Origin of the sequence: Brucella sp. RRSP16, from assembly GCF_052246815.1 — a bacterium.
In the GTDB taxonomy this organism is placed as follows: domain Bacteria; phylum Pseudomonadota; class Alphaproteobacteria; order Rhizobiales; family Rhizobiaceae; genus Brucella; species Brucella intermedia.
In genome coordinates, this window is the sequence record NZ_JBQQAM010000007.1 from 223,707 (window position 1) to 278,748 (window position 55,042).

Consider the following 55,042-nt stretch of genomic DNA (forward strand, 5'->3'; position numbering starts at 1 on the left):
TTCGCCTATATCAAGGACAAGCCGCGCGCGCCGAAGGGCGAAGCGCTGGAACAGGCGATTTCCTACTGGAAGACGCTGCATTCGGATGAAGGGGCCCATTTCGACAAGATCGTCGAACTCGACGCCGCCAAGATTTCGCCGGTCGTTTCCTGGGGCTCCTCGCCGGAAGATGTGGTCTTCGTCACCGACATCGTTCCGAACCCCGACGAGATCAAGGATGAGACCAAGCGTGCATCGAAGTGGCGCGCGCTTGACTATATGGGCCTGAAGCCGGGCATCAAGATGACCGACATCAAGATCGACCGCGTGTTCATCGGCTCCTGCACCAATGGCCGCATTGAAGACCTGCGCGATGCCGCCCGCATGGCCGCTGGCAAGAAGGTTGCCGCCGGCGTAAGCGCGATGATCGTGCCGGGCTCTGGTCTGGTAAAGGAACAGGCGGAAGCCGAAGGTCTGGACAAGATCTTCATCGAAGCCGGTTTCGACTGGCGCGAGCCGGGCTGCTCGATGTGCCTTGCCATGAATGACGACCGCCTGAAGCCGGGCGAGCGTTGCGCATCGACCTCGAACCGCAATTTCGAAGGACGGCAGGGCTTCAAGGGCCGCACGCATCTCGTGTCGCCAGCCATGGCCGCCGCTGCCGCGATTGCGGGACATTTCGTCGACATTCGCGAGTGGAACTAAGGTTCCCCCGAGGGCTTTCAACTGATCAAACCGCCGGTTCATCCCCGGCGGTTTTTCTTTAGATGTATATTAGCAGGTTTTTCACGCTTTGATTGTATGGAGGGGTGGGGTGGCTGGCGTCTGGGAAGACTTTGACAGCCGGCATGGGAAGAGAATCGATGAATGGAGCCGACTTTATCCTTCTGATCAACATGACCGTTTCAGGTCTGTTTGCTTTCGCGTTCCTCGGCATAGCCGTTTACGCGCGGGATAATGCGGCGGCGCCGGTCTTTGCCTTCGGCTTTATTTTCGCAATGCTCTATTTCCTGACAGAGCTCGCCATGCCTTCCATTCCCAATCCCCGCGTGGGCTATATGCTCGCCTTTACGACCTACTATCTGGCATTGTCCTGTCTGGTCATCGGTCTGGCACGCATGTATGCCCGGCCCGTGCCGTGGATCGCGCTCGGAGTTCTGACTGTTGCATCGCTCGCGATGATTTACGGCATATATGACGTCGCCCGCAGCCAGATGCTGGGCATGCTTCTCTACCAGACGCCTTATTTCCTCATTCTGCTTCTTGCGGTGTGGGTGATCCTGCGGGTGGATCGCAACGGCGTAGACACCTTGATGGTGGTGCTGTTCAGCATCAGCGCCCTCCATTTTCTGTTCAAGCCGGTCATCGCCATGCTGGCGGGGGGAACAGGCGTCGAACCGAGAGATTACATCGATACGACCTATGCAATGTTTTCGCAGTCCATCGGGGCGGCTCTTTCCGTCGCGGGCGGCTTGCTCCTGCTGTTGAGCCTGATGCGGGAACTGATCGCCAATATGCTGATACGCTCCGAGACGGACCAGCTGTCGGGATTGCTCAACCGGCGCGGTTTCGAGTTTCGCGCCGAAGCCGCAATTGAAAAGTCGAAGCGCATGCGGCAGGCCCTGTCGCTGGTCCTTTGCGACATCGATCATTTCAAGGCGATCAACGATACGCATGGCCATGCGCTGGGAGATCGCGTCATTGCGGCGTTCTCTGCCGAACTGCGCAAGGCAGCGAACGGTAAGAACGGAATTTCGGCCCGCATAGGCGGTGAGGAATTTGCGATCATCCTGCCGGGAAACACGATCCAGTCAGCATGGCGATTCGCGGAAAAGGCCCGGCTTGTCTGCCGCGATATCCATATTCCGGGACGAAATGGCGCAATTGTCTTTACCGCGAGCTTCGGCATCGCGGAGATGGAATTCGATGACGTATTTTCCGATCTCTACAAGCGCGCGGATGGTGCGCTTTATGAGGCGAAGAAGGGAGGGCGCAACTGCGTTCGCAGCGCCCTTCCGATACTGGTGGATGAAAACGTTCTGGAACTTCGTTCAATGACCGGGCGCTGAACGACGCTATTCGTAGCGGCAACCCGGATGATCCAGAACCGGCGTTTCCCCGCGGTCGATCCCGTACATGAAAGAGCGTCCACGCAGCACGACCGCGCTTTCGCAATTGCTGTTGGGCTTGGCCACAATGTGGGCGACGGAATTATTGCGTGGCGCAGAAATTATCCGCAAGTGCTGCGGCGGCGCAGAAACAGGCTGCGCGGTTCGGACCCGGATGATTCTGGCGCCATTATCCGGCATCTGGATCACGAGGTTCCCCGATGCATCGATGGAACGCATCGCATCGCTGGCCAGCGTGGGGCTGGTCAGTGCAAGCGCCCCGACGACAGCCACGCCAAGCATTGCCGGTCTGCGTTTTGCCATCGTTGTTCGAGCCTCATCGTCCGTGACCACCAAGAGAATGAGGACTATCTTAACTCTTTCTTTACCTTTGTCATCCGTGCTGGCTACAATCGAACCGGTCTTCCGGTGCGCTGCTGCTTCGCAGGCGGCGCATGGAAGAACTGGAAACGCCAAGGAACGTCCAATGACCAAAGATCATGCCGTCGATATTGCGCTCCTCCATCTGCGGGATGCCCATGAGTTCGCACCGCTGCTGGCAAGCTACGCGCAGGCGCTGAAGCGCGGTGCGCCGCGCCGCCCCGATGATTTTTATGCCGAGCACCTGCTTCAGGACCGCGCCGCTGAAACGCTGGGGGCCCGGGTCGACGGAAATCTGGTCGGCTTCGTGATCTTCTACGATCTGCCCGAACCGGTGACGGGCCTGCGTGCAGGTCAGGTTGATCATATCTATGTCCACCACGATCATCGCGGGAAGGGTATCGCCAAGGCGTTGATCGACGTCCTTGCCGACAAGGCCGAGGAGCGCAGCTGGTCCAAGCTGGTGCTGAATGCCCCGCGCGTTCCGGAAGACGGGCGCAAGCTCTATGAACAGATTGCCACGGCTGCGGACTGGTCGAGCTATGTGATTCGATTCGGCAACTGATCGATTTCCTGAAAGTTGATGAAATTACACATGTTTTTGCCGGTTGCGGTCTTCAATCGTTTGAATGCCGCAATCACGCGAATGTGTCGCCCAGGTGCGACCAATTGTTAGTCTTTTCGTGAAAAAGCTTCTTTGACGTGATGGTAAAAGCGCAGTAGAAAGCGCCACATAGGGCCGTACGCCACGGCCCAGCCATATTTTCTTGGGTCGTACCGGCGCGGGATCGTAAAGTCCGGTTCCCTGTGCCTCGGACGGCATCGAACCAGGGTTCGGGAGAACCCGCAACCCGGCTGCCTTGCTGATGATCGTCAGCCGGGTGTGGCCGGAGAGAAACGTCAGGGAAGCCTACAGAGCCATGACACAACCGACTGTAACGCGCCAGCGTCCTTTGTCGCCGCACCTGTCTATCTACAAGCCGGTCATTACGATGACGATGTCCATCGTCCATCGCATCACAGGCGGCGCACTCTACTTCGGCACCCTGCTGCTGGCGGCCTGGCTGATTTCGGCTGCGGTCAGCGAAGAGTGCTTCAACACCGTCAATGCATTGTTCTCGTCCTGGATCGGCCGCCTGATCCTGTTCGGTTATACCTGGACGCTTCTGCACCATCTGGCCGGCGGTGTCCGCCACCTGATCTGGGATACGGGCGCAGGCCTTGAAAAGCACACCGCTTCCAGGATCGCCTGGACGACCGTCGTATTCTCCGTCATCGCCACGACCCTCGTCTGGGTCGTCGCCTATTCGGTGCGCTAAGGGGGCTGGTTTCATGAACGGTATGAACAAGGATATGCGCACCCCGCTCGGCAAGGTCCGGGGTCTGGGATCGGCCAAGGAAGGCACCGGCCATTTCTGGTATCAGCGCCTGAGCGCGGTCGCCCTCGTGCCGCTGGTCATGTTTTTCATCGGTCTGGTCGTTTCGCTCAATGGCGCAAGCTATGCGGAAGTCCGGGCTGCATTGTCGCATCCATTCACTGCAATCGTGATGGCGCTGTTCGTCCTGACCGGCGTCTATCACATGCGTTTGGGCATGCAGGTCATTATCGAAGATTATGTGCATGGCGAAGGCATGAAGGTCGTGCTGGTGATGCTGAACAGCTTCTTTACGGCTGTTGTCGGCTTCGCCTGCATTTTTGCGATCCTCAAGCTGAGCTTCGGAGGTTGATAGCCCGATGGCTAGTGCAGTAAACAATGCGGCGCCTGCCGCTGCAAGCAAGTACACCTATGTCGATCACAAGTTCGACGTGGTGGTTGTCGGGGCTGGCGGTGCGGGCTTGCGCGCAACGCTGGGCATGGCCGAGCAGGGCCTGAAGACGGCTTGCATCACCAAGGTTTTCCCGACCCGTTCGCATACTGTCGCCGCGCAGGGCGGCATTGCTGCCTCGCTCAAGAACATGGGCCCGGACAGCTGGCAGTGGCACATGTACGATACCGTCAAGGGATCGGACTGGCTCGGCGACACCGACGCGATGGAATATCTGGCGCGTGAAGCGCCTGCCGCCGTTTACGAGCTTGAGCACTACGGCGTGCCGTTCTCGCGTACCGAAGAAGGCAAGATCTATCAGCGCCCGTTCGGCGGTCACATGCAGAATTTCGGCGACGGTCCTCCGGTCCAGCGCACCTGCGCTGCCGCCGACCGTACCGGCCACGCGATCCTGCACACGCTCTACGGCCAAAGCCTGAAAAACAACGCGCAGTTCTTCATCGAATATTTCGCGCTCGATCTCATCATGACCGACGGTGTGTGCACCGGCGTCGTGGCGTGGAACCTCGATGACGGCACCATCCATCGCTTCTCCGCCAAGATGGTGGTTCTGGCGACGGGCGGTTATGGCCGCGCCTATTTCTCGGCAACCTCCGCGCATACCTGCACCGGCGACGGTGGCGGCATGGTGGCACGCGCCGGCCTGCCGCTGCAGGACATGGAATTCGTGCAGTTCCATCCGACCGGCATTTATGGCGCTGGCTGCCTTATTACTGAAGGCGCGCGCGGTGAAGGTGGCTACCTGGTCAATTCCGAAGGCGAGCGCTTCATGGAGCGCTATGCGCCATCGGCCAAGGACCTTGCCTCGCGTGACGTTGTTTCGCGCTGCATGACCATGGAAATCCGCGCTGGTCGCGGCGTCGGCAAGAACAAGGATCACATCTTCCTGCATCTCGACCATCTCGATCCGGCTGTTCTGCATGAACGCCTGCCGGGTATTTCGGAATCGGCCAAGATTTTCGCAGGCGTGGATGTGACAAAGGAACCGATCCCGGTTCTGCCGACCGTTCACTACAATATGGGCGGTATCCCGACCAACTACTGGGGCGAGGTGCTGAACCCGACCGCCGACGATCCGGACCGCGTACAGCCGGGCCTGATGGCCGTCGGCGAAGCTGGTTGCGCTTCGGTGCATGGCGCAAACCGTCTCGGCTCCAACTCGCTGATCGATCTGGTGGTGTTCGGCCGTGCGGCTGCAATCCGCGCCGGTCAGGTGATCGATCGCAAGTCGAAGATTCCCGATCTTGACCTCGCTGCCTGCGACAGGATCATGGAGCGCTTTGATCGCCTGCGTTTTGCCAATGGCTCCCAGCCGACCGCGGAACTGCGCGAAAAGATGCAGCGCACCATGCAGGAAGATGCCGCCGTGTTCCGCACGTCGGAATCGCTCAAGCAGGGCGTCGAGCGCATGGAAAAGCTCTGGCATGAACTGCCGGACATCAAGGTCACGGACCGTTCGATGATCTGGAACTCCGATCTGGTGGAAACGCTGGAGCTGGAAAACCTGATGGCCAATGCGCTGACCACGGTTGTTTCGGCGGAAGCGCGTCAGGAAAGCCGCGGCGCCCATGCGCATGAGGATTTCCCGGATCGCAACGATGCCGAGTGGCGCAAGCACACCCTGTCCTGGCTGTCGCCGGATGGCAAGGTCAAGCTTGACTATCGCCCGGTCCACCTCGATCCGTTGACGACGGAAGAGGAAGGCGGCATCAGCCTCGCCAAGATTGCGCCGAAGAAGCGCGTTTACTAATCAAGGGAAAGAGCAATGGTTGAACTCGCACTTCCCAAGAATTCCCGCGTTCAGGAGGGCAAGACCTGGCCCCGGCCTGATGGCGCCAAGCGCGTCACGGAATTCCGCATCTATCGCTGGTCGCCGGACGACGACGCCAATCCGAGCATCGACACCTATTATGTCGATCGCGACGATTGCGGCCCGATGGTTCTGGACGGTCTTCTCTATATCAAGAACAAGATCGATCCGACGCTGACGCTGCGCCGTTCCTGCCGCGAAGGCATTTGCGGTTCCTGCGCCATGAATATCGACGGCGCGAACACGCTTGCCTGCACCAAGGGCATGGACGACATCAAGGGCGCCATCAAGGTTTACCCGCTGCCGCATATGCCGGTGGTGAAGGACCTCGTGCCGGACCTCAACAATTTCTACGCCCAGCACCGTTCCATCGAGCCCTGGCTCAAGACGGTTTCGCCGGAGCCGCAGAAGGAATGGCTGCAAAGCCATGAGGATCGCCAGAAGCTCGACGGTCTTTATGAGTGCATCCTGTGCGCCTGCTGCTCGACCTCGTGCCCGAGCTACTGGTGGAACGGCGACCGTTATCTCGGGCCCGCCGTGCTGCTTCAGGCCTATCGCTGGCTGATCGATAGCCGCGACGAAGCCAAGGGCGAACGCCTCGACAATCTCGAGGACCCGTTCCGGCTCTATCGCTGCCACACGATCATGAACTGCGCACAGACCTGCCCGAAGGGTCTGAACCCTGCCAAGGCGATTGCCGAGATCAAGAAGATGATGGTCGAGCGCCGCGTGTAATCGCGGCAATTGCCTGTCTTTTTAATCCCTGTCGGCCTACGGCCTCCACGCCTCTTGTGCCGAGATCAAGAAGATGGTGGTCGAGCGCCGCGTGTAGTTGCGAGCTCGGTTCCAAGAACCAAAAGGGGAAGGTCCAAACCTTCCCCTTTTTCTTTACCTGAACTTTGTTACATCTTCGCCCAAGGCTTGATCTTTATAGCGGCGCCGATATCTCATTAGGGATATCCATCGGAGACAGGGCAATCATGCTCGATCATATCGGCTTCAACATTTCCAGCATGCCCAAGTCGCGGGCTTTCTATGATGCGGCGCTGGCACCGCTGGGCATAGGCCGCGCCATGGAGTTCGGCGATTGGGTGGGGTATGGCCGCAATGGCAAGCCGGAATTCTGGATCGGCAAGCAGAAAGGCGCGAAGCTTGAGGGCGTGCTTCATGTCGCATTTTCGGCTGGCACCCGCTCCGAGGTTGACCGCTTTTATGAAGCGGCCATAGCCGCAGGCGGCAAGGACAATGGCAAGCCCGGCCTGAGGGCCGATTATCACCCCGATTATTACGCCGCCTTCGTCATCGATCCGGACGGTCACAATATCGAGGCCGTCTGCCACCTGCCGGAATAAAGAAGCGGGCTTGCGCCCGCTCTTCGTTGGCGTGTCTTATACCTGTTCAGGCTAATTTTGCGTCCAGCGTCACCTCGATAGCGCCCAACGCTTTCGAGAGAGGGCAGGACTGCTTGGCCTTGGTGGCAAGCGCTTCAAAATCCTCCGCCGAGATTCCCGGGATCGTGGCATTGAGCGTCAGTGCGCTGCGGCTGATTTCAAAACCGCCACCGGCTGCGGGGCCGACGGTGACGGCGGCAGTCGCTTCCAGTTTTTCTGGAGGAGTGCCGTGTTCGGTCAGGAGTGCGGAAAGCTGCATGGCGAAGCAGCCTGCATGCGCTGCTCCCAGAAGTTCTTCCGGGTTGGTGCCGGAGCGACCGCTTTCGTCCTGAAAACGGGCCTTGAAATCATAAGGCAGATCCTTCAACGCGCCGCTTTGCGTGTTGAGGGTACCCTTGCCTTCCTTCAGTGTGCCTTGCCAGACGGCGGTTGCTTTTCTGTCCATGGGAAGCTCTCCTCTCGGTTGGGATTTCCGCTTCCGATATAGGGCGGCAGGGCAGCGGGTCCAGCGCTCAGATGGACTGGCCCTTCAACAGGCGCGGCGTATCGCCGGAAAGACCGGCTGCCTGCTTGATGAAGAAGGATTTCAGTAGCGGAACCCGGTCGACGAGACCCAGGCCGATATCGCGGATCGAGCGGACGGCTGGATGGTCGTTGGAGAAAAGCCGGGTCAGGATATCTGTCGTCACGCCCATCTGGACAGTGTCGAAGCGACGCCAGGACTGGTAACGTTCCAGAGCGGCAAATGAACCGATGTCGAGGCCGAGCCTGTCGGTTTCGACCACGACCTCCGCAATTGCAGCAGCATCGCGGAAACCGAGATTAAGCCCCTGACCGGCGATGGGATGGATGCGATGGGCTGCATCACCCACCAGCACGAAGCGCGGCTTCACGAATTCACGCGCCAGCGTCAGGCCGAGCGGGAAGGCGCGGCGCGGACCTTCGACATGCAGGGCGCCGAGACGATGACCGAAGCGCTGTTCCAGTTCGGCTTCGAATACGAAGTCGTCTTCGCGAATGAGGCGCTCGGCATCCGAGGTACGCTCGGTCCAGACGAGCGAGCTGCGATTTCCCTTCAACGGAAGGATCGCAAAAGGTCCGGCCGGGAGAAAATGCTCATCGGCCCGGCCGCCATGCGGCAGTTCATGCGCGACATTGCAGACGATCCCGGACTGGCCGTAATCCCAGTTGACCGTCTTGATGCCTGCCAGGTCGCGGAGGCGGGAGCGCGCGCCATCTGCGGCGATCAGCAGGCGCGTTTCTAGCGTGTCTCCATTTGAAAGCGTGACGGTCACCCCTTCCGGGAGCGTATTGAAATTATCCACGCTGGTGGCTTCGAGGAAGGTGATGCCGAGCGTTTCAGCCTTGTTGTGAAGGGCGGTGTTGAGAACGCGGTTTTCCACCATATGGGCAAAGGGTTCGCCGGGCTCGACTTCGCCTTCAAAAGTCAGGAACACCGGGCGCACAGGATCGGAAGTGCGCGAATCGGTGATGACCATTTCCGTTATGGGCTGTGCCTCGGGAAGGATTTCCTGCCAGCAGCCGAGCTGGTCCAACATGCGTGAGGCAGCGGCGGCGATGGAGGAAGCGCGCGGGTCGTTTTTCCAGGCTCCCGCCGGTGCGCCGTCGATCACGGTGAGGACAAGATGCGGCGCTGCCGATTTGATCGCAACCGCCGTGACAAGCCCGACATAGCCGCCGCCTGCAATCACCACATCGTTATTGCGCGGCGCGTCCACTTTTTTCTGGCCAGCCATTGTCGTTCCTTTCCAGAATCCGTCTTTCGCGCAGTGTTTTGGCATATATCGCCGCGCATGAAACCCGATATTTTGCCGCGCCGCCCGTCCCGGCCCAACCATTGGCACGGGATTGCATTTCCCTTGGGCTGCCTGCTTCTTGACAGGCATGGATGCGCAGGCTCAAACATGCCTCTCCAACTTTGTAAAGCATATATGGTTGCGGAAGGCAGGCTGTCCATGTCTGAGAAAGAAAAGTCCGGGGTCGAGCAGACGGCGGCAATGCGTGAGCTTCTTTCCATCCTCGATCTGGAAAACCTCGAGGTGGATCTTTTCCGGGGTAACAGCCCGCAAGTGGGCTGGCAGCGGGTGTTCGGCGGACAGGTCATCGGGCAGGCGCTGATTGCCGCGCAACGCACAGTCGAGCCCGAGCGCCATGTACATTCGCTCCATGCCTATTTCGTGCGCCCCGGCGATCCGGCCATTCCCATCGTCTATGAGGTGGACCGTATCCGCGACGGTTCCAGCTTCAGCACCCGGCGCGTTCTGGCCAAGCAGCATGGCAAGGCTATTTTCTCGCTGTCCGCTTCGTTCCAGATCGATGAAGGCGGGCTTGATCATCAGATGCCGATGCCGGAAGGACTGCCGATGCCTGAACAGCTCGTCGGGGATCGCGACATCAAGGAACAATATCTCCACATGGCGCCGCCGAATGTCCGCAAATACTGGGAGAGGGAACGGCCCATAGAGATCAAGCCTGTCTCACTCACCCACTATTTCTCCCGCGAGAAGCTTGAACCCGTCCAGCATGTCTGGGTCAGGGCGCGCGGCATCGTGCCGGACGACCGGGCGCTGCAGGCAGCCATTCTCGCCTATCTCTCCGATATGACGCTGCTCGACACGTCGCTTCATCCGCATGGCCGCACCATATTCGATCGCGATCTGCAAGTTGCGAGCCTCGATCACGCCATGTGGTTCCATCGCCCGTGCAGGCTCGATGACTGGCTGCTCTATACACAGGACACGCCGAGCGCCTCCGGCGCACGGGGTTTCAACCGTGGCGCGCTATATACGCGCGATGGTGTGCTGATCGCATCGGTGGCGCAGGAAGGCTTGATCCGCGTTCACGATGAAAAGGATTGATTATTTTTTAATCACAGGGTAGGGGTGTGGCTAAATACAAGGCATTTCGCTGATCGTTTGCGAGCTGCCAATGCGTAGAAAGCGAATCGAATGAATCGTTTAAGTCATTCATTCGGTCCGAAACCACGCTTATCCTCGGCCCGGAATTTCGCCGTAAGCCGCGCCGATGCCACAAAATTTGAAGTTAATTTGCCGGCCTCCGCCAACTGGCATGAATTTTGTTTCTCTCTGTTTGAACCGGTCTTTCCAGCGCAGCCGCGTTTGAAGCCGCCCTTCGACGGAGATATTCGATGCTCATAACAGGAAGAAACAAGCAAACGGCCCTTCTGGCTACCTTGCCTGCGCTCGTCGCCATGGCCGGAACGGCAATGGCGCAGGACGCCGCACCGACACCAACCCTCGATACGGGCGATACGGCTTGGATGCTGACTTCAACCGCGCTGGTGTTGATGATGACCATACCGGGTCTGGCGCTGTTCTATGGCGGCATGGTGCGCAAGAAGAACGTGCTGTCCACGGTGATGCAGAGCTTTGCCATCACCTGTCTCATGTCCATTCTGTGGATGATCGCGGGCTATTCGCTGGCCTTCACCGATGGCGGCTCGCTCAATTCCTATATTGGCGGTCTTTCCAAGGCGTTCTTCTCGGGCGTCACGATGCAATCGCTGACCGGAACCATTCCGGAATATGTGTTCATCACCTTCCAGATGACTTTCGCCGTCATCACCCCCGCACTCATCGCCGGTTCGTTTGCCGAGCGCATGAAGTTCTCCTCCATGCTGGTCTTCCTGACCCTATGGCTGTTCATCGTCTATATCCCGGTCGCGCACTGGGTCTGGGGCGGCGGCTTCATGGCGTCGGATGGCGTGCTTGATTTTGCCGGCGGCACGGTTGTCCATATCAATGCTGGTGTCGCCGGTCTGGTCGCGGCGCTCATCATCGGCAAGCGCGATGGTTACGGCCATACCAATATGGCGCCGCACAATCTCGTCCTGTCGGTCATCGGCGCTGCCCTTCTGTGGGTAGGCTGGTTCGGTTTCAATGCAGGCTCTGCTGTCGGGGCCAACGCGCTTGCCGGGGTCGCCATGCTCAACACGCAGGTTGCGACCGCAGGTGCTGCTCTGGCGTGGATGTTCGTCGAATGGGCGGTCGCGGGCAGGCCAAGCGTGCTTGGCATCATTTCAGGCGCCGTTGCAGGCCTTGTGGCCGTCACGCCTGCCGCCGGTTTCGTCAATCCGATGGGCGCGCTTATCATCGGTGTCGTCGCCGGTGCGGTCTGCTATGTGGCAGCCGTCAAGATCAAGCACGCGCTCGGCTATGACGATTCGCTCGATGCATTCGGCGTCCATGGTGTGGGCGGCTTCGTCGGTGCGGTGCTGACCGGTCTCTTTGCCGATGCGGCGATCAACCCGGCGGGCGAAGGGGCTACCATCAGCAAGCAGTTCTTCGGCGCGGCCATCACCATCGTCTATACTGCGATTGCCACCGCCATCATTCTCTATGTGGTCAAGGCCATCATGGGCCTGCGGCCCAGCAAGCAGGCCGAGATCGAAGGCCTCGACATCGCGTTGCACGGCGAATCCGTTCAATAGAAGGGGATTGTCTCAAGCGGAAAAAGGCGCGGGAAACCGCGCCTTTTTCATTTCATCCACCGGATTTGTTCGCGGCCTCTGCATGGTTAATGAGGAATTAACCATCCGGCGATTAGGATCGGACCGATTCAATGTGCCCGAAGCATTTCCGCTCACGGGCCAGCAAAGATATTCGGTTCGGGACAGGCTATATGCGGCAAGGATATTCGCCCTCATACCCGCTGCGTGACGAGCGGATTACGGAAGACAGGCTGAAACTGGCCAATCTCTTCCGCAGGCAGTTCTATATCCTGTTCGGTCTGGGGCTTCTGGCGCTCACCGGCATGGCTGTTGGCGCGCTGGCGACATGGAATGTGGCTGACCCGAGTTTCAGCCATGCGACCGACAATCCGGTAACGAATGCGCTTGGGTATCCGGGCGCCGTGTTCTCCGACATTGCCATGCAGTTTTTCGGGCTGGCGAGCGTTCCGGCCCTGCTTCCGCTTGCTGTCTGGTCGCTGCTGCTGATGACGCGCGGCGGCATCGGGCGCGTGGCCAAGCGCAGCTTCGCATGGCTCGGCGCAGCATTGTTGTTCGCCGCCATCGCGAGTTGCTTCGCAGTTCCGGCAAGCTGGCCGATGCCGATCGGCCTCGGCGGCGTCTTCGGAGACATGATCCTGAAATTCCCAGGGCTGTTCCTTGGCAGTTTCCCGCAAGGCGCCATTGCATCGGGCATTGCGCTCATCCTTGCAGTACCGGCTTTCTGGCTCTGCCTTTTTGCCAGCGGCATCGTCGGGCGGGGCGCAGGGATCGTCAACCCTGCCCAGCCGTCAGCGCGTCGTGGCGCGGAAGAAGATGATTTTGCGGCAGACGAGGACGATGAAGCATCAACGGGTGGCGGTTTCCAGCTTATGGGTGCTCTCACCCATCTGGCGCTGACCACGACTGCGAATTTCAAGCGCCTGACGGGTCTCGGCCGTCGCCGTGCGCGCGACGAAGATTTCGAGGATATGCGCGTGGTGCGCCGCAATGCCGAAACGCGCAATGCGCCGCGCCGCGAGCCCGGTTTCGGGGCACCTGCCCCGATTGAAGACGAGCCGCCTTTCGATATGGACGACATGGACGGCGGCGCGCCGCTGGCCGGTCAGGAATGGCACGATGCGCCGCCGCCCCGCGCCCGCAAGGCCCGCGTGGAACAGGCCGCTCCTTCGCCGAAGCCCGGCGCGCGCGCTCAGCGCGAAGCGCAGCCGTCCTTCCTCAAGGACAATGGCGTTTTCGAAATGCCGTCGCTGCATTTCCTGGCCGAACCGAAGCTCGTCCAGCGTGATCCGGCGCTTTCCAAGGATGCGCTGGAACAGAACGCCCGGCTGCTGGAAGGCGTGCTGGAAGATTTCGGCGTGCGCGGCGAGATCATCAATGTGAAGCCCGGCCCGGTGGTCACGCTCTACGAACTTGAGCCTGCGCCTGGCATCAAGTCCTCGCGCGTCATCGGCCTTGCCGACGATATCGCCCGCTCGATGAGCGCGATTGCAGCGCGCGTTGCCGTCATTCCGGGCCGCAATGCCATCGGCATCGAACTGCCGAACCCGAAGCGCGAAATGGTGTACTTGCGCGAAATGCTGGCGAGCCGCGACTTCGAACAGTCGAAGGCGAAGCTTGCGCTCGCGCTCGGCAAGACCATCAATGGCGAGCCGGTCATAGCCGACATTGCCAAGATGCCCCACGTTCTTGTGGCCGGTACGACCGGCTCGGGCAAATCGGTGGCGATCAACACCATGATCCTGTCGCTGCTCTATCGCATGACGCCGCAGGAATGCCGCCTGATCATGATCGATCCGAAGATGCTGGAGCTTTCCGTCTATGACGGCATTCCGCACCTGCTGACGCCGGTCGTGACCGATCCGAAGAAGGCGGTCGTCGCGCTCAAATGGACCGTGCGCGAAATGGAAGACCGATATCGCAAGATGTCCAAGGTCGGCGTGCGCAATATCGACGGCTTCAATCAGCGTGTCGGCCTTGCGCAGAAAAAGGGTGAGCCGATCGCACGCACCGTGCAGACCGGCTTCGACCGCAATACAGGCGAGGCGATCTACGAGACAGAAGAACTCGATCTGGCGCCGATGCCCTATATCGTCGTGATCATCGACGAAATGGCAGACCTCATGATGGTCGCGGGCAAGGATATCGAAGGTGCCGTGCAGCGTCTGGCGCAGATGGCGCGTGCGGCAGGCATCCATGTCATCATGGCCACTCAGCGACCTTCGGTCGATGTCATCACCGGCACGATCAAGGCGAACTTCCCGACCCGCATTTCCTTCCAGGTGACGTCGAAGATCGACAGCCGCACTATTCTGGGCGAGCAGGGCGCCGAACAGCTTCTCGGCCAGGGCGATATGCTGTTCATGGCTGGCGGCGGGCGCATCCAGCGCGTGCACGGACCTTTCGTCGGCGACGACGAGGTGGAACGCATCGTGCAGCACCTGAAGCTTCAGGGCGTGCCGGAATATCTCGACGCGATCACCGAGGATGAAGATGACGACGAAGGCGGCGGCGGTCCTGCTGGAACCGGCAATCTGGAGGATTCCGACGATCCTTACGATCAGGCCGTTGCCGTGGTGCTGCGTGACAAGAAGGCTTCGACTTCCTATATCCAGCGCCGCCTTGGCATCGGCTATAACCGTGCGGCTTCAATCATCGAACGCATGGAAGATGAGGGTATCGTCGGCCCGGCCAACCATGCGGGCAAGCGTGAAATTCTGGTTCCCACTGGCGACGATGATTTCTGATGGCCATACTCGCGCCCAACTGGCGGCGTAGTTAAACAGAATGATGAAAAGAGAAAGTTTGTCGATGATGTTCTCCCGTTTCTCCGCCTTCGCGAAAGCTGGTCGTGTTGCAGCCGTGCTGGGAATGGGAGCGCTTGGCCTTGGCATGACATCGCTGGTTCTGGCGCCGGTCGCCGCGATGGCGCAGGGCGCTGGCGGCGGTGCGGCTGCACAGCAGATTGCCGACCATTTCTCATCGGTACGCACCATGACCGGCGAGTTCGTGCAGTTCGGCCCGAAGGGTGAGCAGACTGGCGGCACTTTCTATATCGAGCGCCCGGGCAAGATCCGCTTCAACTATAACAACTCCCCGATCCGCGTGATTTCGGATGGCGAATCGGTCGTCATCAACAATCGCAAGCTGGACACCTGGGACCTCTATCCGCTTTCCAAGACGCCCTTGAAGCTTCTGCTGGCAGATCGGATTGATCTGGGTGGGGGACGTCTTCAGAATGTGAAGCAGGAGCCGGACATGACCACGCTCGTGCTGGGCGACAAGTCGATCTTCGGCGATTCGAAAATCACCATGATGTTCGATCCCAAATCCTATGAGCTGAAGCAGTGGACCATTACCGATGCTCAGAAGCTCGATACGACAGTCATGATCTTCAATGTGCGCAGCGGCGTGCGTTTCACCGACGATATGTTCAAGATCGATTATCAGCGCATCGCGATGAAGCGCAAAGGTCAGTAATCGTCAGTTTGTGACAGGCAATCCGTTTGCATTTGCCGGATAAATGATTAGGTTCGCGGCATCTCTTTCGTTGCTGCGAGTCCTATCTTCATGGCCTTTTCCGTTGCTACCTGGAACATCAATTCCGTTCGTCTGCGCATGCCGCTGGTCGAACAGTTTCTGCGCGATTATCAGCCCGATGTTCTGTGTCTTCAGGAAACGAAATGCCCCGACAATCTGTTTCCGTCGAAAGGGTTTCGCGCGCTCGGCTATGAACATATCGCGATCAGCGGCCAGAAGGGTTATCATGGCGTGGCGACGGTATCCAAACGTCCGTTGACGGGCGTGGAAAAGATCGGCTTTTGCGACATGGGCGATTGCCGGCACCTGAGCGCTGTGGTGGAGGCAGGCGGCAAAAAGCTCCGCATCCACAATTTCTATGTTCCGGCGGGGGGCGACGAGCCGGACCCGCAGATCAATCCGAAGTTCGCGCACAAGTTGGCTTTTCTCGAGGAAATGCGCGCCATTGTCGCCGACCGGCAGGACGGGCATTCATCGGTTCTCGTTGGCGATCTCAATATCGCCCCGCTCGAAAACGATGTCTGGTCGCACAAGCAATTGCTCAAGATCGTCAGCCATACGCCGATCGAAACCGAGACGCTGGAAGACCTGCGTGTGAAAGGCGGCTGGAGCGACCTGATGCGGCAGCTTATTCCGGCAGACCAGAAAATCTTCACCTGGTGGAGCTATCGCGCCAAGGACTGGGCCGAATCGGACCGTGGCCGCAGGCTGGATCACGTCTGGGGTTCGGTGGACCTGGAGGAGCACATTCAGGGCCTGCAAATTCTCCGCGACGCGCGCGGTTGGGATCGCCCGTCCGACCACGTTCCGGTTATCGCGACATTTAATCTGGATTAACGGGTCAGCAGCCTCTATATAGAGGCGAGTTCAGAAAAGGAGCCAAGAGCAATGGATTATGCAGCACTGTTTCAAATGACCAGTGTGTTCAACCAATCCATGGCTCGCTATGTCCTCTCTTCTGACACTTCAGGATGTTTCCTTCGTCACGGCTGATGGCCGTACTCTTTTCGAATCCGTCAATTTCAGTGTAACCGCAGGCCGCATCGGTCTGGTGGGACGCAATGGCGTCGGTAAATCAACGCTATTGCGCATCATGAGCGGGATGCTGCTTCCGACAAATGGAAGTGTGACCGCAACCGGAAGCATCGGCATGCTGCGGCAGAACATCGGCGGTGGCGATGCCGAGACGCTGGCGGATCTTTTCGAGGCACGGACCGGTTTCGATATTCTGGCACGCGTCGAACAGGGCGTGGCCAGCGAAAGCGATCTGGACGAGGCCGACTGGCTCTTGCCGCAGCGCTTTACGGACGCGCTGCAGGGACTTGGCCTGCCCGATATGGCTCCCGACACTCCACTTTCAGCCTTGAGCGGAGGCCAGCAAACGCGGGCGGCGCTCGCCGCCCTCATCTTTCATAAGCCCGATCTCATTCTCCTGGATGAGCCGACCAATAATCTCGATCGCGCCGGTCGCGTGGCTGTGGCCGACTTGCTGACCGCCTGGCGGGGCGCGGCCGTCGTGGTCAGCCACGATCGCGAGCTGTTGCAGTCTTTGGATATGATCGCGGAATTGTCCCCCGACGGGCTCCGGCTTTACGGCGGCAACTGGGATTTCTATCAGGGGAAGAGGGCAGAGGAGCGAGAGACGGCGGCACGCGATCTAGCTACAGCGCGGCGCGAGGTCAGGCAGGTCGAACGCAAGGCTCAGGCCGCAGCCGAAAGACAGGCTCGCAGCGACGCGCGCGGTCACAAGTCGCGCGCTGACGCGGGCATGAGCAAGCTTTTGCTCGACGCACGGGAAGACCGTGCGCAACAGTCGAAGGGCCGGGGTGCTGCACTGGCGGAACGTCAGTCCAGCCGTGCCAGCGAGCAGCTGCGGGAGGCTGAGGCAAAAGTCGAGCGCGTGAAGCCGATGCATTTCGATGTGGCGGGCGCGGTTCCACCTTCCGGTCGTGTGTTGCTGGATATGCAGAATGTCTCTGGTGGTCCACGGGCCGACCACCCGGTCATCCGTAATCTGTCGTTGAAGATCGTGGGCGCCGAGCGGGTGGTCGTTTCGGGACCGAACGGCGCGGGCAAGACCAGTCTGCTGCGGCTGATGACGGGAGAGCTTCAGCCGGTGGCAGGAACCATCCTACGTCCCGCGCGAACGGCGATGTTCGACCAGCAGATGAGTCTCTTGGATCGCGGGCAGACTCTTTATGAAAATTATCGTCGTCTCAATCCCGGATCCAACGACAATGAAGCGCGCGCGGCGCTGGCGCGGTTTTCCTTCCGTGGCGAGGGAGCTTCGCGATTTGCCGGGGGGCTCAGCGGCGGTGAGCTGTTACGCGCGGCACTTGCCTGTGTCCTGGGCGGAACCGAGCTTCCCGAACTCCTGATCCTCGATGAGCCGACCAATCATCTCGACCTCGATTCCATAGAAGCGCTTGAAACCGCGCTCAATGCATATGAAGGGGCGCTCATCGTCGTGAGTCACGATCAGGCTTTCCTGGACGCCATCGGCACGAAAAGGGTGATTGAGCTGTGAAAAAGGTCAATCGTCGTTGAGCCGCGGCGCGACCTTTTCGATTTGGCCGATCAATTCCAGCAGGTTGCGGCTGATGTGGGAATGAAGCGCGGCTGCCGCTTCCGGATATTCTTCCAGAATACGCCGAAAGATTGCGCGGCTGATGCGGATGACTTCTGTTTCGGCTTCGGCGACCGCGCCGGTAAGACGCGAGGTCTGGGCGATGAGGGCCATTTCTCCGATCATGGCGCCGGGGCCGACGGGGCGGATGGCAACCCGCCCCTCGTTTTGTTCGTGAAACAGGGTAATGCTGCCCGATACGACGATATAGGCGCAGTCGGCGCTTTGCCCTTCACGGAAAAGCTCGCGACCGGCTCTGAGAACAAGGCGTTCGGCACCGAAGGCAAGCAACCGCAGCTGTTCGGCCGTGAAAGACTCGAACAGGCCCACCGTGCCGAGAATGCGAATATCGTCATCAAGCGCCATGGATCGTCAATACACCTGCATCGGGCGCTGTCCATCATGGGACAAGCTTGTATCCCCCGCTTTCTGTGACCAGAAGCGCCGCATTGGACGGGTCTTTTTCTATTTTCTGGCGCAGACGATAGACATGGGTTTCCAGCGTGTGCGTGGTGACGCCCGAATTGTAGCCCCACACTTCTTCCAGCAGGACATCGCGGCCGATAACCTTGTCTCCGGCGCGGTAGAGGTACTTGATGATCGCCGCTTCCTTTTCGGTAAGGCGAATCTTGCTGCCCTTTTCGTCGATCAGCAGCTTCTGGCCGGGCTTGAACGTATAGGGGCCGACGATGAAGGTGGCATCCTCGCTCTGTTCGTGCTGGCGCAGCTGTGCACGCACGCGGGCCAGAAGCACTGCGAATTTGAACGGCTTGGTGACGTAATCGTTGGCACCCGATTCGAGGCCGAGAATCGTATCCGATTCCGTATCGTGACCGGTGAGCATGATGATCGGCGCCTTGAAGCCGCCTTTGCGCAGCAGCTTTACGGCTTCCCGTCCGTCCATATCCGGCAGGCCGACATCCATGATCAGGAGGTCTACAATGCCGTTTCGCGCAGTCTGAATGCCCTTGGTGGCATTATCTTCCTGCAGAATCTGGAATTCTTCGCACAGCTCCAGCTGTTCGACGAGGATGGAACGGAGATCTTCGTCATCGTCCACAATCAGTATCGTACGGCCTGTCATGCCTGTCCTCGTTACTCTTTGATTTAAATGGCTCTTGGTGTTTTATGACATTTAATGCAGACAAGTTGAAGCGGCGAAACGCGAAAGAGGTTTTTGCTCTCGCCGCCAACGGTTTTAAAACATGCATGTCACGGAGGCGGGGGCTTGGCCAGATACGAAATCAGCCGGGGAATTGGCGTCATTGATGTGCGGGCCAAACCGGGCCACAAGACTCGCGGCTTGCTTGTTGCGGGCAATCTGGTGCTGGAATGTGCTCTTGGCAAGGGGGGAATCAGCGCTTTCAAGCGCGAAGGTGATGGCGCGACACCTCTGGCGACGATGCGGCTGCTCTATGGATACCGTCGCGGCGACAAGGGTTTGCTGCCCTCCTCACGGTTGCCGCTCGGTCGCGTCCGCCGTCTCGACGGCTGGTGCGATGCGCCGTCGGATGCCAATTACAACCGGCCTGTCCGGCTGCCTTATGCCGCTAGTCATGAGGATATGTGGCGACGCGACGATCTCTACGATGTCTGCATCGTCATGGATTGGAACATCGCGCCGCGCCGCCGCGGATGCGGCAGCGCGATCTTCTTTCATCTGGCGCGCCCCGGCTATACACCCACAGAAGGCTGCATAGCATTGAGGCGCGCCGACATGGCGCGCCTCCTGCCTCACCTGACGGACCGGACCGTGATCCGCGTCCTGAGATAGTTGTTTCAGTGTATGGCGGCGACTTTGACCTCGTTGCCATTGGCATCGTAAAGCTTGCCGTTCAGGAAATAATCCCCGTCATGCAGCTCTGCGATGTTGTGATGGCGGATGATGCGTTCCGTACCTTCCGCAAAGACCGACATCTGGTTGCTGTTGCCGAGCTTGATCTCATTGAACATCAGGTTAAGCGCGATAGCCATCAACGCCGCCGAGCTGATGCCGGAATGGAAAATGGTTTCAAACCAGGTCGGGAAGTGGTGATAGAACTGCGGCGCGGCAATCGGGATCATGCCGAACCCGATGGAGGTTGCCACGATGATGAGATTGATATTGTTCTCGTAGTCCACCTTGGCAAGCGTGCGGATGCCGCTTGCAGCCACCGTGCCGAACAGGACGATGCCCGCTCCGCCCAAAACAGCCGGAGGAACACAGGCAATCACCCGGCCCATTACCGGCAAGAGACCGAGTGTGATGAGAATCAGCCCGCCGGTTGCCACGACATAGCGGCTTTTCACACCCGTCACCGCGACAAGGCCGACATTCTGAGCAAAAGCGCTTTGGGTAAACGAGCCTACAACAGGTGACAGGATGCTGGACAGCATATCCGCACGCAGGCCGTTGGCCAGACGCCGCGAATCCACTTTCGTGCCGATGATTTCACCGACGGCTAGAATGTCCGCAGAAGTCTCGACGAGCGTGACCATGATCACGATGAACATCGAGAGTGTTGCCGCAAGGCTGAATACCGGCATGCCGAAATGAAAGATTTCAGGCAGCGCCATCATCGAGCCTTCACCCACCCGGGAAAAGTCCGTCATGCCGAGCGCCCAGGCGATAAAGGTTCCGATGACCATGGCGAGCAGGATCGAAAGCCGGGAAATCGTGGCATTGCCCATCTTGCTGAGAATGAGAACGATAACCAGCGTGAGGCCTGCAAGGCCGATATTGGCCATGCTGCCGAATTCGGGACTGTTGCTGTCGCCGCCCATGGCCCACCGTGCTGCTACCGGCATCAGCGTCAGGCCGATGGTGGTGATGACGATGCCGGTGACGAGCGGCGGAAAGAAACGCGTTATCCGCGAGAATATCGGCGTGATGATAAGGCCGATCACCGCTGCCGCGATGACGGCACCCAGCACGACCTGCAAGCCTGCCTCGCCGGTCTGGCTCGAAGTGACGATGGCGACCATCGTTGCGACGCCCGAAAAGGAGACCCCCTGAACCAGAGGCAGCTGGCAGCCGAAGAAGGGGATGCCGATGGTTTGCAGGACGGTTGCAACGCCGCCGGCAAAAAGCGACGCAGTGATCAGCAGACCGATTTCGGCCGGGCTGAGGCCTGCCGCCTGTCCGATGATCAGCGGAACCGCCACGATGCCTCCATACATGGTCAGCACATGCTGGAAACCGTAAGCCAGATTGGCCGTGACAGATAGTTTTTCATCTTCGGGACGCGAAAGCGTATCCGCCCCGGACTGGTGCGTATTCAATGATACTCCCTCCCAGCAGGCGCGAACGCATCGCCAGCCTGCTCTCTCCGTTCTCCCTGCGCTGGATCGTCATGGCATCCTGTCATTCGACGCCAGATCGACGATGCAATGCGCGATGTCTCCTCCAAAGACATGTCGCAGGAGTATAACCGGAGCCGTCCGGATGACTGTGCTTCTTTTGGTTGAAATTGTTTTCGATGCGAGAGCGCTAATGCCGAGGGTTTTCAGCTGTCGGCTTTGCTGCGGGTGTCCCGCATTGCCTCGCGGAGCACCGCAAAGACGTATGGTTCCAGCGACTGCGCGACGTTGAAGCGCAGGAAGGCGCCTGCCGTGCGCGAGGGACTGAAGACGTCGCCCGGTGCCAGAAGCACACCTTTTTCCAGAGCATGCCGGGCAACCTGCCCGGAGTCCAGCCCATCCGGCAATTTTGCCCATAGGAACATGCCGCCCTGTGGTTCGGTCCAAAGCGTGAGGCCCTCGGCTTTCAGGCGGCTGGCTGTCAGCGTCATGGTATCGGCCAGCTTGGCACGCAGGCTGTCGACATGGCGGCGATAAGTGCCGTCGGTCAGAAGTGCATGCACGATCTGCGGTGACAATGCATTGCCGCCGAAGCTTGTCGCAAGCTTCAGGTCGGTGAGCCCGTCGATCCAGTCGCGACGCCCGGCGATATAGCCGACGCGGGCAGCCGCCGACAGCGTCTTGGAGAAGCTGCCGATATGCAGGACGCGATCGAACCCGTCGAGTTCGGCAAGCAGCGGCGCAGGAGAAGGATGAAAGTCGCCGAAGATATTGTCTTCAATCAGCGTGATGCCGTGCGCTTCGGCGAGCTTCAGCAGCCGGTGCGCCGTGGCCGGTGTCATCGAGCCGCCGGTTGGATTATGCAGCCCTGCATTGGATATATAGAGTTTCGGCGCGTGTTCGTTCGCAGCGCTCGCAAAGGCTTCGAGGTCGGGACCGGTAGGGGTATAGGGGACGCCGACGATCTTGACGCGGTGCGTCAGGAGCGCGGCCTGGAAGTTGAAATAACAGGGATCATCGACGAGAACCGTATCTCCTGGCTGCAGAAGGTAGCGGCAGATGAGATCGAGCGCCTGCGTGCCGGAATCGGCCAGCAATATTTCTCCACTCGAAACGTCGATCCCCTGTTCGCCGAGCCGGTGGGCCAGATGCTGGCGCATGGGCCGGAAGCCCAGCGGTTCGCCGTAGGTCGCGAGATTGCTTGTTTCATCCCGGGCGACCATGCGCATCGCGCGCCGGATCGCGTCCTGCGGGAGCCACGCATCGGGCAACCAGCCACATCCCGGCTTCAGGGTGGCTTCGTTTGCCTCCAGCGATTGGCGCATGACCCAGAACGGATCGATCTGGCGTTCCTTGTGCGGTGTATGGGCGGCGAGGGAAAACGGCTGGCGCGCGCGCTCCGAAACATAGAATCCGGCACCGCGCCGCGACTGGATGATCCCTTCCGCCACCAGCCGATCATAAGCTTCGACGACGGTGGATTTCGACACGTTCATGGTTTCGGCGAGGCGACGGATGGAAGGCAGCCGGGCGCCGGGTGCGAGGCTCATCGCGGTAATGCGTCCGCGAATAATGCCCATCACCCTTTCGACGAGCGGCATTTTGTCGACGGCGGCGTCTTCCTTGCCACGCTCGATTTCGCCGCTTGCATAAGCGGCTTCTACAGCTTCGAGGCTGCGCAGCAGGCCCGTCGAAATCATCTGTACTATCCCTTGTACCAGTACAGTTTGTCAGAATTGTCCGGAAACTGTCCCTGATTAATCCGGCAGTTTCACGGCATTGTCTTGCGAATCCTTATACGATTTTAGAGAAAGCCGAAAAGACACAATGCGTAAAAATGTTGGGAGTAAAACTGCGGGATGGATCAACGGGTTTCTGGGTGTATTGATTTTCTCCGGGTCGCTGCCGGCAACGCGACTGGCCGTTATCGATATCGATCCTACCTTCCTGACAATGGCGCGCGCATCCATTGCCGGTGCGCTGGGACTGTCGCTTCTGCTGGCCTTTCGGGAACCTTTTCCCCGCCGCAACGATGTGATTTCGCTGATCGTGGTGGCCCTTGGCGTGGTTGTCGGCTTTCCGCTTCTCACGGGACTGGCACTCCAGCACATGACATCCGCCCATGCGATTGTCTTTATCGGATTGCTGCCGCTCGCCACCGCAATCTTCGCTGTCCTGCGCGGAGGGGAGCGTCCGCGTCCGATGTTCTGGCTGTTTTCCGTGGTCGGGAGCCTCATCGTCGCGTCCTATGCCTATGGGCAGGGGAGCCAGTCTACCCTTCTGGGTGATGTGCTGATGCTCGCTGCCGTTATCGTCTGCGGTCTGGGCTATGCGGAAGGCGCGCAGCTTTCGCGCAGGCTGGGCGGCTGGCAGGTGATTTGCTGGGCGCTGGTGTTCTCGCTGCCGGTCATGCTGCCGCTGAGCGTCATGACACGTCCGGAGACATGGGTCGGCATCGGCACGCCAGCCTGGATAAGCCTCGGCTATGTCTCGCTGTTCTCGATGCTGATCGGCTTTTTCTTCTGGTATCGCGGTCTCGCGCAGGGCGGAGCCGCCAGTGTCGGCCAGTTGCAGCTTCTCCAGCCCTTCTTTGGGCTTATGCTGGCTGCCGGTATCGCGGGCGAACCCGTCAGCATGGGGATGGTGGCCACGGCTGCTGTGGTGGTGGTCTGCGTGGCGGGCGCGAAGCGTTTTGCTTAACCAAAGCTCCAGACGGTCGTGCGCTTGACCTCCGCATCTTCAAGGGCGCGGGTGACAGGCACGGTATAGACGGCAAGCTGTTGCAGCTTTTCCTTGGGCAGATAGGCGCGGCCCGGATCACCCACGATGATGCGGGTGCCGCGTTGGCTAAGCTTCGAAAACCAGGGAATAAGCCGCTCGGCGAGCGGCTTTTCATAAAAGACATCGCCTGCCAGAACCACATCCCAGCCGCCGTCCTGTCCGATAAGGTCATCCAGAGTGGGAGAAACCGTCACGCCATTGGCCGACGCATTGATCTCAATGGCGGGAAGCGCGAAGGGATCGATATCGGATGCCAGCACGCTTGCAGCGCCCGCCTGCATGGCAGCGATGGCGACAAGGCCGGAACCCGATGCGAAATCGAGAATGGTCTTGCCTTTGACTGTTTCGGGATGATCGAGGATATAGCGCGCCACACCCTGACCGCCGGCCCAGGCGAAAGCCCAGAAGGGCGGCGGCAGGCCGATTGTGGCAAGCTCTTCCTCCGTCTTGTGCCAGAGGTCGTGGGCTTCGTCGGCCAGGTGCAGGCGAATTTCCGGCACATGCGGCGGCGCTTGCAGACTGGTATTGGCCAGAATGAAATCGCGCGCGGTTCTATGTGCCGGATCGAGCATCAGAACATACTTTTCCAAAGCGGGTTCCGGTTGGAAGATGAGACGCTCATGCCAGAGCATCCTCTCGGTCCAGTCCGCCCATGCGGCAGACTTCAATCCATTCATCTTCCGTCACCGGTTGCACCGAAAGGCGCATCGAGGTGACGAGCGCCATTTTCTCAAGCTTTGGATTGGCCTTCACATCTTTCAGCGTTACCGGCTTCGGCATGTCGCGGACAGCCCTGATATCCACGCATTCCCAGCGCGGATCGTCCGTTGTGCTGTCGTGATGCGCCAGCGCACAGACCTCAACGATGCCGACGACTTCCAGCCCTTCATTGGAATGATAGAAGAAGCCCTTGTCGCCCAGTTTCATGGCGCGCATGTTGTTGCGCGCCAGATAATTGCGCACACCATCCCATTGCTCGCCTTTTTCGCCACGGGCCTTCTGCATATCCCATGACCATTTGAAGGGTTCGGATTTGAACAGCCAGTAAGCCATCAGTCATAAGCCTCAAGCGTTGGCCGGATTGTTGATCGCCCAGTTCCACGGACGCACGGTCACGTTCTCGAACAGGCCTGCCAATGCATAGGGATCATTGGCGGCGATCTTTTCCGCTGCGGCCTTGTCGACAGCTTCCACAACGACCAGACTGCCGTTCGGCTTGCCGTCTTCCCCGAGGAAGGGGCCTGCGAACTTCAGCCCGTCACCAAGAGCCTTGAGATAATCGAGATGCGCCGGGCGCGTATCGAGGCGCACTTGCAGATGGTCCGGTTTGTCGTTGCACAGAAGAGCAAAAAGCATTGTCAATCATCCTTTCCGTTCGAGCATGGTCTTGTCCGAAAACCGTTTCACACTTTTCGGGATGCGCCCTAGGGCATGTCTCCCGAAAGCGGGAACCGGTTTCGGGTCAAAGACATGCGATAAAACAAATAGATAGAGCATTTCCAATGATTCAATCAAAAAAGGAAATGCTCTAGTTGTCTAGTCCTCGGTCTTGAGTGGTCGGTTGAGCAGAGCCGTCACGGCTTCGTCAATGGTGATGGTCCCGTCCAGCAGTGCGCCCGTCGCATCGATTATGGGGGCGGAGATAGCGTGTTTGCGGCATAATTCGGCGGCAATCGGCGCGGTGGCCACGCCTTCGGCGAGCGGGCGATTGGTGAGGTCTTCTCCGCGGCCAAGTGCCAGTCCGTAGGAATAGTTGCGCGACTGCGACGAGGAACAGGTCAGCATCAGATCGCCAAGGCCGGAAAGGCCCATGATCGTTTCAGGCTTAGCCCCCATGGCCTGTCCGATGCGACGCAGTTCCGCGAAACCCCGCGTGACGAGTGCGGCCTGCGCGCTTGCGCCAAACCCGCGCCCGACGGCGGCACCGGCGGCAATGGCAAGGACATTTTTCAAGGCACCGCCGATTTCGACGCCTTTAAGGTCGGTCGTCGAATAGCAACGGAAAGCCGGGCCGGATAGAAGCGCTGCAAGCTGATCGGCAATCGCCGCATCCTCGCAGGCAACCGTCACGGCGGTTGGAAGCCCTCGGGCAACATCCGTCGCAAAGCTTGGACCGGAGAGTGCGGCAATCCGGTGGTCCGGGAGAACCTCGGCCACCACTTCCGACATCAGCCGCCCGGTGGCGCGTTCTATCCCCTTGGCGCAAAGCACGACGGGCGCTGTTTGCGGAATGAGGCTGCTCAATTGCGAAAGCCCGGTGCGCATGGCCTGGGCAGGAATGACTGCCAGAACGGCATCCGCACCATCTATGACCGCGGTAACATCCGTGCTTGCTTGAATAGCGATGGGAAGCGCGATTTCGCCCAGATAGCGCGGATTGCGCTGGGTCCGGTTGATGGCCTCGACCGTCTCGTCGTCGCGGGCATAAAGCCATGTGTCGTGGCCGCTGGTGCTTGTCATGGCCGCAAGGGCCGTGCCCCAGGCGCCGCCGCCCAGAATGGCTATCTTGCTGGTTTTTCCGCTTATGCTCTGACCGCTCATGCCCCGCCCGCTCATGCCTTCGCTCCGCGTCGTCCGGTGCCGATCAGCGGAGCTGATTTCTCATCAAGCGGCCAGCGTGAGCGCGGCGCGAGATCAAGCCTATCGGGCGCTTCGGTTGCGGCCCGCTCGGCACCAGCCCAGGCGATCATTGCGGCATTGTCGGTGCACAGATCGAGCGGCGGCGCGACGAAGCTGAAACCGTGCCGGGCACAAAGACTTTCCAGCGCGGCTCGCAACGTCTTGTTGGCTGCAACCCCGCCAGCGACCACGAGCGCCGGTGTTTCACAATCGGGAAATTCATTTCTGAAACGTTCCAGCGATCGGCCCACCCGGTCGGACAGCGTGTCGGCAACCGCAGCCTGAAAAGAAGCGCAAATATCGGCCACGTCCTGATCCGACAACGGCACCAGCTCTGTCGCCGTCTGACGCACGGCAGTCTTGAGGCCGGAGAAGGAAAAATCGAGCCGTGCTTCACCTTTCAACGGTCGTGGCAGTACGAATCGCTTCGGATCGCCCTGAAGCGCCATGCGTTCAACTGCCGGGCCGCCGGGATAGGGTAGGCCCAGAAGCTTTGCCGTCTTGTCGAAGGCTTCGCCGAGTGCGTCATCAATCGTGGTGCCAAGGCGTTCGTAATCGCCAATGCCGCGTACCAGAACCATCTGCGTGTGACCGCCGGAAACGAGCAGCAGCAGATAGGGAAAAGCCAGGCCATCGGTGAGACGCGCCGTCAGGGCGTGGCCTTCCAGATGGTTGACGGCATAAAACGGCTTCTGCGCAGCCATGGCCAGCGCCTTGGCAGTCATCAGTCCGACGATCAGCCCGCCGATCAGTCCCGGTCCTGCCGTGGCTGCCACTGCATGGACATCGGCAAGCTTCATGCCAGCATCGTCCAACGCCCGTTCCACCAGCCTGTCCAGCGCTTCCACGTGAGCGCGGGCGGCAATCTCCGGCACCACGCCGCCATAGGGCTCGTGCTCGGCGATCTGGCTCAAAACCACGTTGGACAGAATCCGTCCTTCGCCCCGATCGCCGCGTTCGACGATTGCGGCGGCTGTTTCGTCGCAACTTGTTTCTATTCCAAGAATGCGCATTTGCGGTTAGACCCTGCCTGTCTCATAATTCATTGAAAAATCCGGTACCATGGACGACGCAATATGCAAACAGCATCCTTGAAGAATGGCACGTTGAAGATAGGCACGCGGGGCAGCAAGCTTGCTCTCGCCCAGGCTTACGAGACGCGTCGCCGCCTGATGGAGGCACATGGTCTTCCGGAAGAAGCCATAGAAATCGTTCCCATGTCGACGGCGGGCGACCGCATTCAGGATCGCGCGCTTTCCGAAATCGGCGGCAAGGGGCTTTTCACCGAAGAAATCGAGCAGGCGCTGACGGACGGGCGAATCGATCTCGCCGTCCATTCGACCAAGGATATGCCGACGGTCCTGCCGGATGGTCTTCATCTTTCCGTTTTCCTCGAGCGCGAAGATCCGCGCGATGCCTTTATCGGCCGCACGGCCTCTCGGCTTCTCGACCTGCCGCAAGGTGCGACGGTCGGATCGTCATCATTGCGTCGTCAGGCCCTGATCCGTCGCCTTCGACCCGACATACAAGTGGTGATCTTTCGCGGCAATGTCGATACCCGTCTGCGCAAGCTGGAAGCCGGCGAAGTCGACGGGACGTTTCTTGCCTGCGCTGGGTTGCGGCGTCTGGGCCTTGGTGACGTCATTACCGATCTGGTCGATCCGGAAAGCTTTCCGCCCGCACCGGGACAGGGCGCCATCGGGATCGAGACCCGTATCGGGGATACACGCATCGATGCGCTGCTGGCGCCTCTCGCACATCGCGAAACAGGCATAGCCCTTGCCTGTGAACGGGCGTTTCTGGCTGCCCTTGACGGGTCCTGCCGCACGCCGATAGCGGGTCTTGCAACCGTGGACGGCGATAGGGTTTCATTCCACGGCATGATCCTGAAGCCGGACGGGTCTGAGGCGCATGAGATAAGGGCTGAGGGTCTGGTATCGAATGCCGCCGCACTGGGTAGGGAAGCCGCAGAGCGGATACGCGCCAAGGCGGGTCCGCAATTCTTTGAAGGCTGGGAGTAGACTTGACGGGGCGGGCGCACGCCATTTCGCTCGGCCGTGTTCTGGTGACGCGGCCACAGCCAGCTGGCTCTGAGACCGCCGCAAGACTGGTGTCTGGGGGCTATGAACCGGTTCTGCTTCCGCTGAGCCGGACCATTGCGCTTTCCTTCGCTTTCCCCGAAGGCTCATTTGCGGCTTTGACAGTGACGAGCGCCAATGCCTTTCGCCATCTGGATATGGAACGGCTGAAGCCGTTTCTTGGCTTGCCGCTCTTTGCCGTGGGGCAGGGAACGGCACAGGCCGCACGGAAGGCCGGTTTCGGCCACGTTATCGACGGCGGCGGCGATGCGGTTCGGCTTGCGGCGACCATGCAGCGCGAACTTCCCGAACAGGCCCGTATCCTTTATCTCGCCGGAAGGGTGCGCCAGCCGGTTTTTGAAGACGAAATGAAGGCTGCGAAACTTGATATGCATGCCGTCGATGTCTACGACACCGAGGCGATCGCTTATACGAGCGTGGCACTTCGAAATGCGCTGGGCGACACGCCTTTTGCCGCAGTCATGCTCTATTCCGGTGTTGCAGCGACGAGCCTCGTGGCTGCGATGCGCGAAATCGAACCGCCTTTTGACGAGAAAACACGATTCCTGTGCATTTCGGCCCGTGTAGCTGGCCGATTGCCGCCGGTCTGGCGGGCAAATGCGCTTGTTGCGGACCATCCCGATGAAGAAGGACTTTTCCGGCTGTTTGCCAAACTTTGACTCATTTTGGCGCAACCTTCCTTCATCTGGCGATTTTATCTGCTAGAGTTTGAGTCAACCAATCGGCACTTTCGAGAGGATCCATGGCGAAACCCGGCACTCCGCGACATTCCAAATCGGCCCGTAATCCCGTGACGATCAATCTCGATCCCTCGGATGTGAAGCGGGTTGACGAACCAGCGAAGGCAACGCCAGACGCGGAGCCGGTGGGAAATTTTTCAAAATCCGAGAGCCCGAAGCCGGAAGCTGTAAAGCCCGTCCCACCCAAGGCGGAATCGTCAACCGCCGAAAAGACCGTGAAGACGGAAAAGCCTGAGAGTGTGGCATATGCGAAACCGCCCTTTATGTCGGGTGTGAAACCAGAACCCCAGCAGCCTGCACAAAAGAACGGCGCGGGGGCCTCACACCTCCTTGCCGGTATTGCAGGCGGCGTGATCGGGCTTGGCGGTCTGCTGGCCCTGCAATGGGGCAATGTTATCCCCTCTCCGGGGGCGAAAGTGACGGCGGAACAGCTGGCGCATATGGAACAGCAGATCGCCGATCTGCGGAGCAATCCGGAACCGGCGCCACTTGACGATGCAAGCCGCGCGCAGCTTGCAGCTCTGGAAAAGAACGTGCAGGCAGCCGAAATCAAGGCGGAGGCGGTTGCAGGTTCCTTTGCCGATCTCCAGCAGCAGATAGCGGCCTTGCCGAAAGAAACTGGCCAGCAAGCCGCAACTGATACTACTGCTTTGGCCGAGCGACTCGACGCGCTGGAAACCAAGCTTTCAGCAGCGCAAAACAGGGCCGATGAGGCGACAGCCGGAGTTACGGGAAATACCGGCACGATTTCATCGCTCGAATCGAAACTGACTTCCTTGCAGGAAAAGGTCACTCAGGCTTCCCGACAACCGGATGCTACGGTGCTGATAGCAGCCAACGCGTTGAAAATGGCGATCGATCGCGGCGGTTCGTTCAAGGCGGAACTCGACACCTATGCGTCGATTGCACCGGATGAAGCCTCCCTCGAACAGTTGCGTGCCCACGCCGACAAGGGCGTCCCGACTGTTGCAGACCTGAACGCGTGGTTCGGTGCCGTCGCAAACCGGATTGTTGCAACAGAGAACAAGCTGCCTCCAGACGCCGGGATTTGGGATCAGCTTGTCGTCAGCGCCAGAGGATTGGTCAGCGTGCGCCCTGTTGCTGGCAATGTCAGCGGCACCGGCGTCGGCCCGATTACTGCCCGAATGGAAGCTGCCCTTCAGGCTGGGGATCTGGAGCGCGCGCTCACCGAGTGGGAACAGTTGCCTGCCGATGCCAAGGCGACTTCGCAGGAATTTGCCGATCAGATGCGGGCGCGGCGTGATGCCGATGCGCTTGTGCAGCGACTTGTTGCCGACAGCTTGAAACCCAAGGCGTCCGCAGATGAAACCGGCGGGGCTCCGGCCTCTTCCGGCCAATAGGAGACGAGCCAATGCTGCGGGTCCTGTTCTATCTCGTCATCGTTGCTGCCCTTGGCTTCGGCTTTGCCTGGCTTGCGGACCGTCCGGGCGAACTCGATGTCACTTTCGCGGGCAACCACTACAATGTGCCGCTGATTACCGCCGTTGCGGGGATCGTTGCCATCGTTGCGGCCATCCTCATCCTGTGGTGGCTGGTCAAGAGCATCATACAGTCCCCTTACACGCTGCGCCGTCATTTTCGGGCGCGCAAGCGTGACCGGGGCTATCAATCGCTTTCGACCGGACTGATCGCAGCCGGCGCCGGCGATGCGGAAGCCGCGCGCCGCATGACGAAGCAGGCAGGCCAGTTGTTGAGTTCCGATCAGGAGCCGCTGATAAAGCTTCTGGAAGCACAGACGGCCATGCTCGAAGGGCGCACGGAAGATGCCCGCAAGGGTTTCGAGGCGATGGTGGACGATCCCGAGACCCGGCTGCTCGGCTTGCGTGGACTTTATATCGAAGCCCAGCGCGTGGGCGCTCGCGATGCCGCCCGGCATTATGCCGCCGAAGCCGCCGCCCAGGCCCCGCAACTCGAATGGGCTTCGTCGGCCGTGATGGGTCAGCTTTGTGCCGAGGGCGACTGGGACGCTGCACTGAAGCTTGTCGATGCACGCAAGCAGGCGCTCAGCCATAGCAAGGATGTGGTGAAGAAGGAGCGCGCCGCGCTTTTGACTGCCAAGGCAATGGCGGTCGTTGATGTCGACCATGCGCAGGCGCGGACGCTTGCGCTGGAGGCGAACAAGCTCGCACCCGATCTGGTTCCCGCCGCCGTGGTTGCTGCGCGTGCGCTATTTTCCGATGGTGATATCCGGAAAGGCTCTAAAATTCTGGAAGCGGCATGGAAACGGTTTCCGCATCCTGACATTGCCTCAACCTATGTCTATGCCCGATCCGGTGATACGGCACAGGATCGCCTGAAGCGTGCCAAGCATCTCGTATCGTTGCGCTCCAACAATGCCGAGGGCAGTCTTGCCCTGGCGCGTGCGGCTTACGAGGCGGGTGATTATCGTCTTGCCCGCGAAAATGCAGAGCAGGTTCTGCGCGCTTCGCCGCGCGAAAGCGCCTATCTGCTGCTTGCTGACATCGAAGAAGCTGAAACCGGCGATCAGGGCAAGGTTCGTGAATGGCTGGCGCGCGCCATCAAGGCACCGCGCGATCCGGCCTGGACTGCCGATGGCTATGTTTCCGAACAATGGTCGCCGGTATCACCTGTTACCGGACGGCTGAACAGTTTCGAGTGGAAGGTTCCTGTGGTGGAACTGGCCCCGGTTATCGAGGCGGAGAAACCCGAAATCAAGGGACCGGTGGAAAACAAACCGGTCAATCAGATCGTTCTGGCAGAGCCGGGGGAAAAAACCGACGTCACGGCAGCCGCGGTGCATGCCGAAAACACACCGGTCGTTCGCGATGTCGAGGAGGCTGTGGTTATCGTGCCAGCAGCCGAGCCGGTCAAAGCGCCCCCAGTGCCTCCTGCACCCAAGCTCGGCGAGATGAAGCCACCTGTGCCTGTGGATGTTACCGGCGCAACTGATTCAGAGGATGGGCAGCATCACGCGCATATCGTGGTGGATGACCCGGGCGTCGATGAAGGCCAAACTGCTCAAAAGGCGCAGAGCGGATTGCGGCTATTCTGATTCTGCCCCTCTAATCGTTGCCGAAAAACAACGCAGCGCAACTCTTGGACGCTAAACGGTTGTATAGGCCGTTTAGCGCCTTGCGCGGCGTATCCAGCCCGTTACCTTCAGTCTTGCTGATGAATTATGCCAACGCCGCCGATACGGTCGGCACGCTCTGAATGTGGCAGCGAGGTTGAATGTTCGATCGTCTTCTGGATTTTCTAAAAGAACTTCCGGCCAGCGGTTTTCGTGACCGGAATGAAAAATTTTCCAATGACGACCCGCGACTGGCCGCCGCCGCCCTGCTTTATCACATCATGGATGCTGACGGTGAAACGCGAGAAAGCGAGCGCAAGAAGCTCTCTTCAATGTTGTCGCTGAAATATGGTCTGAAGGGCGACAGTCTCAAGCGGCTGATCCGTGCAGCCGAAAAAGCCGATCAGGAAGCAATTGATCTGTCGGATTTCACGTCTGTCCTCAAGCGGCAGCTCGACTATCAGGCTCGTCTCGACCTGATCGGCCTGATGTGGGAAATGGTTTATGCCGACGGCAAGGTGAGCGAAGTCGAGGCAGACGTGATGTGGCGGGTGGCCGAACTGGTCGGCATCCGGCAAGATGACCGGAATGCCATAGAGGATCGCATGGACAAGGCGAACCGGAGCACCTCCGCCTCCTGAAACTCCCGGTATTTCAAATGATCAGGTCCGGCCTTGCAGGTGCCGGGCCTTACGCAGTTGCGGGAACATTGCAGCCCAGGCGATGGCAACGGCGATCGATCCCAGTCCGCCGATGACAACGGCGGGAACGGCGCCGATGGCCGCGGCCATCAGACCAGCGCGGAATTCACCCAGTTCGTTCGACGCGCCGACAAAGACCATATTGACCGCATTGACGCGGCCACGCACATGATCTGGCGTCCATAACTGCATCAGCGTTTCCCGGATATAGACGCTGATCATGTCAGCAGCGCCCGCGAGCGCAAGGGCAACGACCGACAGCCATGTCAGGGTAGAAACGCCGAAAATAATATTGAAGAAGCCGAAGAGGCCGACAAAGACGAACATCACCCGGCCGGCATGATCGCGGATCGGGTGTCCGGCCAGCCAGATGGCGGTCAGAACAGCGCCAATACCGGGAGCGGAGCGCAGCAATCCAAGCCCCCATGGCCCCAGATCGAGGATATCGCGCGCATAAATCGGCAGCAGTGCCACTGTCCCGCCGAGGAGAACGGCGAAGAGGTCAAGGGAAATCGCGCCGAGGACTATCTTTTCCTTCCAGATGTAGCGGAACCCGGCCAGCATGCTCGTCAGCGACCGTTGTTCGGCGAGCGTGTGCTGCTTCGGCTTGGGGATGGAGAAGATCAGAACCGAACCGATGAGCAGAAAGACAGTTGCGACCGAGTAGGCCGCCACCGGCGAAATGCCGTAGAGCAGGCCGCCTGCGACCGGACCGACAATGGTAGCCACCTGCCATGCGGATGAGTTCCACGAAACGGCGTTGGCGAAATCCTCCGTCGGCACGAGGTTGACCACGAGCGAAGCTGAGGATGGTCCGAGAAACGCACGCGCCACGCCAAAAAGTGTAAGTGCCGCAAAGACGGTAAGGGGCTCAAACAGACCTGCGAGTGTCAGACCGAGCAGCAATGCCGTCACGACGCTTTCCAGGATGAGCGAAAGACCCATGATGAAGCGTCTGCCAAAACGGTCGGCGGCGGCGCCGGTCACCAGAACGAGCAGCAGCGACGGCAGAAACTGCACCAGCCCGACCATGCCCAGATTGAAGGCGTCGCGGGTCAGATCATAGATCTGCCAACCCACAGACACACTTACGATCTGGACTGCAAAAGCGCTCAGGAAACGGGCGCCCCAATATTTTTTGAAGGCAGAGTGCCGGAACGCTGCGTAACGATCAGCAGAAGAAGCGTCGGTTGTGGGGGACATTGCTCATAATATCTGAAGCATTTCCAGCAAAAGTGCGAAGCGATCTTGTGTTGGACAATGCGGGACAACAAGAAGATAGACGTTACTTACAGCATCCTTCCCATGATCGGAACCACTTTTGTGAACTATTTTGTAAGGCAGGAACCGGAAAATTGCGGTGCGGCCTGAAAGCAGAAAAGGCCGGTTTGAACCGGCCTTTCCTTGTTGTTGAGGGTTGTCGTTTCGGATCAATCCTTGCCGAGCAGGCCCTTCCAGATGATCGCGCCAATGGCAGCGCCGATCAGCGGTGCAACCCAGAACAGCCAAAGCTGACCGAGTGCTGCCGTTTCGGCAAACAGAGCTACACCCGTCGAACGAGCCGGGTTGACGGACGTATTGGTGACCGGGATCGAAATCAGGTGGATCAGGGTCAAGCCCAGACCGATGGCAATCGGAGCAAAGCCAGCCGGTGCCAGCGACGAGGTGGAACCCAGAATGATGATGAGGAAGAAGGCAGTCAGGACGATTTCGATAAGTAGCGCCGCCATCATGCTGTAGCCGCCGGGCGAAAGCTCGGCATAACCGTTCGAAGCAAATCCTCCGGCGGTGAAGCCGTCCTTGCCGGAAGCGATCAGGAAGAGTACGGCCGCAGCCGCGATGGCGCCCAGAACCTGCGCAACCCAGTAAGGGATAAGGTCTTTGGCCGGGAGACGGCCCGCCACCATGAGTCCCAACGAGACGGCGGGATTGAAATGGCCGCCGGAAATGCCGCCAACGGCATAGGCCATGGTAAGCACCGTCAGACCGAAGGCGAAGGCAACGCCAAGAAAGCCAATGCCCAGTTCAGGAAAGGCCGCAGCGAGGACTGCGCTGCCGCAGCCTCCGAAAACGAGCCAGAATGTGCCGAAAAATTCAGCCGATAATTTGTTCAGCATGGAAATCCCCAGGGTTGGTGTAGTGAAACTGCTGCATGCGAATCATTTAGCAAGAAGCATATAATCCCCTTTTTCTTTCAACAATAATGTTTAACTTGAATTTCAGCGTTTGTTTTCTGTGGATTTGTCCTGTCGTTCCAGTAAACAGGAGGGCTATTCTTCTTATATTCGAATTTGCTTTTATATCTGTTCTAAACCGGGTTTCCCCGGACATTCAACCGTGCTCGACCGGACTTTTTTAAAGCCGTCAAACCCGTCCGGCTATATTGCGGAACGGGGGTGCGGCACGTTATAAGCACGGAGGTCGAACGGGCGACGCTCTCCAGCGCAGAAGCGCTTGGCGGGTGGTTTCGCGGGGCAGATTGGAGTTGTCAGCCTTGAACACTCATCGTGGGACGAAAGCGCAAAGGCTCGTTTCAGGGGCGGCCAAAGTCGTTCCGATCGTTGCGGCCCTGTCCGGCTGCACGGCGACGGCATGGACGGAAAAAGTGAAAATCGACAGTACCCCCATGCCGACTGAATGTGCAGGCTGGCAGAAGATCGATCTCAAACAGCGCACGACATTGGCCCTCCTGCGTGAAGATCCGCGCCTTGTGGTCGAGATCGACTCGCACAATCTCAAGGGCCGCAATCTCGGCTGCTGGCAGTAGCAAACAAGTCAGATCGGGGTTGTATGGGCCGCGCCTGCTAAGCCCGGTCCGCCAGCCGAACGTCGACTTTTTCGATGGTGCCACGCAGGGCTGGCAGCATCGTCTCGAAATCGATAGATTCGCCCGGTTTCAGCATCGTTTCTCCCGAAGCCATACGGCGTTCGCGTTTGCTGCCGTCGCTATAGGTAATCATGACGATCAGCGGGGGAGCAGGGCGTTCTTCCGATGTGGTGTTCTGGATGCGGCCCCCAACGCTGAGAATATCGCTGTTCTCACGCATATTGGTTTTGAGATCGGTCAGCTGAAGTGCCGAAACCAGCGGCAGCATCGATTGTCCGCCGGAAGCGGGCTTGTCGGCAAGCAGCGTATATCCGCCTGCAATCCAGAAAGCGGTTGTCGCGCAGAGAGCGACGAGAACCCAATATCCGAACCCCGGCCATTCGCTGGCCGGACGGGTTTCCGACAGGAACTGCCGCGAAGCGGGCGGCTTTTGTGCGATGACGGGGAAGGGGAATTTTCGGCGAGGCGAAACCGGGACGATGGTTTCGAATTCGGCATCCTCGACGGGACCGCGACCGGCGGCAAACCACGCCGCGGGATGGCTTTCACGCGAAGGCGTACGCGACATCTGCGCTGTTGATGGTCGTTTCGCCATCATGACGACATCTTCCTTTGCGTTTTCGCCCCTTCGACCGGTGTTATACACTGGCTCATAATGGTTAATGCTTCATGGCCGATGCAACGGTCACGCATTTTTTAAGGCTCGTTCGGGCTGAATTAACGCAACATTAACCATAGAGGATAAAGGTCGATCCGATATCGATGTCATCCGTGCATCCTTCAGCGCGCGGACAATTGAAGAGAAACAGCCCGGTGATACGTTTCGAGAATGTCGGCCTGCGATATGGAATGGGTCCTGAAATCCTGCGCGATGTCAGTTTCCATATTCCGCCGCGTTCATTCCAGTTCCTGACCGGCCCTTCCGGGGCGGGAAAAACATCGCTCATGCGCCTTCTCTTCATGGCGCTGAAGCCGACGCGCGGCCTTATCAATATTTTCGGCAAGGATGTTGCGCGGCTCAATCATGCGGAAGTTCCGCTTTTGCGCCGCCGCATCGGTATCGTGTTTCAGGATTTTCGCCTGCTCGACCACATGACGACCTATGAGAATGTGGCGCTTCCGTTGCGCGTGCGCGGGAAGGAAGAGGCGACCTACCGACATGAGGTGGAAGAGCTTCTGCACTGGGTTGGGCTGGGCGATCGCATGAATGTACTTCCGCCGGTCCTTTCAGGCGGCGAGAAGCAGCGTGCCGCAATTGCCCGGGCCCTGATCGACCAGCCGGAACTGCTTCTCGCGGACGAACCGACCGGCAATGTCGATCCGCCGCTTGCAAAGCGTCTTCTGCGCCTTTTTACCGAACTGAACCGTTCGGGTACCGCTGTCATTATAGCGACCCACGATCTTTCCCTGATGGATCAGGTCGATGCGCGGCGCATGATCCTCGAACATGGGCGGCTTGACATCTATGATTGATGCAAAGAACGCCTTGCAACGCAAGCTGGATGATGTCCGGGTCCGTTTGGAAGACCTCAAGGACATGCTGCTTGTGCGTATCGGCAAGCGCCGGAAGCGTCAGGGGCCAAGTCCCATCGTTCCCGATGGCAGCGTTACGGGCACCGCGCTTGTCATTGTGATCGCCATCATGACCTTTCTGGCATGTCTGACGATGGGCGGTGTGACGCTCGTTCGCGCTTCGGCTGCAGCCTGGCAGAGCCAGATCGCACGCGAAGCTACGATCCAGATACGGCCTGTCGATGGCCAGGACATGGAAAAGGCGCTGACCCAGGCGAGCGAGATCGCACGCGGTTTTGCTGGCGTCAAAGGCGCGAGCATTATCGATAAGGATGCGACTGCACGGCTGCTCGAACCATGGCTCGGCAGTGGTCTCAACATCGATGAACTGCCTGTGCCGCGCCTTGTCGTCGTTACCATCGATGAAAATGCACCGCCTGACTTTGAAACCATGCGCGCTGAAATCACGCGCGCCATTCCGGCTGCAACCTTCGACGACCATCGCACCTGGGTCGACAGGCTTGTCTCCATGGCGCATACGACGGTGTTCGTCGGGACCGGTGTTCTCTCGCTCGTGATCGCGGCGACGGTACTGACCGTGATCTTCGCCACGCGCGGCGCAATGTCGGGCAACGGCCACATTATCGAAGTGCTGCATTTCATCGGTGCGGAATCGAAATTCGTGGCGCGCGAGTTCGAATGGCATTTCTTCCGCACTGCCTTGAAGGGTGCGCTGTGCGGCGGTGCAGCCGCGATGCTGGTATTTCTGGTCTTTTCCTGGTGGGCGTCGAGCCATATGGCAACGCCTGAAGGCGACCAGGCGGCTGCCATGTTCGGCAATTTCGCTATCGGGCGCAGCGGCTATATCGGTGCTGCCGTCATCATCATTCTGGTCAGTTTCCTGACCATGCTGACCAGTCGCCTGACGGTGATCCGCCAGCTTGCAACCATGGACGGTCCGGGAGTGCGCTCCGAATGAAGACCTTTTCCGCCACGGGCGCTTTCAGGACGAGATTTTCATCCGCTTCTCCGACTTCTCGCCGCAATGCTGGCTATGATGGAAGGAGAGATGGTACGCGAATCCCGCAAGCGCTATCGGGCGGGCACCGGTCGAGTGACGATGCAGTGGCACAGAGGCAGACAGCAAACAGGCTCTCTACAGGCAATGTGGTCTGGCGCCGCCGCCGGAACGACGTTTCCCTCCAATCCTTTGCACTTGCGTCCGGCAATTTCCTATGGTCTGTCATGATGCGCATGTTCAGACGTTTTCAGCCGGTTTCCATCGTTCTGTTTGTCATTCTTCTGGCGTTTCTCGTCGGCTTCGTCGCGTTCGGTGAAAAGGTCACCAGCATGCAGCCTCCGGCCATTGATGAGCCTGCCGATGCGATCATCGTTTTGACCGGTGGCCAGTCCAGAATTCAGGCTGCGGTCAATCTTCTGAAAGACAAGCGCGGAAAGCGGCTTCTGATCAGCGGCGTTCATCCATCGACCAACGAAAAGGTGCTGCAGCGCGCGACACATGCCGACCAGAGCCTGTTCGACTGCTGCGTCGATCTCGACCGGTCGGCGCTCAACACCATCGGCAATGCCGCGGAAAGTGAACGCTGGATTCGCACAAACAATTATCGCCGGGTGATCCTGGTCACCAATAATTATCATATTCCGCGCAGCACGCTGGAGATGTCCTATCTCATGAAGGATGTGGAATTCATTCCCTATCCGGTGGTGAACGGGGAACGTCGCGAACACAGCTGGGTTGCCGAAGGCGACACGTTGCGCGTGCTGTTCATCGAATATGTGAAGTATCTGGGCGCCGTAGTGCGTGTGGGTGCAAGCGAGTTGTTTGGAACGCAGCCCCAGCAAAGCGCGACGGCGGCAAACTGATCTCGCCCACGGAATACGATTTCCTGATGGAAATGGCCGATCTTCCTGATATATCGGTGCCGTCACTTTCTGAAGAAAGTCCAGAATTCGCGCGTGATCGTTTGCCGGAACCCGGAAACGAAAATGCTTTAGCCAGGGTCTCCGCCGACTGATGCTTCTCTACCTGCGCTCAATCCTGTTCAATGCGGCGTTTTATATCTGCACACTTGTTCAGATGATCGTCTATACGCCCTTTTATTTCCTGTTGCCCCGCAAGAAGGCCTGGATCGTGCCGAAGCTGTGGGCACGGGTCAATCTCTGGCTTCAAAAGCATATCGTCGGTACGGACTGTGTCGTCGAGGGATTGGAGAACATTCCCGAAGGCGCCTATATCTGCGCGCCGAAGCATCAATCTGCCTGGGATACTTATGCTTTCCTACCCTATCTCGACGATCCGGTGCTGATCCTGAAGCGGGAACTGATGCGTATTCCGCTTTTCGGCTGGTATATCGCCAAGATGCAGATGATTCCGGTTGACCGGGGCTCCCGCGTCAAGGCGCTACACTCCATCACCAAGGGGGCGGAAAAGGCGATTGCGGACGGCCGCCAAATCCTCATTTATCCCGAGGGAACGCGCCGGGCGCCGGGCGCTCCGCCGCAATACAAATACGGCATCGTTCATCTCTATGAGGCGCTCAATATTCCGGTTGTTCCGATCGCGCACAATGCGGGCCTCTACTGGCCACGCCGCAAGTTCCTGCGTTATCCCGGAACCGTTCGGGCCCGTATCCTGCCACCCATTCCGCCGGGCCTGCCGAAAGAGGAATTCCTCAAGAGGTTGATCGAAACGACGGAAACGGCCTGCGACGAATTTCTGCTCGCCGCCAGCCGCGATCCAAATCCTCCCCCGATGCCGCCGACCGCCGTTCAACGACTGAACGAGCTCGGCGTTTAACCTTCACACCATGTTAACGGCCTGATCACGTTCAATTGCGTTGCGAGAACGACAATTCGCCGCGTTTTCTAGAACTTTCGTTTTTCTTGCGTGCAACCTTGAAACCCGTTATCAGAGCCCGACACGAAAGGACACATCATGAATATTGATGCCATCTCCATCGGCTCCAATCCTCCTGAAGACGTCAACGTCATCATTGAAGTGCCTGTCGGCGGCCAGCCGATCAAGTACGAGATGGACAAGAAGGCCGGCGCCCTCATCGTCGACCGCTTCCTCTACACGCCAATGACCTATCCGGGCAATTACGGCTTCGTGCCGCATACGCTTTCGGAAGATGGCGATCCGATCGACGTTCTCGTCTGCAACACCCGCCCGCTGGTTCCCGGCTGCGTGATCAATGTTCGCCCGATCGGCGTTCTGGTCATGGAAGACAATTCCGGCAAGGACGAGAAGATCATCGCCGTGCCGTCGCCGCACCTGACGCGCCGCTATGAGAAGATTCACGACTATACCGATATGCCGGAGATCACTCTGAAGCAGATCGCGCACTTCTTCGAACACTACAAGGATCTGGAACCCGGCAAGTGGGTGAAGATCGGTGACTGGGGTGACGAAGATTACGCACGCAAGTTCATCGTCGAAGCTATCGAACGCGCCAAGAACAAGTAAGCGGCAGCTTCTCGACCCGTCTAAGCAAAAGCGCCCGGCAATGTCCGGGCGCTTTTGTATTTGTACTGATCGTTCATTCGTGCCAGCTTCCGGCTCCCACTTTTCGGGAGGCGTGTTTAAAGGAAGAGCGGCAGCAGCGTCGTCCACATGAACTGGCGGATGAAGAAGATGATCAGCAGCAGGATGATCGGTGAAATATCGATGCCGCCCAGATTGGGCAGAAGATTGCGGATCGGCCGCAAGACGGGTTCCGTTACCTTATAGAGAAACTCCCCGATCGACGCCACGAACCGGTTGCCGGAATTGACGACATTGAACGCATAGAGCCATGAGAAAATGGCGCTCGCAATAATGATATAGGTATAGATATCAAGCGCCAGATCAATGGTGCGGAACAATGCGATCATGGGGGCCTCCTTGGCAATTGGCGGAGATGTAGCGGTTGCGTCGGTCAAGAACAAGGGCTGAGAACCTGAGCGCGGGAATTTTTGAGGAGCGTTGTGCCGGCTTGCAGCCGCTTAAATCGTCGAATTCTCGTTGATATTGCGGTGTATTAGATCGTTGACGTGTTCCAGCCAGTGGTCGCGCACGCGCATATTGCGCAGATGCTGGAGCGTATTGGCGACATAATCCACATTGGCACCTGAATCGCCGCGGGCGGACGCGACGATTGCCGCCGCGTTCTCGGCTGAAAGCGAACCGGCATACTGGATGTGATGGCGGTCCGCTACATAGGTGACCGCATCGACACTGCGACCGTCGGCGAGACGCAGACGGAGATGCTTCTCGTGATAAACGTGGTTCGACATTTCACGTTCACGCAGATAGGTCATCACTTCGCCGGTCATGTCGCCGGGCACGCGAAAGGCGATACCGAGGCACGAGCCGCCGGCATCCAGCCCCAGCACCAGGCCGGGATGGTCCGGTGTTCCGCGGTGGACATGCGAATAGATGCAAAGGCTGCGCCTGTAGCCATAAAGACGTGCGCGGACCGTTTCCACATGCGCAAAGCCCGGTCGCCACATCAGCGATCCATAGCCGAAAACCCAGAAATCGTTCATTTGCCTGTCATCGAGAGCCGTGGCCATGGGGGTGCCAATAAGAGCCTGTACCAGAAGTCGCCAGGCCGGTCTGCAAATCGCCTGCCGCTTTTGATTCAAGCTCTAATGATTAGAGCGCATCACGAAAAGTGTGAAATGATTTTCGGAAAAGATGCGCGTCAAAATAGATAGGAAGAGCGCCAACCTCATTCAATCAGATTGAAACGCACTCTGACGCGTGTCGATTTCCACCAGTAATCATCGGATATCTCTCGATTTTTCTTCCTCTTCCCTTCACAAGGCACAATCCTGCCATAATATGGCCACCAGTCGAGAGGAGCACAATGTTGACGAGATTTGGGATCTAGCCCGAATCCGGCGCGGGTTCCTCGAAACAACTGACTGATAAATAAGGCTTTTGAAATGGCGCATACTGGAATGAACGCACCGAAAGCCAGAAAGCGTCCTATAACGCTCCTCGTCATTCTTGTTGTCCTGGTTGCTGGCTATACGGCGGGCTGGTTCTATATTGCAAACAAGCTTGAAGCACGAGCCAAGGCTGACATGGCCAGGCTTGCCGCTCAGGGTGTCGGCGTGAAATGCGAAGACCTGCGCATGGGCGGTTATCCGCTGCGCGTCAATGTCATCTGCGACAGTATTTCATGGCAGCGCCCCTCCGAAGGCCTGTCGTTCCGCGCCGGGCGGTTTACCTCCGGCTCTCCTGTCTATGCACCGCGTTCCCTGTCGAATGACCTGACGGGCCCCGCCTTCATCGAATTTCCGGGGCTGGCGCCGCTGGAAGTGAACTGGAGCAAATTTACCTCCAACACCCGGCTGGCGCGTCCTTTGCCGACCGAAATCGAACTGGCCGCGCGCGAAGTCGCGGTTGGTCTGCGCACGGAAACCACGACGACAGAACCGCTCAGCACGCTCGAGCAGATGGATTTCCGCATGAGCGAAGCGGATGGAGCCCTGAAGCTCAATGGCCGCTTTGCCGGATTGAAGCTCGCCAAGGCGGCGATAGGCAATGCCACCAGCCCTGAAGTCGACGGCGTGGCAGATATCGATGTGTCCGATGCCGCAACCCTGCTGGTGAGGAGCGACGCACCGTTTCATCAACGGCTGCGCGGGCATTCCGGCACTGTCAATCAGGCTTTCCTGTCCATGCCCAATGGAGCCATGGTTTCCGTTGCAGGACCGTTTTCCATCGATGCGGACGGGCTGATCAATGCGGATGTGAAGCTGACGCTGGTCAACCCGCAATCGCTGGCACAGGCGGGGCAGACGGTGTTTCCCGAGCAGGGCGGCAATATAGCCACCGTGCTGTTTGCTCTCTCGGCCATGCCGAAAGACGAAAACGGTAATCCCGTGATGGAAATTGCCGTTCGCAAGGGCAAGGTCAGCGCCGGATTCATTCCACTTGGGCGGTTGCCTGCTCTTTAAGGGAGCAGCGGAATAAGGCAGTAAGGGAGTAGGGCAGTTGTGCTGCCCTATGCGCGCGTCGCAGCCTGACGGCCAAAGTCCGGCGCATCAACTTCCTGTCCCGCATCAATGATGCCGCGCCGCACGGCGCGTGTGCGCGTGAAAAGGTCGAACAGTGCTTCACCGTCGCCCCAGCGGATCGAACGTTGCAGCGAGGCAAGGTCTTCCGAAAAACGCCCGAGCATTTCGAGGATCGCGTCCTTGTTGTGCAGGCACACGTCGCGCCACATTGTCGGGTCGGAGGCGGCCAGACGCGTGAAATCGCGGAAACCGGAAGCGGAATATTTGATGACTTCCGATTTCGTCACCTGTTCCAGATCGCTGGCCGTACCGACGATATTGTAGGCGATGATATGCGGCAGATGCGAGACGATGGCCAGCACCAGATCGTGGTGCTGCGGGTCCATGCGATCAAGGCGCGAGCCGCAGGCGCTCCAGAAGTCGCTCAGCTTTTCCAGCGCCGCTTCATCCGTATCGGGCAGGGGCGTCAGAATGCACCAGCGATTGGTGAAGAGCTCTGCAAAGCCCGCGTCCGGGCCCGAATATTCCGTTCCCGCCAGCGGGTGGCCGGGAATGAAGTGCACGGTGTCGGGCAATTCCGGCTGCATCTGGGCAATCACGGACGCCTTGGTGGAGCCAACGTCGGTCACGATGGCGCCGGGTTTGAGATTTGCCGCGATCTGGCGTGCGACGGTGCCTGACGAGCCGACCGGCACAGACACGATGACGAGATCGGCATCCTTGACGGCCTCAGCGCTATCCGTGGCGTAGCTGTCGCCGAGCCCCAGTTCCTCAGCGCGCTTCAGCGTTTCGCTGCTGCGCGTGGCGATGGCGATGTGATCGGCAAGCTTCTCACGTCGAATGACGCGCGCGAGCGATGAACCGATAAGGCCGATGCCGACCAGGGCGATCTTGTTGAAATGGACCGTGGACATTGGTTTACTTCAAAAATTCGGTCAGGGCGGCGACGACGCCGCGATTGGCTTCTTCCGGTCCAACCGTAATGCGCAATGCATTGGGGAAGCCGTAACCGCCGACGCGACGCAGGATATAACCGCGTCTGGAAAGCCATTCGTCAGCCTTGTCCGCCGAATGCGCAGCATCTTCGGGAAAGTGGATCAGCAGGAAATTCGTGACCGAAGGTGTTACCCGAAGTCCGAGCTTTGTGAACTCCTCGGTCAGCCAGCCAAGCCATTTTTCATTATATGCGATCGACTTGTCAACATGGGCGCGGTCCCGGATAGCGGCAGCGCCTGCTGCAATGGCAGCCGAGTTCATGTTGAACGGTCCGCGAATGCGATTGACGGCATCGATGACGTGCAGGGGCGCATACATCCAGCCGATACGCAGGCCCGGCAGCCCATGGATTTTCGAGAAGGTGCGCGTCATGACGACATTCTCGTTGGAAGAAACGAGTTCAAGGCCTGCTTCGTAGTCGTTGCGGCGCACATATTCGGCATAGGCCGCATCGAGAACAAGAAGCACATGCTTGGGCAGTCCGGCATGAAGGCGACGGACTTCCTCGAAAGGAAGATAGGTCCCGGTCGGATTGCCCGGATTGGCGATGAAGACGATCTTCGTGCGCGGCGACAGGCCAGCCAGAATGGCGTCCACATCGATCCGCTCGTTCTTCTCCTTGACGGTGACCGGCGTTGCACCCGCACCCAGGGTCTGGATCTTATAAACCGCAAATCCGTGTTCGGTGATGATGGTTTCATCGCCCGGAGCAAGATAGGTCTGGCAGAGCAGCCCAAGCAGTTCGTCGGAGCCGTTGCCGCACATGATATTCGCTAAATTGAGCGCCTGCGTTTCGGCAATCGCCTGCCGCAGAGCCAGCGCCTGCCCGTCGGGATAAAGCTCCAGTTTTTCGCCTGCGCGTCGATAGGCTTCCACGGCATGCGGGCTCGGACCGATCGGCGTTTCGTTGGACGAGAGCTTATAGACCTTGGCGACGCCTTCCACATGTTCCTTGCCGGGTACGTAGGCCGCGATGTCGAGCAGGCCTGCCTTGGGCTGGGGACGGGTAAGGTTCTGCGTATCGGTCATGATTTTGGCTCCGCCAAAAGGTCAATGTTAAAGGTCTGATGGGGCATATCCCGCCATTGCGTCCAAGTCGAGAAAAACCTTGGCCGATAATACTTGTCGGCCGCAGCAACTGTACGTTTTTGCGGGGCTTGATGCGTAAATGTCCTAGTTTGCGTTGGAATCCGAAATTCGACGCCACACTAGTTTTTGCGATCTGTCTTGCCGGTTCCTGCCGGTACCTTCCGCAACCCGCCGACAGGTGTTCCTTGCGGCGCAAGAACCGGAACGAAAACACGGCGCGACGAGCGCTGGGCAACAGGCAGTCCCTGATAAAGCCGCTTCTGTGCTTCCACCACCAGAACACCGGAAAAGACCGGCCACAGCCGCCGTCCCATGCCTTCGAGCGCGAGACAGGGCCGCATCATCCATCGCCGCGTGGCAGGAGGGAAGTGCAGCGCGTCACTCACAGTGCTGACGGTGAAATTCGCCTCGCGCAGCAAGGTCGTCAGCTGAGTACGGCTATAGGGCCGCCCGCTACCGAAGGGCGTGTGCTCGAAGCGGGCCCAGAGACCCCTCCGGTTCGGCACCACGATAACGAGCCGCCCATTGGGCGCGAGAACGCGCCACATCTCCTTCAGCGTTTCCGTCGGGTTCTCCGCATATTCCAGCGCATGCACCATGAGCACGCGATCAATCGAAGAATCGGGCAGCGGCAGTTCCTCGTCGAAAACGAGCGCTGTCGCCGGCTTTTCCACAGACGGCCAGGCGACGGCTCCCTGACCGGCAGGCATGAAGGCAAAGGTCCGCTCCGTATCGGCGCTGAAACGGTCGAGATAGGGCAGGCTGTAGCCCATGCCGACAAGCCGCTCTCCCGGCACGCGATCCCATAGCCCGGCAAGCGCCATACGGATGGCGCGTTCCGCGAGATGGCCCAGAGTGGTATCGTAAAATGATCGCAGTTCGATGATGTCCGGATGCATGGAAGCCACGCTATATGAAATCTCGACGTTGGGAAATGGAGAAGCCGGAGCATCTTCAAGTGGTGGGGTGCAATTTCCTCAAACCATGGTATAGAGCGGCCTTTCCGGCGCCTTCATGCGCCGCCCAAGTCTGCGCGTAAGCGAACGATCAGGAGAAGCAGCAGATGCCCGAAGTCGGCGGCAAGACAATCGAAGTTCTCTTTAGTCCGGATGAGATTGCAGGCCGCAATCTTGAGCTTGCCAAGGCCATCGCTGAACGCAAGTTCCACAATCTGCTGACGATTTCGATCCTGAAAGGGTCCTTCATCTTTGCAGCTGACCTCATTCGCGCAATGCATGATGCGGGTGTGGAACCCGATGTGGAATTCATCACCGTTTCGAGCTACGGCAAGGGGACGACAAGCACGGAAGTTCGTCTGCTGCGCGATATCGACAGTGACGTGCGCGACCGCGATGTGCTTCTGATCGACGATATTCTGGAATCCGGCAAGACGCTGAAGTTCGTCCGCGAACTGATGCTGGAACGCGGAGCCCGCAGCGTCAGTATCGCCGTTCTTCTCGACAAGAGCGTGCGCCGCAAGGTCGATCTCGACGCCGATTTCGTGGCTTTCGAATGCCCAGACTATTTTGTCGTCGGCTATGGCATGGACGTGGGGCACGCCTTCCGCCAGTTGCCTTATGTCGGTCGGGTGATGGAATAGAGCCTGTTTCTCAATCGAATTTCAACAGGCGCTGCAGATATTCCTTTTCCATCTGCGGCGTCAGCGCATTGCCGAGCTTGCGGCGGATTTCATCGAGAATTTCACGCGCGCGCTGAATATCGATTTCGCCGGGAATTTTGACGTCATCGTTAAGGCTGTCTCCGGTACCCTGCTGCCGTCCGAGTGGATCGCGGCCCCTGCTGCCGTTGGCTCCGCTTTGTCCCTGTCCGTCCTGACCCATGGCCTGCTGCATCTTCTGCATCATGTCGCGCCCGCCGCGACGCAGCGCGTCAAGCGCACTGCCCTGCTGGTCGTTTGCTTCCGCGCCTTCGCTTCGGCCCAGTGCGTCCGTTGCATTGCCCATTGATTTTCCAGCATCCGAAAAATCCTTGCCGGGTTCGATGCCCATGCCCTTCAGATCGTCCATCAGCTTCTGCAGATCGGACTGGAGGTCCTTCTGCTGCTGTTGCAGCTTGCGCATGGCTTCCGCCATATCGGGTGGAACATCGCCTTTTCCACCCGGGCCTTGTCCGTTTTCGGTTTCACCGCCCATGGAACCGTCATCGCCCGGGAACATGTTGTCGCCGAATTCGCCTTCACCGTCGCTGCCGCCGAACTGACGCTGCATCTTCTGATCGAGGTCGAAGGTCTCGTTCATGGTCTTTTGCTGGCGCTGCATCAATTCGCCAAGCTTGTTCATCTGCTGCTGCATCTGGCCCTGCTGGCCTTGCCCCTGACCTTGCTGACCCTGCTGCGCCTGCCTCATCTGCAGGTTGTTCATCAGATTCTGCAATTGCGACAGCAGTTCTTGCGCCTGATCACGTGAACCCTGACGCGCCAGATTTTCAATCTGGTCCATCATGCGCTGTAGATCTTTTTCCGTGAGCATCCGCGCATTGGGGTCCGGCGCGGCCCGGCGGGCATTCGGATTCTGCTGCTGGCGCTGAGCGAACTCCCGCAGGAAGTCCTGCATCGCCTTGCGCAGCTCTGCTGACAGCTTTTCGATCTCCTCCTGCGAGGCGCCATTCTGCAGAGCGTTCTTCAGGGCTTCCTGTGCTTGCCGCAGGCGTTTTTCGGCGGCAGACAGATTGCCGTCCTCGATACCGAGTGCCACCTGCCACATATAATCCGCCGCATCACGCAAGTCGTCATCGCTTCTGGCAAGCCGCAGACGTGTGCCAATCGTGACCAGTCCCAGATAATGGGCGGCATTCTTGATGGTTTCTTCCGGACGGAGAGTTATTGCCGACAGCATGTCGAGCACATGGTCGCGCTGCGTCGCGTCAAGCGCCAGAATACGGCGCTGCTCCGCGACAGCACGGGCAAGCGGATTGCTGAAAGGGCGCTCCGGCAAGGTGATGACCTTGGTTTCGCTGCGGCCCGTTTGCCCTGCCGCATCGGTTACAACCAGTGTGAGCGCAACCTTTTCGCCGGCCCATGGGTGCTCGGTCAGGTCCTTCGAAGTGGTGGCGTCCTTCACGCCGCGGCGCGGCAAAGCAAGCGGCAGTTCCGGCGCGTCGTAAAGCGGCGCGGCTTCCTCATCCTCATCGTTGTCGAGCGGGACGATCTCACCTTCGGCCTTAACCGGCGCATAGTCGTCCTCGATCTGGTAGGAGAGCTGCAATGTGCCATTCAACGCACGCCCCGGCTCTTTTGTGAAGCGGATCGTCGGCGGGTTGTCCGGAGTAACGGAAAACTTCCAGCGGGCATCGGTACCGGAAAGTGCCAGAGTCTCGTCCTGCTGCAGATCATAGCGGAAATTGCGGCTGCCATCGACGACAGCCTGTTCTGCAGGGGCCTTCTGGTCTTCCCCGGCGGTTACCGGCTGGACGTCGCGGCGCTCGCCTTTCGCATCGGTCGCGGTAAGCCGTTCAGAGCCGCCGCCAATCACCCGGACCGAAAGAATGCTGCCTTGCGGCACGTTGATTGCTGCCTCCACGCCTTCGTTCGTGGCGGCCAGGAACACGGGAGCGCGACCGGTGTAGCGCGGTGGCGTCACCCATGCATCGATGCGCGCAACGGCAGTGCCATCGCCCGGACGGATATGAAAGGCATCGGCAATGCGGCCGCTGTTCGGACTGAAACTATAAGCGAAAGCGGTTACGAAAAGGAGGGCGACCACCGCTCGAAGGCCAAGAGGGTCGTGTTCGGGAACCCGCGTGTAAGGCAGACCGGATTGCAGGTTTTTCAGCCGGTCCGCCATGCGGCGCTGGTGTTCGCGCCATAAGGCCACGGCAAACGGATCGTTTTCTCCGGTTGCCATATGGCCCGTCTGCACGGCGAGCGGTTCGTGAACGAGGCCGTTGATCGCCTCGATACGGCTTGTAATGTCGCTTTCGGTCGGGGCTCTAAAGCGGAACGGCAGGTAGATCGATATGAGACCGGCAAGCCCGAACAGCGCCAGAACGCCAAAATGCAGCCAACGCGGCATCATGCCGAACAGGCCAAACCAGCCGAGGCTGAGAAACAGGCCGATCAAAAGTATCAGCGGCAGGATGAGCGGCCAGAACCGCTCGAAGCTGATTGAGAGAAAGGCGCGCAGACGTAAACGGCGGAGGCTGGCGCCGTCGCCCGAAAACAGCCGCAGAAAAGCATCTCGCGCAAGGCGCGGCCTGTCTTTCCTGTCGTCGCTACGATCCGTCATCTGGGCTTTCTGGCGTGTATCACGTTTTTATCTTGCAACAGGATAACACGCATCATGCAAAGGCGAGGCTTTGCCATGATAATTGTATTCGCGGGTTATAACCACTCGGGCACGGAATCGAGCGCGAGCAGTTCTTCATAAGTGCGCCGCGGACGCACGACGTGATAGCGGTCGCCATCCACCAGCACTTCCGGAATAAGCAGCCGGCTGTTGTAAGTGCTGGAGAGCACGCCGCCATAAGCGCCCGTGGTGCAGACGGCAATCAGGTCGCCGGGCGCCGGTTTGGCCACTTCCCGGTCGAGGCCCAGATAATCGCCGGTTTCACAGACCGGGCCAACGAAATCGGCGCGGATACGGGGCGCATCGTCTTTCGGCAGGGCAACCGGCTTGATGTCGTGGAACGCATCATAAAGTGTGGGACGAATCAAATCGTTCATCGCCGCATCGACGATGACGAAGTTCTTGGCATCGCCTTCCTTCACGAAGATCACTTCCGTCACCAGAAGTCCTGCATTGCCGACAATCAGGCGGCCCGGTTCGAACACGGTCTTGAGACCGAGCGGCTTGATATGCCTGGCGACGATTTCAGCATAAGCCACGGGCAAAGGTGGCGGCGTATTGTCGGTACGATAAGGAATGCCCAATCCGCCGCCAACGTCGACGTGGCGGATATTGTGGCCGTCGGCCTGCAATTCCTTGACCAGTTGCGCCATCAGTGCAAACGCATCGTCGAATGGTTCCAGGTCGATGATCTGGCTGCCGATATGCATATCGATGCCGACCACGTCGAGACCGGGGAGGCTTGCTGCACGGGCATAGGCTTCCCGCGCCTTGACGCGGGGAATGCCGAACTTGTTCTCGGACTTGCCGGTCGAAATCTTGGCGTGGGTCTTGGCATCCACATCAGGGTTGATACGCAGCGATACGGATGCAACCTTGCCTGCCCTGACGGCGCGGGCCGAAAGAATTTCGAGTTCCGGTTCGGATTCCACGTTGAAGCAATAAATGCCAGCTTCCAACGCAAAATCCATTTCGTGCGGCGTCTTGCCTACGCCGGAAAACACGATCTTGTTTGCCGGGATGCCTGCCGCAAGCGCACGGCGAATCTCGCCCTCCGAAACGGTATCGGCACCGGCCCCCAGCTTGGCCAGCGTTTTCAGGACGGCCTGGTTGGAATTGGCTTTCAGCGCATAGGTAACGAGCGTTTCCATTCCGGCGAAGGCTTCGCTGAACACGCGGAAATGGCGCTCTACGGTCGCGCGGGAATAGACGTAAAATGGCGTACCGACGGCCTGTGCGATTTCAGGCAGGCTGATATTTTCGGCGTGAAGGACGCCGTTGCGATATTCGAAATGGTTCACAGAAAAGGCCCTACAGCGGAAACTTACAACAGCTTGTCGAGGATGATCGGCTTGTCTTCCTTCGGTTTCGGCTTGGTGTGGCCCTGTTCGTCGGTCACGACGGCAGATGGCGGCGGCTCTAGCGGGCCCTTGCGGCCGCAAGCGGCAAGCGTGGCGCTAAGCGTGGCGATCAGAAGCACGGAAGAAATGGCGGAGCGGCCTGTCATCAGCTTTGGTTCCCGAAATAAAATCTGTTGGCGCTAGCTGTAACGCAAAATTTCCAAGAGTGGAATCATCCGTTGACTGGATGATTCCACATGACGTCATGTTGATCGACTATCAGGCCCTGGTAATGCGCTTCTTCCAGTAACGGATCTGGCGGCGCACTTCCTGCGGGGCCGTGCCGCCGAAGGACTGGCGGCTCTTTACCGATTTTTCGACTGTCAGGTAGCCGAAAACGGCATCGGTGATACCCGGATGGGTCGATTGCAGTTCCTCCAGCGACAGCTTCGACAGATCGACCTTGCGGCTTTCAGCCAGAGCGACGGCGCGACCGGTCACGTGATGGGCCTCGCGGAAGGGAAGTCCCAGTTCGCGCACCAGCCAGTCGGCGAGATCGGTCGCAGTGGAATAGCCGGAACCTGCCGCCTTCTTCATCGAGGCCACATTAATCGTCAGGTCGCGCACCATGCCCGCCATGGCCGCAATGGCGAGTTCCAGATTTTCGGCAGCGTCGAAAACCTGTTCCTTGTCTTCCTGCATGTCCTTGGAATAGGCGAGCGGCAGCCCCTTCATGATGGTCAGAAGGGCGACCAGCGATCCGTTGATGCGGCCCGTCTTGGCGCGAACCAGTTCGGCGGCATCCGGGTTCTTCTTCTGCGGCATGATGGACGAGCCGGTGGAGAAAGCATCGGAAAGCCGCACGAAATTGAACTGCGGTGTGGACCAGATGACGATCTCTTCGGCCAGTCGCGACAGATGGCCTGCGCAGATCGCGGCAAGCGATAGGAATTCCAGCGCGTAGTCACGGTCGGAAACGCTGTCGAGCGAATTCCGGGTGGGCTCACGAAAGCCGAGCGCCTTGGCGGTCATATGACGGTCGATCGGGAAGCCCGTGCCTGCAAGGGCTGCCGCACCCAAAGGCGATTCGTCCATGCGCTCGATGGCATCGCGCACACGCGACAGGTCGCGGCCGAACATTTCCACATAGGCCATGCAGTGATGGCCGAAGGTGACGGGCTGCGCGGTCTGGAGATGGGTGAAACCTGGCATCACGGTTGCGGCGTGTTCCTCGGCGCGCTCCAGGAATGCTTCGATCAGGTTCTTGAGCGCGGCGGCGGTCTTTTCCAGTTCCCGCTTGACCCAGAGGCGGAAGTCAACGGCCACCTGATCGTTGCGCGAGCGGGCGGTGTGGAGACGTCCGGCGGAAGGGCCGATCAGTTCGGCAAGCCGCGCTTCGATATTCATGTGAATGTCTTCGAGCTTGCGCGAGAATGTGAACTTGCCTTCCTCGATTTCCTTGAGAATGGTTTTCAGGCCATCTTCGATCTGGCGATGGTCTTCCGCCGCAATAATGCCTGTCTTTGCCAGCATGGCTGCATGGGCAAGCGAGCCCTGAATATCCTGCGCATAGAGCTTGCGGTCGAAGCCGATCGATGCATTGATCTCTTCCATGATCGCATCCGGGCCTGAGGCAAAACGGCCGCCCCACATCTGGTTGCTTGATTTTTGTTCGCTCATGCTCATATGCCCCGAGTGACGATTTGGCGGAATATTGGAAAGAAGTAACGCGACATGGCAGAAGACAACGAAAAGGCGAATTCCGAACAGCAGACGAAATCGGGAAATCGCAAGATCGTCCTTCTTGCCGCCCTTGCCGGTGTCATTGCCGGTATCGTGGCGGTATACGTGATGGAGCGGCCTTCTGGCAATGTCGTTGACCAGAATGTTTCAGCGAATGTTGCAGCCGAAAGCGACGAAGCATCGGCGAAGTGCGCTCTTAGAGCTGATGCGCTGAAGGCGCTGGATGCAGCTGCGACCGGCGGCGTGGCAGCCATGCGCGCTGCCGAAAAGCCGATTTCCGTCTCGCATATCGCCTTTACCGGCCCGGACGGCAAACAGATGACGCTCGGCGACTACAAGGGCAAGACGCTGCTGGTCAATCTGTGGGCGACGTGGTGCGCTCCCTGCCGTGAGGAAATGCCCGCTCTCGACAAGTTGCAGGGCGAGAAAGGCGGCAGCGATTTCGACGTTGTCGCCATCAACATCGATACCGGCTCCGACGACAAGCCCAAGGGCTTTCTCAATGAAATCGGCATCAACAACCTGACCTTGCACCGGGATGCTTCCATGTCGAGCTTCAACGAATTGAAGCGCAAGAACCTGGCTTTTGGCCTTCCCGTAACCCTGCTCGTAGACAAGGATGGCTGTCAGATCGCATCCATGAACGGCCCTGCGCCGTGGGACAGCCCGGAAGCCAAAAAACTCATCGAAGCGGCTAAAAATCTTTAGTCTCGACAAAAGCGAAATGCGGTGGCTTTTTTTCCTGTGAGGGAAGGAGACCGTCCATGAGCTTTGAAGTCTGGCTCGCATTTTCCGCCGCATCCATCGTGCTTCTGGTAATACCGGGACCGACCGTATTGCTCGTTGTATCCTACGCTCTGGGACAGGGGTGGAAGGCGGCTTTTCCGATGGCGGTCGGTGTCGCGCTTGGCGATTTTACAGCGATGACGCTTTCCATGCTTGGCGTGGGCGCGCTGCTGGCGGCATCGGCAACCGTGTTCACCGCAGTCAAATGGGCGGGTGCGGCCTATCTGGTCTGGCTCGGCATAAAGCTGTTCCGGGCTGGCGGTGCCCTTCATGCAAACGCCCGGCATGACAAGGTGCATCCGGTGCGGATGCTGGTTCATGCATGGCTGGTGACGGCGCTCAACCCGAAGAGCATTACATTTTTTGTGGCTTTTCTTCCGCAGTTCCTGAGCCCGCACCGGGATTTCCTGACCCAGATGCTGGTTTTCGAAAGCACGTTCCTCGTGCTCGCTTTCCTCAATGCCTTTGCTTATGCGCTTCTGGCAACCCGCGCGCGCGGCTTCTTTTCGAGCGAACGGGCGCTGCGCATCTTCAATCGTGCGGGCGGAACTTTGCTGATCGGCGCGGGTGTCGCTACTGCCTCGATGCGGTCAGCCTGAGACAAAACCGGCTCGGTTCAGCCGAACGATGGCAAGGTCCAGCGCCGAAAGAAATGCAGAGCGATCTTTCGGTGAAAAGGGGGCAGGGCCGCCGGTGACTTCGCCTGCCGAACGCAAGCTGTCCATCAGATTGCGCGTCGCCAGCGTGTTGCCGATGGTGTTCTGGGTGTGAACGCGCCCGTTCGGTGCAATTACCGAGGCACCTTTTTCGAGCGAGCGGCTGGCCAGAGGAATGTCGGCGGTAATCACGATGGCGCCCGGACGGGACTTTTCGGCGATCCAGTCGTCGGCAGCGTCCAGCTTGTCCGATACGATGACGCGTTCCACGCGCTCCGCGTCGCGCGGGATGGCAATGAAACTGTTGGCCACCAGCATGACCGGCAGATTGTGCCGT

56 protein-coding genes (2 of these 56 only partly in view) are annotated in these 55,042 nt (G+C 59.1%); 31 read left to right on the forward strand and 25 right to left on the reverse strand.

The genetic code is table 11. From position 1 onward, the window contains the following. Positions 1-684, forward strand: partial view of a 3-isopropylmalate dehydratase large subunit gene (gene leuC, locus ACS5UA_RS13290; protein WP_006470956.1) — the 3' end only. Its footprint begins 726 nt before the window's first position; only the last 684 of its 1,410 coding nucleotides appear in the window; the start codon falls outside the window, past its left edge; it ends in the stop codon at positions 682-684. A 158-nt stretch (positions 685-842) separates the two neighbouring features. Further along, positions 843-2,048 carry a GGDEF domain-containing protein gene (locus tag ACS5UA_RS13295; RefSeq protein WP_151656996.1) on the forward strand — a complete coding sequence of 402 codons (1,206 nt, stop codon included), beginning with the start codon at positions 843-845 and terminating at the stop codon, positions 2,046-2,048. A gap of 6 nt (positions 2,049-2,054) precedes the next feature. Here the strand turns inward: ACS5UA_RS13295 and ACS5UA_RS13300 are convergent, their stop codons facing one another. Continuing rightward, on the reverse strand, positions 2,055-2,411 hold the full coding sequence (locus ACS5UA_RS13300; protein ID WP_253176174.1) for a hypothetical protein: 357 nt from the start codon (positions 2,409-2,411) through the stop codon (positions 2,055-2,057). 163 nt (positions 2,412-2,574) lie between these two features. Between ACS5UA_RS13300 and ACS5UA_RS13305 the strand changes: the two genes are divergently transcribed. The 6 genes from ACS5UA_RS13305 to ACS5UA_RS13330 all read left to right on the forward strand — a co-directional run bounded on the left by ACS5UA_RS13305 (position 2,575) and on the right by ACS5UA_RS13330 (position 7,457). Further along, the gene (locus ACS5UA_RS13305; protein ID WP_006470954.1) at positions 2,575-3,033 is read left to right on the forward strand and encodes a GNAT family N-acetyltransferase; all 459 of its coding nucleotides are present in this window, start codon (positions 2,575-2,577) and stop codon (positions 3,031-3,033) included. Positions 3,034-3,388: 355 nt separating this feature from the next. Further along, positions 3,389-3,787, forward strand: a complete 399-nt coding sequence (sdhC, locus tag ACS5UA_RS13310; RefSeq protein WP_273772002.1) for a succinate dehydrogenase, cytochrome b556 subunit — start codon at positions 3,389-3,391, stop codon at positions 3,785-3,787. 13 nt (positions 3,788-3,800) lie between these two features. After that, on the forward strand, positions 3,801-4,196 hold the full coding sequence (gene sdhD / locus ACS5UA_RS13315) for a succinate dehydrogenase, hydrophobic membrane anchor protein (RefSeq protein WP_021587476.1): 396 nt from the start codon (positions 3,801-3,803) through the stop codon (positions 4,194-4,196). A gap of 7 nt (positions 4,197-4,203) precedes the next feature. After that, complete coding sequence (gene sdhA, locus ACS5UA_RS13320) at positions 4,204-6,045, forward strand: succinate dehydrogenase flavoprotein subunit (protein WP_006467971.1); 1,842 nt, start codon at positions 4,204-4,206, stop codon at positions 6,043-6,045. Positions 6,046-6,060: 15 nt separating this feature from the next. Further along, entirely contained in the window at positions 6,061-6,840 is a 780-nt protein-coding gene (locus ACS5UA_RS13325; protein ID WP_021587475.1) for a succinate dehydrogenase iron-sulfur subunit, read from the forward strand. A gap of 245 nt (positions 6,841-7,085) precedes the next feature. Beyond that, the gene (locus ACS5UA_RS13330) at positions 7,086-7,457 is read left to right on the forward strand and encodes a VOC family protein (RefSeq protein WP_006470952.1); all 372 of its coding nucleotides are present in this window, start codon (positions 7,086-7,088) and stop codon (positions 7,455-7,457) included. Between the two features lie 46 nt (positions 7,458-7,503). Here ACS5UA_RS13330 and ACS5UA_RS13335 read toward each other — a convergent pair whose 3' ends face one another. Together ACS5UA_RS13335 and ACS5UA_RS13340 are read right to left on the reverse strand one after the other, a co-directional pair. Continuing rightward, positions 7,504-7,941, reverse strand: coding sequence for an OsmC family protein (locus ACS5UA_RS13335; RefSeq protein ID WP_100647517.1), 438 nt, complete (start codon positions 7,939-7,941; stop codon positions 7,504-7,506). A 67-nt stretch (positions 7,942-8,008) separates the two neighbouring features. After that, positions 8,009-9,253 (reverse strand): ubiquinone biosynthesis hydroxylase, encoded by a 1,245-nt coding sequence (locus ACS5UA_RS13340; protein WP_253176176.1) that lies wholly within the window; start codon positions 9,251-9,253, stop codon positions 8,009-8,011. Between the two features lie 219 nt (positions 9,254-9,472). On the opposite strand from ACS5UA_RS13340, the gene tesB reads away from it, so the two are divergent. The 6 genes from tesB to ACS5UA_RS13370 all read left to right on the forward strand — a co-directional run bounded on the left by tesB (position 9,473) and on the right by ACS5UA_RS13370 (position 18,052). After that, a complete protein-coding gene (gene tesB, locus ACS5UA_RS13345; RefSeq protein ID WP_253176177.1) occupies positions 9,473-10,375 on the forward strand; it encodes an acyl-CoA thioesterase II in 903 nt (300 codons plus the stop codon). A 290-nt stretch (positions 10,376-10,665) separates the two neighbouring features. Beyond that, positions 10,666-11,967 (forward strand): ammonium transporter, encoded by a 1,302-nt coding sequence (locus tag ACS5UA_RS13350; RefSeq protein ID WP_006467965.1) that lies wholly within the window; start codon positions 10,666-10,668, stop codon positions 11,965-11,967. A 191-nt stretch (positions 11,968-12,158) separates the two neighbouring features. Beyond that, positions 12,159-14,732, forward strand: coding sequence for a DNA translocase FtsK (locus tag ACS5UA_RS13355; RefSeq protein WP_266030490.1), 2,574 nt, complete (start codon positions 12,159-12,161; stop codon positions 14,730-14,732). 64 nt (positions 14,733-14,796) lie between these two features. After that, entirely contained in the window at positions 14,797-15,465 is a 669-nt protein-coding gene (locus ACS5UA_RS13360) for an outer membrane lipoprotein carrier protein LolA (protein ID WP_021587470.1), read from the forward strand. 90 nt (positions 15,466-15,555) lie between these two features. Further along, a complete protein-coding gene (locus tag ACS5UA_RS13365; protein ID WP_063619757.1) occupies positions 15,556-16,362 on the forward strand; it encodes an exodeoxyribonuclease III in 807 nt (268 codons plus the stop codon). Positions 16,363-16,471: 109 nt separating this feature from the next. Next, positions 16,472-18,052, forward strand: a complete 1,581-nt coding sequence (locus ACS5UA_RS13370; protein ID WP_443101402.1) for an ABC-F family ATP-binding cassette domain-containing protein — start codon at positions 16,472-16,474, stop codon at positions 18,050-18,052. Positions 18,053-18,058: 6 nt separating this feature from the next. Here the strand turns inward: ACS5UA_RS13370 and ACS5UA_RS13375 are convergent, their stop codons facing one another. Together ACS5UA_RS13375 and ACS5UA_RS13380 are read right to left on the reverse strand one after the other, a co-directional pair. Beyond that, positions 18,059-18,517 (reverse strand): cyclic nucleotide-binding domain-containing protein, encoded by a 459-nt coding sequence (locus ACS5UA_RS13375; RefSeq protein ID WP_253176180.1) that lies wholly within the window; start codon positions 18,515-18,517, stop codon positions 18,059-18,061. A gap of 34 nt (positions 18,518-18,551) precedes the next feature. After that, positions 18,552-19,235, reverse strand: a complete 684-nt coding sequence (locus tag ACS5UA_RS13380) for a response regulator transcription factor (RefSeq protein ID WP_006467959.1) — start codon at positions 19,233-19,235, stop codon at positions 18,552-18,554. A gap of 144 nt (positions 19,236-19,379) precedes the next feature. On the opposite strand from ACS5UA_RS13380, the gene ACS5UA_RS13385 reads away from it, so the two are divergent. Beyond that, on the forward strand, positions 19,380-19,925 hold the full coding sequence (locus tag ACS5UA_RS13385) for a L,D-transpeptidase family protein (protein WP_021587466.1): 546 nt from the start codon (positions 19,380-19,382) through the stop codon (positions 19,923-19,925). Positions 19,926-19,930: 5 nt separating this feature from the next. On the opposite strand, the gene ACS5UA_RS13390 is transcribed toward ACS5UA_RS13385, so the two are convergent. Both ACS5UA_RS13390 and ACS5UA_RS13395 read right to left on the reverse strand, forming a co-directional pair. Further along, positions 19,931-21,412 (reverse strand): nucleobase:cation symporter-2 family protein, encoded by a 1,482-nt coding sequence (locus ACS5UA_RS13390; RefSeq protein WP_006467957.1) that lies wholly within the window; start codon positions 21,410-21,412, stop codon positions 19,931-19,933. Between the two features lie 224 nt (positions 21,413-21,636). After that, positions 21,637-23,130, reverse strand: a complete 1,494-nt coding sequence (locus tag ACS5UA_RS13395) for an aminotransferase-like domain-containing protein (protein ID WP_253176181.1) — start codon at positions 23,128-23,130, stop codon at positions 21,637-21,639. 127 nt (positions 23,131-23,257) lie between these two features. Here ACS5UA_RS13395 and ACS5UA_RS13400 point away from each other — a divergent pair, with 127 nt between their 5' ends. Continuing rightward, positions 23,258-24,130 (forward strand): DMT family transporter, encoded by an 873-nt coding sequence (locus ACS5UA_RS13400; protein WP_253176182.1) that lies wholly within the window; start codon positions 23,258-23,260, stop codon positions 24,128-24,130. Here ACS5UA_RS13400 and ACS5UA_RS13405 read toward each other — a convergent pair. The 5 genes from ACS5UA_RS13405 to tsaD form a co-directional block, all read right to left on the reverse strand. After that, positions 24,127-24,783 (reverse strand): class I SAM-dependent methyltransferase, encoded by a 657-nt coding sequence (locus ACS5UA_RS13405; protein ID WP_253176209.1) that lies wholly within the window; start codon positions 24,781-24,783, stop codon positions 24,127-24,129. The two genes, ACS5UA_RS13400 and ACS5UA_RS13405, sit on opposite strands and share 4 nt — an antisense overlap. A 46-nt stretch (positions 24,784-24,829) precedes the next feature. Beyond that, entirely contained in the window at positions 24,830-25,264 is a 435-nt protein-coding gene (locus ACS5UA_RS13410; RefSeq protein WP_006467953.1) for an EVE domain-containing protein, read from the reverse strand. Between the two features lie 12 nt (positions 25,265-25,276). Continuing rightward, entirely contained in the window at positions 25,277-25,567 is a 291-nt protein-coding gene (locus ACS5UA_RS13415; RefSeq protein ID WP_088621834.1) for a YciI-like protein, read from the reverse strand. Positions 25,568-25,747: 180 nt separating this feature from the next. After that, on the reverse strand, positions 25,748-26,767 hold the full coding sequence (locus tag ACS5UA_RS13420) for an NAD(P)H-dependent glycerol-3-phosphate dehydrogenase (protein WP_253176183.1): 1,020 nt from the start codon (positions 26,765-26,767) through the stop codon (positions 25,748-25,750). Next, positions 26,764-27,843 carry a tRNA (adenosine(37)-N6)-threonylcarbamoyltransferase complex transferase subunit TsaD gene (tsaD, locus tag ACS5UA_RS13425; RefSeq protein WP_253176184.1) on the reverse strand — a complete coding sequence of 360 codons (1,080 nt, stop codon included), beginning with the start codon at positions 27,841-27,843 and terminating at the stop codon, positions 26,764-26,766. Before tsaD ends, ACS5UA_RS13420 begins: the two co-directional genes overlap by 4 nt. A 63-nt stretch (positions 27,844-27,906) precedes the next feature. On the opposite strand from tsaD, the gene hemC reads away from it, so the two are divergent. The 5 genes from hemC to ACS5UA_RS13450 all read left to right on the forward strand — a co-directional run bounded on the left by hemC (position 27,907) and on the right by ACS5UA_RS13450 (position 33,362). Next, positions 27,907-28,851 carry a hydroxymethylbilane synthase gene (hemC, locus tag ACS5UA_RS13430; RefSeq protein ID WP_443101403.1) on the forward strand — a complete coding sequence of 315 codons (945 nt, stop codon included), beginning with the start codon at positions 27,907-27,909 and terminating at the stop codon, positions 28,849-28,851. A 2-nt stretch (positions 28,852-28,853) separates the two neighbouring features. After that, a complete protein-coding gene (locus tag ACS5UA_RS13435; protein WP_063619748.1) occupies positions 28,854-29,588 on the forward strand; it encodes a uroporphyrinogen-III synthase in 735 nt (244 codons plus the stop codon). Positions 29,589-29,671: 83 nt separating this feature from the next. Further along, positions 29,672-31,030: a COG4223 family protein gene (locus ACS5UA_RS13440; protein ID WP_443101404.1), complete on the forward strand. Its 1,359-nt coding sequence runs from the start codon at positions 29,672-29,674 to the stop codon at positions 31,028-31,030. An 11-nt stretch (positions 31,031-31,041) separates the two neighbouring features. Further along, positions 31,042-32,703 (forward strand): heme biosynthesis protein HemY, encoded by a 1,662-nt coding sequence (locus ACS5UA_RS13445; RefSeq protein ID WP_253176186.1) that lies wholly within the window; start codon positions 31,042-31,044, stop codon positions 32,701-32,703. A gap of 179 nt (positions 32,704-32,882) precedes the next feature. Next, positions 32,883-33,362, forward strand: a complete 480-nt coding sequence (locus ACS5UA_RS13450; protein ID WP_063619745.1) for a tellurite resistance TerB family protein — start codon at positions 32,883-32,885, stop codon at positions 33,360-33,362. Between the two features lie 21 nt (positions 33,363-33,383). On the opposite strand, the gene ACS5UA_RS13455 is transcribed toward ACS5UA_RS13450, so the two are convergent. Then, entirely contained in the window at positions 33,384-34,625 is a 1,242-nt protein-coding gene (locus ACS5UA_RS13455) for an MFS transporter (protein ID WP_183515669.1), read from the reverse strand. Positions 34,626-34,852: 227 nt separating this feature from the next. Continuing rightward, the gene (gene aqpZ / locus ACS5UA_RS13460) at positions 34,853-35,539 is read right to left on the reverse strand and encodes an aquaporin Z (protein WP_021587451.1); all 687 of its coding nucleotides are present in this window, start codon (positions 35,537-35,539) and stop codon (positions 34,853-34,855) included. 377 nt (positions 35,540-35,916) lie between these two features. On the opposite strand from aqpZ, the gene ACS5UA_RS13465 reads away from it, so the two are divergent. Next, positions 35,917-36,189, forward strand: coding sequence for a hypothetical protein (locus tag ACS5UA_RS13465; RefSeq protein WP_253176188.1), 273 nt, complete (start codon positions 35,917-35,919; stop codon positions 36,187-36,189). Between the two features lie 37 nt (positions 36,190-36,226). Here the strand turns inward: ACS5UA_RS13465 and ACS5UA_RS13470 are convergent, their stop codons facing one another. After that, positions 36,227-36,847: a hypothetical protein gene (locus ACS5UA_RS13470; RefSeq protein WP_253176189.1), complete on the reverse strand. Its 621-nt coding sequence runs from the start codon at positions 36,845-36,847 to the stop codon at positions 36,227-36,229. Positions 36,848-37,098: 251 nt separating this feature from the next. Between ACS5UA_RS13470 and ftsE the strand changes: the two genes are divergently transcribed. The 5 genes from ftsE (at position 37,099) to ppa (ending at position 41,248) form a co-directional block, all read left to right on the forward strand. Further along, entirely contained in the window at positions 37,099-37,722 is a 624-nt protein-coding gene (gene ftsE, locus ACS5UA_RS13475) for a cell division ATP-binding protein FtsE (protein ID WP_025092146.1), read from the forward strand. Continuing rightward, positions 37,715-38,740, forward strand: coding sequence for a cell division protein FtsX (locus ACS5UA_RS13480; RefSeq protein WP_025092147.1), 1,026 nt, complete (start codon positions 37,715-37,717; stop codon positions 38,738-38,740). Before ftsE ends, ACS5UA_RS13480 begins: the two co-directional genes overlap by 8 nt. Next, the gene (locus ACS5UA_RS13485) at positions 38,737-39,645 is read left to right on the forward strand and encodes a YdcF family protein (protein WP_113474214.1); all 909 of its coding nucleotides are present in this window, start codon (positions 38,737-38,739) and stop codon (positions 39,643-39,645) included. The genes ACS5UA_RS13480 and ACS5UA_RS13485 overlap by 4 nt, the downstream gene beginning before the upstream one ends. A gap of 151 nt (positions 39,646-39,796) precedes the next feature. Then, the gene (locus ACS5UA_RS13490; protein ID WP_021587444.1) at positions 39,797-40,579 is read left to right on the forward strand and encodes a lysophospholipid acyltransferase family protein; all 783 of its coding nucleotides are present in this window, start codon (positions 39,797-39,799) and stop codon (positions 40,577-40,579) included. Between the two features lie 138 nt (positions 40,580-40,717). After that, positions 40,718-41,248, forward strand: a complete 531-nt coding sequence (gene ppa, locus ACS5UA_RS13495) for an inorganic diphosphatase (RefSeq protein ID WP_006467934.1) — start codon at positions 40,718-40,720, stop codon at positions 41,246-41,248. Between the two features lie 116 nt (positions 41,249-41,364). Here the strand turns inward: ppa and ACS5UA_RS13500 are convergent, their stop codons facing one another. Together ACS5UA_RS13500 and ACS5UA_RS13505 are read right to left on the reverse strand one after the other, a co-directional pair. After that, a complete protein-coding gene (locus ACS5UA_RS13500) occupies positions 41,365-41,655 on the reverse strand; it encodes a YggT family protein (protein ID WP_006467933.1) in 291 nt (96 codons plus the stop codon). 111 nt (positions 41,656-41,766) lie between these two features. Then, a complete protein-coding gene (locus ACS5UA_RS13505) occupies positions 41,767-42,336 on the reverse strand; it encodes a gamma-glutamylcyclotransferase (protein ID WP_176073788.1) in 570 nt (189 codons plus the stop codon). A gap of 375 nt (positions 42,337-42,711) precedes the next feature. On the opposite strand from ACS5UA_RS13505, the gene ACS5UA_RS13510 reads away from it, so the two are divergent. Then, positions 42,712-43,731 (forward strand): DUF2125 domain-containing protein, encoded by a 1,020-nt coding sequence (locus tag ACS5UA_RS13510; protein ID WP_273772006.1) that lies wholly within the window; start codon positions 42,712-42,714, stop codon positions 43,729-43,731. A 47-nt stretch (positions 43,732-43,778) separates the two neighbouring features. Here ACS5UA_RS13510 and ACS5UA_RS13515 read toward each other — a convergent pair whose 3' ends face one another. The 3 genes from ACS5UA_RS13515 to ACS5UA_RS13525 all read right to left on the reverse strand — a co-directional run bounded on the left by ACS5UA_RS13515 (position 43,779) and on the right by ACS5UA_RS13525 (position 46,775). Continuing rightward, positions 43,779-44,705, reverse strand: coding sequence for a prephenate/arogenate dehydrogenase family protein (locus tag ACS5UA_RS13515; RefSeq protein WP_006467928.1), 927 nt, complete (start codon positions 44,703-44,705; stop codon positions 43,779-43,781). A gap of 4 nt (positions 44,706-44,709) precedes the next feature. Beyond that, entirely contained in the window at positions 44,710-45,816 is a 1,107-nt protein-coding gene (gene hisC, locus ACS5UA_RS13520; RefSeq protein ID WP_006467927.1) for a histidinol-phosphate transaminase, read from the reverse strand. A gap of 179 nt (positions 45,817-45,995) precedes the next feature. After that, complete coding sequence (locus ACS5UA_RS13525) at positions 45,996-46,775, reverse strand: class I SAM-dependent methyltransferase (RefSeq protein ID WP_006470935.1); 780 nt, start codon at positions 46,773-46,775, stop codon at positions 45,996-45,998. 164 nt (positions 46,776-46,939) lie between these two features. Between ACS5UA_RS13525 and hpt the strand changes: the two genes are divergently transcribed. Then, on the forward strand, positions 46,940-47,476 hold the full coding sequence (hpt, locus tag ACS5UA_RS13530; protein WP_006467925.1) for a hypoxanthine phosphoribosyltransferase: 537 nt from the start codon (positions 46,940-46,942) through the stop codon (positions 47,474-47,476). 10 nt (positions 47,477-47,486) lie between these two features. Here hpt and ACS5UA_RS13535 read toward each other — a convergent pair whose 3' ends face one another. From ACS5UA_RS13535 to argH, 4 genes are all read right to left on the reverse strand, one after another. Further along, on the reverse strand, positions 47,487-50,120 hold the full coding sequence (locus ACS5UA_RS13535; RefSeq protein ID WP_273772007.1) for a TIGR02302 family protein: 2,634 nt from the start codon (positions 50,118-50,120) through the stop codon (positions 47,487-47,489). Positions 50,121-50,215: 95 nt separating this feature from the next. Beyond that, entirely contained in the window at positions 50,216-51,481 is a 1,266-nt protein-coding gene (lysA, locus tag ACS5UA_RS13540) for a diaminopimelate decarboxylase (protein WP_253176192.1), read from the reverse strand. Positions 51,482-51,504: 23 nt separating this feature from the next. Beyond that, positions 51,505-51,687 (reverse strand): LPS translocon maturation chaperone LptM, encoded by a 183-nt coding sequence (lptM, locus tag ACS5UA_RS13545; protein ID WP_253176193.1) that lies wholly within the window; start codon positions 51,685-51,687, stop codon positions 51,505-51,507. A 112-nt stretch (positions 51,688-51,799) separates the two neighbouring features. Then, complete coding sequence (argH, locus tag ACS5UA_RS13550) at positions 51,800-53,200, reverse strand: argininosuccinate lyase (RefSeq protein WP_253176194.1); 1,401 nt, start codon at positions 53,198-53,200, stop codon at positions 51,800-51,802. A 54-nt stretch (positions 53,201-53,254) separates the two neighbouring features. On the opposite strand from argH, the gene tlpA reads away from it, so the two are divergent. Beyond that, positions 53,255-53,971 (forward strand): thiol:disulfide interchange protein TlpA, encoded by a 717-nt coding sequence (gene tlpA / locus ACS5UA_RS13555; protein ID WP_253176195.1) that lies wholly within the window; start codon positions 53,255-53,257, stop codon positions 53,969-53,971. A gap of 56 nt (positions 53,972-54,027) precedes the next feature. Continuing rightward, complete coding sequence (locus ACS5UA_RS13560; RefSeq protein WP_100647466.1) at positions 54,028-54,648, forward strand: LysE family translocator; 621 nt, start codon at positions 54,028-54,030, stop codon at positions 54,646-54,648. Here ACS5UA_RS13560 and ACS5UA_RS13565 read toward each other — a convergent pair. Then, positions 54,640-55,042, reverse strand: partial view of a YaiI/YqxD family protein gene (locus tag ACS5UA_RS13565; RefSeq protein WP_253176196.1) — the 3' portion only. The gene runs 83 nt beyond the window's last position; the window shows 403 of its 486 coding nt (coding positions 84-486); its start codon lies beyond the right edge, outside the window; its stop codon occupies positions 54,640-54,642. The genes ACS5UA_RS13560 and ACS5UA_RS13565 overlap by 9 nt on opposite strands.

What these genes read in the sequence shown, in the direction of transcription:
- ACS5UA_RS13445 (WP_253176186.1), top strand. Translation starts at nt 31,042, where the DNA reads ATGCTGCGGGTCCTGTTCTATCTCGTCATCGTTGCTGCCCTTGGCTTC.
- hpt (WP_006467925.1), top strand. Translation starts at nt 46,940, where the DNA reads ATGCCCGAAGTCGGCGGCAAGACAATCGAAGTTCTCTTTAGTCCGGAT.
- ACS5UA_RS13395 (WP_253176181.1), bottom strand. Translation starts at nt 23,130, where the DNA reads ATGATTTCGACGGGCCTGCTGCGCAGCCTCGAAGCTGTAGAAGCCGCT.
- tlpA (WP_253176195.1), top strand. Translation starts at nt 53,255, where the DNA reads ATGGCAGAAGACAACGAAAAGGCGAATTCCGAACAGCAGACGAAATCG.
- ACS5UA_RS13510 (WP_273772006.1), top strand. Translation starts at nt 42,712, where the DNA reads ATGGCGCATACTGGAATGAACGCACCGAAAGCCAGAAAGCGTCCTATA.
- ACS5UA_RS13480 (WP_025092147.1), top strand. Translation starts at nt 37,715, where the DNA reads ATGATTGATGCAAAGAACGCCTTGCAACGCAAGCTGGATGATGTCCGG.
- ACS5UA_RS13415 (WP_088621834.1), bottom strand. Translation starts at nt 25,567, where the DNA reads ATGCTTTTTGCTCTTCTGTGCAACGACAAACCGGACCATCTGCAAGTG.
- ftsE (WP_025092146.1), top strand. Translation starts at nt 37,099, where the DNA reads ATGGGTCCTGAAATCCTGCGCGATGTCAGTTTCCATATTCCGCCGCGT.
- ACS5UA_RS13515 (WP_006467928.1), bottom strand. Translation starts at nt 44,705, where the DNA reads ATGTCCACGGTCCATTTCAACAAGATCGCCCTGGTCGGCATCGGCCTT.
- ACS5UA_RS13455 (WP_183515669.1), bottom strand. Translation starts at nt 34,625, where the DNA reads ATGTCCCCCACAACCGACGCTTCTTCTGCTGATCGTTACGCAGCGTTC.
- ACS5UA_RS13370 (WP_443101402.1), top strand. Translation starts at nt 16,472, where the DNA reads ATGTCCTCTCTTCTGACACTTCAGGATGTTTCCTTCGTCACGGCTGAT.
- ACS5UA_RS13360 (WP_021587470.1), top strand. Translation starts at nt 14,797, where the DNA reads ATGATGTTCTCCCGTTTCTCCGCCTTCGCGAAAGCTGGTCGTGTTGCA.
- hemC (WP_443101403.1), top strand. Translation starts at nt 27,907, where the DNA reads ATGCAAACAGCATCCTTGAAGAATGGCACGTTGAAGATAGGCACGCGG.
- ACS5UA_RS13500 (WP_006467933.1), bottom strand. Translation starts at nt 41,655, where the DNA reads ATGATCGCATTGTTCCGCACCATTGATCTGGCGCTTGATATCTATACC.
- ACS5UA_RS13380 (WP_006467959.1), bottom strand. Translation starts at nt 19,235, where the DNA reads ATGACAGGCCGTACGATACTGATTGTGGACGATGACGAAGATCTCCGT.
- ACS5UA_RS13300 (WP_253176174.1), bottom strand. Translation starts at nt 2,411, where the DNA reads ATGGCAAAACGCAGACCGGCAATGCTTGGCGTGGCTGTCGTCGGGGCG.
- ppa (WP_006467934.1), top strand. Translation starts at nt 40,718, where the DNA reads ATGAATATTGATGCCATCTCCATCGGCTCCAATCCTCCTGAAGACGTC.
- tsaD (WP_253176184.1), bottom strand. Translation starts at nt 27,843, where the DNA reads ATGCGCATTCTTGGAATAGAAACAAGTTGCGACGAAACAGCCGCCGCA.
- ACS5UA_RS13420 (WP_253176183.1), bottom strand. Translation starts at nt 26,767, where the DNA reads ATGAGCGGGCGGGGCATGAGCGGTCAGAGCATAAGCGGAAAAACCAGC.
- ACS5UA_RS13535 (WP_273772007.1), bottom strand. Translation starts at nt 50,120, where the DNA reads ATGACGGATCGTAGCGACGACAGGAAAGACAGGCCGCGCCTTGCGCGA.
- ACS5UA_RS13470 (WP_253176189.1), bottom strand. Translation starts at nt 36,847, where the DNA reads ATGATGGCGAAACGACCATCAACAGCGCAGATGTCGCGTACGCCTTCG.
- tesB (WP_253176177.1), top strand. Translation starts at nt 9,473, where the DNA reads ATGTCTGAGAAAGAAAAGTCCGGGGTCGAGCAGACGGCGGCAATGCGT.
- ACS5UA_RS13410 (WP_006467953.1), bottom strand. Translation starts at nt 25,264, where the DNA reads ATGGCTTACTGGCTGTTCAAATCCGAACCCTTCAAATGGTCATGGGAT.
- argH (WP_253176194.1), bottom strand. Translation starts at nt 53,200, where the DNA reads ATGAGCGAACAAAAATCAAGCAACCAGATGTGGGGCGGCCGTTTTGCC.
- ACS5UA_RS13485 (WP_113474214.1), top strand. Translation starts at nt 38,737, where the DNA reads ATGAAGACCTTTTCCGCCACGGGCGCTTTCAGGACGAGATTTTCATCC.
- ACS5UA_RS13325 (WP_021587475.1), top strand. Translation starts at nt 6,061, where the DNA reads ATGGTTGAACTCGCACTTCCCAAGAATTCCCGCGTTCAGGAGGGCAAG.
- hisC (WP_006467927.1), bottom strand. Translation starts at nt 45,816, where the DNA reads ATGACCGATACGCAGAACCTTACCCGTCCCCAGCCCAAGGCAGGCCTG.
- ACS5UA_RS13350 (WP_006467965.1), top strand. Translation starts at nt 10,666, where the DNA reads ATGCTCATAACAGGAAGAAACAAGCAAACGGCCCTTCTGGCTACCTTG.
- ACS5UA_RS13450 (WP_063619745.1), top strand. Translation starts at nt 32,883, where the DNA reads ATGTTCGATCGTCTTCTGGATTTTCTAAAAGAACTTCCGGCCAGCGGT.
- sdhA (WP_006467971.1), top strand. Translation starts at nt 4,204, where the DNA reads ATGGCTAGTGCAGTAAACAATGCGGCGCCTGCCGCTGCAAGCAAGTAC.
- ACS5UA_RS13335 (WP_100647517.1), bottom strand. Translation starts at nt 7,941, where the DNA reads ATGGACAGAAAAGCAACCGCCGTCTGGCAAGGCACACTGAAGGAAGGC.
- aqpZ (WP_021587451.1), bottom strand. Translation starts at nt 35,539, where the DNA reads ATGCTGAACAAATTATCGGCTGAATTTTTCGGCACATTCTGGCTCGTT.
- ACS5UA_RS13295 (WP_151656996.1), top strand. Translation starts at nt 843, where the DNA reads ATGAATGGAGCCGACTTTATCCTTCTGATCAACATGACCGTTTCAGGT.
- ACS5UA_RS13405 (WP_253176209.1), bottom strand. Translation starts at nt 24,783, where the DNA reads ATGCTCGATCCGGCACATAGAACCGCGCGCGATTTCATTCTGGCCAAT.
- ACS5UA_RS13560 (WP_100647466.1), top strand. Translation starts at nt 54,028, where the DNA reads ATGAGCTTTGAAGTCTGGCTCGCATTTTCCGCCGCATCCATCGTGCTT.
- ACS5UA_RS13400 (WP_253176182.1), top strand. Translation starts at nt 23,258, where the DNA reads ATGCGTAAAAATGTTGGGAGTAAAACTGCGGGATGGATCAACGGGTTT.
- ACS5UA_RS13305 (WP_006470954.1), top strand. Translation starts at nt 2,575, where the DNA reads ATGACCAAAGATCATGCCGTCGATATTGCGCTCCTCCATCTGCGGGAT.
- ACS5UA_RS13365 (WP_063619757.1), top strand. Translation starts at nt 15,556, where the DNA reads ATGGCCTTTTCCGTTGCTACCTGGAACATCAATTCCGTTCGTCTGCGC.
- sdhD (WP_021587476.1), top strand. Translation starts at nt 3,801, where the DNA reads ATGAACGGTATGAACAAGGATATGCGCACCCCGCTCGGCAAGGTCCGG.
- ACS5UA_RS13340 (WP_253176176.1), bottom strand. Translation starts at nt 9,253, where the DNA reads ATGGCTGGCCAGAAAAAAGTGGACGCGCCGCGCAATAACGATGTGGTG.
- ACS5UA_RS13355 (WP_266030490.1), top strand. Translation starts at nt 12,159, where the DNA reads ATGCGGCAAGGATATTCGCCCTCATACCCGCTGCGTGACGAGCGGATT.
- ACS5UA_RS13505 (WP_176073788.1), bottom strand. Translation starts at nt 42,336, where the DNA reads ATGGCCACGGCTCTCGATGACAGGCAAATGAACGATTTCTGGGTTTTC.
- ACS5UA_RS13330 (WP_006470952.1), top strand. Translation starts at nt 7,086, where the DNA reads ATGCTCGATCATATCGGCTTCAACATTTCCAGCATGCCCAAGTCGCGG.
- sdhC (WP_273772002.1), top strand. Translation starts at nt 3,389, where the DNA reads ATGACACAACCGACTGTAACGCGCCAGCGTCCTTTGTCGCCGCACCTG.
- lptM (WP_253176193.1), bottom strand. Translation starts at nt 51,687, where the DNA reads ATGACAGGCCGCTCCGCCATTTCTTCCGTGCTTCTGATCGCCACGCTT.
- ACS5UA_RS13490 (WP_021587444.1), top strand. Translation starts at nt 39,797, where the DNA reads ATGCTTCTCTACCTGCGCTCAATCCTGTTCAATGCGGCGTTTTATATC.
- ACS5UA_RS13440 (WP_443101404.1), top strand. Translation starts at nt 29,672, where the DNA reads ATGGCGAAACCCGGCACTCCGCGACATTCCAAATCGGCCCGTAATCCC.
- ACS5UA_RS13525 (WP_006470935.1), bottom strand. Translation starts at nt 46,775, where the DNA reads ATGCATCCGGACATCATCGAACTGCGATCATTTTACGATACCACTCTG.
- ACS5UA_RS13375 (WP_253176180.1), bottom strand. Translation starts at nt 18,517, where the DNA reads ATGGCGCTTGATGACGATATTCGCATTCTCGGCACGGTGGGCCTGTTC.